The 57,671-nt window shown below is 59.6% G+C and carries 42 protein-coding genes, 1 tRNA gene and 1 rRNA gene; 34 read left to right on the plus strand and 10 right to left on the minus strand.

The features are described from left to right. The first annotated feature begins 9 nt into the window (after positions 1–9). The 22 genes from rrf (at position 10) to ROTMU0001_RS01320 (ending at position 26,579) form a co-directional block, all read left to right on the plus strand. A 5S ribosomal RNA gene (gene rrf, locus ROTMU0001_RS01215) occupies positions 10–126 on the plus strand. Between the two features lie 257 nt (positions 127–383). Next, positions 384–1,520 carry a tetratricopeptide repeat protein gene (locus ROTMU0001_RS01220; RefSeq protein WP_005507686.1) on the plus strand — a complete coding sequence of 379 codons (1,137 nt, stop codon included), beginning with the start codon at positions 384–386 and terminating at the stop codon, positions 1,518–1,520. Between the two features lie 188 nt (positions 1,521–1,708). Continuing rightward, positions 1,709–2,746 carry an HAD-IIA family hydrolase gene (locus ROTMU0001_RS01225; RefSeq protein ID WP_005507687.1) on the plus strand — a complete coding sequence of 346 codons (1,038 nt, stop codon included), beginning with the start codon at positions 1,709–1,711 and terminating at the stop codon, positions 2,744–2,746. Continuing rightward, complete coding sequence (locus ROTMU0001_RS01230) at positions 2,739–2,906, plus strand: hypothetical protein (protein ID WP_005507688.1); 168 nt, start codon at positions 2,739–2,741, stop codon at positions 2,904–2,906. Before ROTMU0001_RS01225 ends, ROTMU0001_RS01230 begins: the two co-directional genes overlap by 8 nt. Positions 2,907–2,996: 90 nt before the next feature. After that, positions 2,997–3,725: a TlyA family RNA methyltransferase gene (locus tag ROTMU0001_RS01235; RefSeq protein ID WP_005507689.1), complete on the plus strand. Its 729-nt coding sequence runs from the start codon at positions 2,997–2,999 to the stop codon at positions 3,723–3,725. Positions 3,726–3,989: 264 nt separating this feature from the next. Then, positions 3,990–5,027: an NAD kinase gene (locus tag ROTMU0001_RS01240; RefSeq protein ID WP_155115027.1), complete on the plus strand. Its 1,038-nt coding sequence runs from the start codon at positions 3,990–3,992 to the stop codon at positions 5,025–5,027. Positions 5,028–5,046: 19 nt separating this feature from the next. Then, positions 5,047–6,765: a DNA repair protein RecN gene (recN, locus tag ROTMU0001_RS01245; RefSeq protein ID WP_005507692.1), complete on the plus strand. Its 1,719-nt coding sequence runs from the start codon at positions 5,047–5,049 to the stop codon at positions 6,763–6,765. A gap of 351 nt (positions 6,766–7,116) precedes the next feature. Beyond that, positions 7,117–8,811 (plus strand): CTP synthase, encoded by a 1,695-nt coding sequence (locus ROTMU0001_RS01250; RefSeq protein ID WP_044141843.1) that lies wholly within the window; start codon positions 7,117–7,119, stop codon positions 8,809–8,811. A 145-nt stretch (positions 8,812–8,956) separates the two neighbouring features. After that, the gene (locus ROTMU0001_RS01255) at positions 8,957–9,631 is read left to right on the plus strand and encodes an NUDIX domain-containing protein (RefSeq protein ID WP_005507695.1); all 675 of its coding nucleotides are present in this window, start codon (positions 8,957–8,959) and stop codon (positions 9,629–9,631) included. 93 nt (positions 9,632–9,724) lie between these two features. Continuing rightward, positions 9,725–11,041 carry a tyrosine recombinase gene (locus ROTMU0001_RS01260; protein WP_005507696.1) on the plus strand — a complete coding sequence of 439 codons (1,317 nt, stop codon included), beginning with the start codon at positions 9,725–9,727 and terminating at the stop codon, positions 11,039–11,041. A 94-nt stretch (positions 11,042–11,135) separates the two neighbouring features. Further along, positions 11,136–11,996, plus strand: coding sequence for a ParA family protein (locus ROTMU0001_RS01265; RefSeq protein ID WP_005506637.1), 861 nt, complete (start codon positions 11,136–11,138; stop codon positions 11,994–11,996). A 192-nt stretch (positions 11,997–12,188) separates the two neighbouring features. Then, positions 12,189–13,196: a segregation and condensation protein A gene (locus tag ROTMU0001_RS01270; protein ID WP_005507697.1), complete on the plus strand. Its 1,008-nt coding sequence runs from the start codon at positions 12,189–12,191 to the stop codon at positions 13,194–13,196. Then, complete coding sequence (gene scpB / locus ROTMU0001_RS08935) at positions 13,189–14,208, plus strand: SMC-Scp complex subunit ScpB (protein ID WP_005507698.1); 1,020 nt, start codon at positions 13,189–13,191, stop codon at positions 14,206–14,208. The genes ROTMU0001_RS01270 and scpB overlap by 8 nt, the downstream gene beginning before the upstream one ends. Positions 14,209–14,289: 81 nt before the next feature. Next, positions 14,290–15,450 (plus strand): pseudouridine synthase, encoded by a 1,161-nt coding sequence (locus ROTMU0001_RS01280; RefSeq protein ID WP_005507699.1) that lies wholly within the window; start codon positions 14,290–14,292, stop codon positions 15,448–15,450. Positions 15,451–15,468: 18 nt separating this feature from the next. Continuing rightward, positions 15,469–16,638 (plus strand): prephenate dehydrogenase, encoded by a 1,170-nt coding sequence (locus ROTMU0001_RS01285; RefSeq protein WP_005507700.1) that lies wholly within the window; start codon positions 15,469–15,471, stop codon positions 16,636–16,638. A 54-nt stretch (positions 16,639–16,692) separates the two neighbouring features. Then, a complete protein-coding gene (gene cmk / locus ROTMU0001_RS01290) occupies positions 16,693–17,385 on the plus strand; it encodes a (d)CMP kinase (protein WP_005507701.1) in 693 nt (230 codons plus the stop codon). A gap of 111 nt (positions 17,386–17,496) precedes the next feature. Continuing rightward, a complete protein-coding gene (gene der / locus ROTMU0001_RS01295) occupies positions 17,497–19,077 on the plus strand; it encodes a ribosome biogenesis GTPase Der (RefSeq protein ID WP_005507702.1) in 1,581 nt (526 codons plus the stop codon). Positions 19,078–19,291: 214 nt separating this feature from the next. Next, positions 19,292–19,365: transfer RNA gene (locus tag ROTMU0001_RS01300), tRNA-Pro, on the plus strand. Between the two features lie 580 nt (positions 19,366–19,945). Then, the gene (locus tag ROTMU0001_RS01305) at positions 19,946–21,583 is read left to right on the plus strand and encodes an L-lactate permease (protein WP_005507703.1); all 1,638 of its coding nucleotides are present in this window, start codon (positions 19,946–19,948) and stop codon (positions 21,581–21,583) included. Positions 21,584–22,092: 509 nt separating this feature from the next. Next, positions 22,093–23,715 carry an L-lactate permease gene (locus ROTMU0001_RS01310; protein WP_005507704.1) on the plus strand — a complete coding sequence of 541 codons (1,623 nt, stop codon included), beginning with the start codon at positions 22,093–22,095 and terminating at the stop codon, positions 23,713–23,715. 577 nt (positions 23,716–24,292) lie between these two features. Continuing rightward, entirely contained in the window at positions 24,293–25,915 is a 1,623-nt protein-coding gene (locus ROTMU0001_RS01315) for an L-lactate permease (protein WP_005507705.1), read from the plus strand. Between the two features lie 274 nt (positions 25,916–26,189). After that, positions 26,190–26,579, plus strand: a complete 390-nt coding sequence (locus tag ROTMU0001_RS01320; protein ID WP_005506606.1) for a DUF1304 domain-containing protein — start codon at positions 26,190–26,192, stop codon at positions 26,577–26,579. A 136-nt stretch (positions 26,580–26,715) separates the two neighbouring features. Here the strand turns inward: ROTMU0001_RS01320 and ROTMU0001_RS01325 are convergent, their stop codons facing one another. Continuing rightward, positions 26,716–27,504, minus strand: a complete 789-nt coding sequence (locus ROTMU0001_RS01325; protein WP_005507706.1) for a DNA-3-methyladenine glycosylase I — start codon at positions 27,502–27,504, stop codon at positions 26,716–26,718. A gap of 215 nt (positions 27,505–27,719) precedes the next feature. Next, on the minus strand, positions 27,720–28,331 hold the full coding sequence (locus tag ROTMU0001_RS01330; protein WP_005507707.1) for a methylated-DNA--[protein]-cysteine S-methyltransferase: 612 nt from the start codon (positions 28,329–28,331) through the stop codon (positions 27,720–27,722). A 336-nt stretch (positions 28,332–28,667) separates the two neighbouring features. Between ROTMU0001_RS01330 and ROTMU0001_RS01335 the strand changes: the two genes are divergently transcribed. After that, positions 28,668–29,282 (plus strand): hypothetical protein, encoded by a 615-nt coding sequence (locus tag ROTMU0001_RS01335; protein ID WP_044141902.1) that lies wholly within the window; start codon positions 28,668–28,670, stop codon positions 29,280–29,282. A 68-nt stretch (positions 29,283–29,350) separates the two neighbouring features. Here ROTMU0001_RS01335 and ROTMU0001_RS01340 read toward each other — a convergent pair whose 3' ends face one another. From ROTMU0001_RS01340 to ROTMU0001_RS01355, 4 genes are all read right to left on the minus strand, one after another. After that, the gene (locus tag ROTMU0001_RS01340; protein ID WP_245534270.1) at positions 29,351–29,665 is read right to left on the minus strand and encodes an N-acyl-D-glutamate deacylase; all 315 of its coding nucleotides are present in this window, start codon (positions 29,663–29,665) and stop codon (positions 29,351–29,353) included. Between the two features lie 667 nt (positions 29,666–30,332). After that, complete coding sequence (gene glpK / locus ROTMU0001_RS01345; protein ID WP_005507710.1) at positions 30,333–31,889, minus strand: glycerol kinase GlpK; 1,557 nt, start codon at positions 31,887–31,889, stop codon at positions 30,333–30,335. Between the two features lie 42 nt (positions 31,890–31,931). Beyond that, a complete protein-coding gene (locus ROTMU0001_RS01350) occupies positions 31,932–32,729 on the minus strand; it encodes an MIP/aquaporin family protein (protein WP_005507711.1) in 798 nt (265 codons plus the stop codon). Between the two features lie 346 nt (positions 32,730–33,075). Beyond that, on the minus strand, positions 33,076–34,821 hold the full coding sequence (locus ROTMU0001_RS01355; RefSeq protein WP_005507714.1) for a glycerol-3-phosphate dehydrogenase/oxidase: 1,746 nt from the start codon (positions 34,819–34,821) through the stop codon (positions 33,076–33,078). Between the two features lie 122 nt (positions 34,822–34,943). Between ROTMU0001_RS01355 and ROTMU0001_RS01360 the strand changes: the two genes are divergently transcribed. The 3 genes from ROTMU0001_RS01360 (at position 34,944) to ROTMU0001_RS01370 (ending at position 38,345) form a co-directional block, all read left to right on the plus strand. Continuing rightward, complete coding sequence (locus tag ROTMU0001_RS01360; protein WP_005507715.1) at positions 34,944–35,891, plus strand: sugar-binding transcriptional regulator; 948 nt, start codon at positions 34,944–34,946, stop codon at positions 35,889–35,891. Between the two features lie 262 nt (positions 35,892–36,153). Beyond that, positions 36,154–37,530, plus strand: a complete 1,377-nt coding sequence (locus ROTMU0001_RS01365) for a hypothetical protein (protein WP_005507717.1) — start codon at positions 36,154–36,156, stop codon at positions 37,528–37,530. An 11-nt stretch (positions 37,531–37,541) separates the two neighbouring features. Next, positions 37,542–38,345, plus strand: coding sequence for a hypothetical protein (locus tag ROTMU0001_RS01370; RefSeq protein ID WP_005507718.1), 804 nt, complete (start codon positions 37,542–37,544; stop codon positions 38,343–38,345). A 181-nt stretch (positions 38,346–38,526) separates the two neighbouring features. On the opposite strand, the gene ROTMU0001_RS01375 is transcribed toward ROTMU0001_RS01370, so the two are convergent. Further along, positions 38,527–39,453: a LysR family transcriptional regulator gene (locus ROTMU0001_RS01375; protein ID WP_005507719.1), complete on the minus strand. Its 927-nt coding sequence runs from the start codon at positions 39,451–39,453 to the stop codon at positions 38,527–38,529. A gap of 512 nt (positions 39,454–39,965) precedes the next feature. On the opposite strand from ROTMU0001_RS01375, the gene ROTMU0001_RS01385 reads away from it, so the two are divergent. From ROTMU0001_RS01385 to ROTMU0001_RS01410, 6 genes are all read left to right on the plus strand, one after another. Then, complete coding sequence (locus ROTMU0001_RS01385; protein ID WP_005507721.1) at positions 39,966–43,457, plus strand: bifunctional proline dehydrogenase/L-glutamate gamma-semialdehyde dehydrogenase; 3,492 nt, start codon at positions 39,966–39,968, stop codon at positions 43,455–43,457. Positions 43,458–43,790: 333 nt separating this feature from the next. After that, positions 43,791–44,183: a glycine cleavage system protein GcvH gene (gene gcvH / locus ROTMU0001_RS01390; protein ID WP_005507722.1), complete on the plus strand. Its 393-nt coding sequence runs from the start codon at positions 43,791–43,793 to the stop codon at positions 44,181–44,183. 608 nt (positions 44,184–44,791) lie between these two features. Then, positions 44,792–45,565 (plus strand): transcriptional regulator FtsR, encoded by a 774-nt coding sequence (ftsR, locus tag ROTMU0001_RS01395; RefSeq protein ID WP_005507723.1) that lies wholly within the window; start codon positions 44,792–44,794, stop codon positions 45,563–45,565. A 716-nt stretch (positions 45,566–46,281) separates the two neighbouring features. Then, positions 46,282–46,926 (plus strand): MerR family transcriptional regulator, encoded by a 645-nt coding sequence (locus ROTMU0001_RS01400; RefSeq protein WP_005507725.1) that lies wholly within the window; start codon positions 46,282–46,284, stop codon positions 46,924–46,926. A gap of 191 nt (positions 46,927–47,117) precedes the next feature. After that, entirely contained in the window at positions 47,118–47,930 is an 813-nt protein-coding gene (locus ROTMU0001_RS01405) for a ParA family protein (RefSeq protein WP_005507726.1), read from the plus strand. Positions 47,931–48,232: 302 nt separating this feature from the next. Beyond that, positions 48,233–49,690, plus strand: coding sequence for a mycothione reductase (locus tag ROTMU0001_RS01410; protein ID WP_005507728.1), 1,458 nt, complete (start codon positions 48,233–48,235; stop codon positions 49,688–49,690). Positions 49,691–49,820: 130 nt separating this feature from the next. Here the strand turns inward: ROTMU0001_RS01410 and ROTMU0001_RS01415 are convergent, their stop codons facing one another. After that, a complete protein-coding gene (locus tag ROTMU0001_RS01415; RefSeq protein ID WP_005507730.1) occupies positions 49,821–51,992 on the minus strand; it encodes an AMP-dependent synthetase/ligase in 2,172 nt (723 codons plus the stop codon). Between the two features lie 151 nt (positions 51,993–52,143). Then, on the minus strand, positions 52,144–53,010 hold the full coding sequence (locus ROTMU0001_RS01420; protein WP_005507731.1) for an alpha/beta hydrolase: 867 nt from the start codon (positions 53,008–53,010) through the stop codon (positions 52,144–52,146). 226 nt (positions 53,011–53,236) lie between these two features. Between ROTMU0001_RS01420 and ROTMU0001_RS01425 the strand changes: the two genes are divergently transcribed. Continuing rightward, a complete protein-coding gene (locus tag ROTMU0001_RS01425) occupies positions 53,237–53,986 on the plus strand; it encodes a lysophospholipid acyltransferase family protein (RefSeq protein WP_005507733.1) in 750 nt (249 codons plus the stop codon). 336 nt (positions 53,987–54,322) lie between these two features. Continuing rightward, positions 54,323–55,687 carry a class II 3-deoxy-7-phosphoheptulonate synthase gene (locus tag ROTMU0001_RS01430; protein WP_005507734.1) on the plus strand — a complete coding sequence of 455 codons (1,365 nt, stop codon included), beginning with the start codon at positions 54,323–54,325 and terminating at the stop codon, positions 55,685–55,687. A gap of 167 nt (positions 55,688–55,854) precedes the next feature. Here ROTMU0001_RS01430 and ROTMU0001_RS01435 read toward each other — a convergent pair whose 3' ends face one another. Then, a complete protein-coding gene (locus tag ROTMU0001_RS01435; RefSeq protein WP_005507735.1) occupies positions 55,855–57,555 on the minus strand; it encodes a serine/threonine protein kinase in 1,701 nt (566 codons plus the stop codon). Between the last annotated feature and the right edge of the window lie 116 nt (positions 57,556–57,671).

The raw sequence follows: 57,671 nt of genomic DNA on the forward strand, positions 1-57,671 counted from the left end.
CCGTAGGTTTGCGGTGATTATAGCAAGAGGGAAACGCCTGGTTCCATTCCGAACCCAGAAGCTAAGACTCTTCGCGCCGATGGTACTGCACTTTTGTGGGTGTGGGAGAGTAGGTTATTGCCGCTTTATTATTCAATAGCCCCGGCTTCGCCGGGGCTATTTTTGTTTGGGGAGGCCTAAAGGCCTCCCCATTTGTCTTTAACATCCCATCAGTACGGGTGCACGGATGGTGCTCTCTATACTAGAATGGTATGGCTTATGTTTAGGCATTAGCGGGTGTATCTAAAGCACCCCTCATAGAGTTGATGCCTCAGGCAGCGGTTCGCCCGAATCGACTGCATACCCTACCCGCCCACACTGGCGGATACCTCCCAAGGAGATTCATGTCTGAGACCCCCCGTCACGAGTCTAACGGCTCCGGCCCCCGCCAGCACCGCAAGAACAGCGGAGGAAAGGACTTCCGCTCCCAGAAGGGCGGCAAGAACTTTGGCGGCAAGGGCGGTTTCAAGCGTAACGACCGCGGAGGCAAGAAGTTCGACGGCCGTCGCTCCGACTCCCGATCCAAGGCACCTCGATCCAACGGCCCTGAGTCTGAGGCACCTCGCGAAGAAGTACGCAGCATCGGTGGCCGTGCAGGCTACCGCCCCGCAAAGCCCAAGGCGCCGGAAATTGACGACGACATCACCGGTCGCGAGCTGGACGGCGCAACCTTCCGTCAGCTGCGCGCCCTGGAACCGCGCAACGCAGAAACCGTTGCAAAGCACCTCGCCATGGCTGGTCGCTACCTCGACATCGACCCCGAATTCGCGCTGGAACACGCCGTTGCTGCATCCCGCAGTGCAGGTCGTATTGCCGCAGTACGCGAAGCCGTTGGCGTCGCCGCATATGTGGCAGAAGACTTCGAACTGGCCCTGCGCGAACTGCGCACCCACCGCCGTATTAGCGGCTCCGTAGACCACCTGGCATTGCTGGTAGACTGCGAACGTGCGCTCGGCCGCCTGCCCAAGGCAATGGAAATGATTGCAGAATTCAAGAAGGAAGAACTGCCCGCCAACGTGCGCGTGGAGCTCGCCATCGTTGAATCCGGCATCCTCAGCGATCAGGGCAAGAAGTCTGAGGCCGTCGTAGCACTGCAGATTCCTCAGCTGAACCCCAAGCGTGCCTTTGAGTACAGCCCCCGCCTGTTCAGCGCATACTCCGACGCGCTGGCTAACGCAGGCCGTAACCAGGAAGCAGAACGCTGGGCACGCCTCGCCTTCATGGCAGAAGCAGCACTGGGCCAGGGCAACTTCGCAGAACCCGAAATCTTCGACATGTTCGGTGAAGCTGGCCTCTTCGAGCAGGAAGAGAAGTCTGTAGAACTCACTGAGACCGTAGAAGAAGCTGAAGAAACCGCAGAAGCTTCCGCAGAAGAGGAAGCAAGCGAAGCTGACGAAGAGGCTGCCGAGAACGAGAAGACCGAAGCGCCTAAGTCTGATGCGCCTAAGGCTGAAGAAGCAGAAGAAACCTCCGCAGAATAAGACTGCAGAGAATCTAAGAATTCTAAATACATGACCTAAGTGTCAGCGTGAAACCGCTGGACGCCACACCCAAGCAGGGGAGAGCGTCCAGCGGTTTTCCATATAATCGCCCGAAGGCACCATCGCTAGAGTGTCTAACAGGTACGATTAATAGCGACAACCGCCAGAGACCCCGAGAGGAACACTCTATGACCACGAACGTACTCCTATCCCGCTACGATGCCCTCCTCTCCGATCTGGACGGCGTGGTCTACGCGGGTCCCTTCGCCATCGAAGGCGCACCCGAAGCGCTCAACCGTGCCGAAGAAGAACTCAACGTACCGGTCATCTTCGTCACCAACAACGCATCGCGCTCTGTAGAATCTGTAGCAGAGCACCTGCGTGAACTGGGTGTGCACACCCGAGCAGAACGAGTCGTCAGCTCCGCACAGGCAGGCGCCGCACTGCTCGCACAGCACGTACCCGCAGACTCCAAAGTGCTCATCACCGGCACCGAAGCACTCGCCGACTGCGTTCGTGCGGTAGGCCTCGAAACCGTACGCAAGGAAGAAGAAGGCCCCGTAGCCGTCATCCAGGGTTTCGACCCCAAGATCGGCTGGGAAGACCTTGCGGAAGCCGCCTACACCCTCGCAAACCCCGACATCCTCTGGATTGCCACCAACACCGACCAGAGCATCCCCAAGGAACGAGGCCAGGCACCCGGCAACGGAACCCTCGTAGCAGCCGTGGCAAGCGCAACCCGCCGCACCCCGCTCGTTGCGGGCAAGCCCGAAGCACCCATCTTCCACACCGCAGCGCAGGCAGTGAACTCCAGCCGCCCCGTCATCGTGGGCGACCGCCTGGACACCGATATTCTCGGCGCCAACAACGCAAAGATGGACGGCGCCCTCGTCCTCACCGGCGTACAGACCTACCAGGATGTCATCGAGGCCGTGCCGAACCAGCGTCCGACCTATATTCTGCGCACCCTCGAGGACTTCTTCGCACCCTACCCTGAAATTGAGGTGCTCTACGAAGGCTACGAAGTCACCGCAACCGGCCCCACCTGGCAGGCACGAGTCCGCGGCGAAAACCTGAGCCTGACCGGCCCCGAGATTGAAGATGCCGAAGCATTCGCGGGCAGCGAGAGCGAAGCCGAAGCATGGCGCGTAGCCTGCGCAGCATGGTGGGCAGCAAACCCCGAACAGGGCGCACGCCCCAACATCCAGGGGATCCCCGGTGCCTAAAGAACCGGAGACTAATAGCACAGCAGAGGAAACCGCTGAGCTTGATGCAGAATTCGAGCGCCAACTCGCGGCGACCCTCGCCATGGACCCCATAGAGCGCGTCAAGCGCCTCGAAACGATGAGTGAGCAACTGGAGAAGGACCTCGAAAACCTCTCCTAGTTCGCGGCGGTGATCCCTCAGAACAGCAATGCTCTGAGGAGCACTAGATAACCCGTCACCAGACGACGACAGAAAGAAGACAAGGACACCGTGCGCCTCGATAAATACCTGGTCGAAGCCGGATTCGTGAGCTCCCGAACCCTCGCCGCAAAACTCATCGCGGCAGGGGACGTGCAAGTCAACGGCAAGGTTGCGCGCAAAGCGTCCATGCTCGTGGGCCCGGAGGATACCCTCTACGTGCGCCAGAGCGAGCTGACCGAATACGTCAGCCGCGCAGGGCACAAGCTCGCCGGTGCCCTCGACGCGTTCCCCGAAATCGAGGTAGAAGGCAAGCGTTGCCTGGACGCGGGAGCATCCACCGGAGGCTTTACCGACGTGCTGCTTCGTCGAGGAGCCGCCCACGTAGCCGCCGTTGACGTAGGACACGGGCAGCTTGTGGACACGCTACGCGAAGAACCGCGAGTCGGCGTGTACGAAGGGCTCAACGTTCGCTACATGAAGCCCGAAGACATTGGTGGGCAGGTCGAACTGACGGTTTCTGACCTCTCGTTCATCTCACTGACCCTGGTTATGGAGGCGCTAGCGAATGCCACCGAAACCGGCGGCGACCTGGTGCTCATGGTCAAGCCGCAGTTCGAAGTCGGCAAGCACCGCATCGGACGCGGGGGAGTGGTGCACGAAGAAGCCGCCCGCCGTGAAGCCGTGGAAAAAGTGCAGGCATCTGCGGTGAGCCACGGATTGCGCGTGATGGGTATGGAACCCAGCCCGCTCCCTGGACAGGACGGCAACGTAGAGTACTTCCTCTGGTGCCGAAAATAAATAGTGCTAAGGCAGTCTGAGAAAAACCGCTCGGTAACGCAGGATGCGTTGAGGGTGGTGCTTTCTCAGGCTGCCGCGCTATGCGCAGGCACTTTTCACGGGTATTTTTCGCAGGTATCTAGAGATACCCCAGCTGTACGCTATTCGAAATAATTTTCTAAAAATATGGTACTTTAGAAAATCTTCGAGAACATATTCGGTATGATAGGGGTAGATACACCATCTCAACACCCCGATCTCAACACCCGATGGGAGAGAGTCGTTATGGCAGAACACGAAAGCCATGCACCGCAGGAAGCAGTCGCACAGGTAGCTACCGCAGGTGCGCGTCATGGTTCTGAACACCACAGTTTCGAACGTCATGGTTCCGAAGACTCGGTGGAACAACGTCACCGTAAGATTCTCGTCTTCGCCCACGTGGGGCGCAAAGAAGCACGAGATGCCGCCCGACAGGCATGCACCCAGCTCTACGAAGCGGGACTCGCGCCCGTCATGACTCGCTCCGATCTGGAGACCCTGAGTGAAAACTGGGACGAGCCCGTCCCCGTGCAGGTCGTCCACGAATCTGTAGCGCTCATCGATATTGAACTCGGCGTGGTGCTCGGTGGCGATGGTTCGATTCTTCGTGCCGCAGAAATGGTACGCCGAACCAGCGTTCCGCTCATTGGCGTGAACCTGGGGCACGTCGGCTTCCTCGCCGAATCCGAAGAGAGCGACCTGACCGAAACCGTTCGCTGCATCGTCAACAACGAATACACCGTTGAAGAACGCATGGCAATCGATGTGGAAGTCTGGAACGACGGCAAGCGCGTGCACAGCGACTGGGCGCTGAACGAAGCCAGTGTTGAAAAGGGCAACCGCGAAAAAATGATTGAAGTCATTATTGAAGTGGACTGCCGCCCGCTCAGCAGCTTCGGCTGCGACGGTGTGGTCATGGGAACCCCCACCGGCTCGACCGCCTATGCTTTCTCCGGTGGCGGCCCGGTCGTCTGGCCCGAAGTTGAGGCAATTCTCATGGTGCCCCTCTCGGCTCACGCGCTCTTCGCGCGCCCGCTGGTAGCAGCGCCGACCTCCACCTTGGCGGTAGAAATGATGCCCGGAAACGGTGCCTCCGGCGTGCTCTGGTGCGATGGCCGCCGAACCGTGGAGTTGGACCCCGGCTCCCGTATTGAGGTGCGACGCTCCGAAAAGTCGGTGCTGCTCGCCCGTATCCACCCGGCTCCCTTCTCTGAGCGACTGGTGCGTAAATTTGAGCTTCCGATCCGTGGCTGGCGTGGCCCGCAGGACACCGAGAAGCACTAAAGAAAAGGAATGAACGTTCGTGATTGAGGAAATCCATATTCGAGACCTCGGCATCATCACCGATGCGAGGCTCCCCCTCGAACCCGGATTCTCCGTGCTGACCGGTGAAACCGGCGCAGGTAAAACCATGGTCGTCACCGCCCTCGGTATGCTCCTGGGCGCCCGCTCCGACGCCTCCAGCGTGCGCAACGGTGCTAAGAGCGCCCTCGCCGAAGCAGTGATTCGCCTGCCCCACGGGCACCGCGCCCTCGAGCTTGCCGAAGAAGCCGGCGGTACCGCCGAAGACATCGACGAACAGACCTCCGAGCTGCTGCTGGCACGCACCGTCAACGCCTCGGGACGCTCCCGTGCCCACGTCGGCGGTTGCTCCGCACCCATCGGGACCCTGTCTCAGATTGGTCAGACTCTTGTTGCAGTCCACGGCCAGTCCGATCAGCTGCGCCTCAAATCAGCGGCAGAGCAGCGCCAGTCCCTCGACCTGTACGCCGGTGAAGAGCTCTCCAACCTGCTGGAGAAGTACCGCGAAAACTACGAGCGATACCGCGCCGCCGCCGCAGAGCTGAAGGAAGTACGCGAAAACTCGCGCGCACGAGCCCTCGAAGCGCAGACCCTGCAGGGAGCCCTCGAAGAAATCAGTGCCGTCAACCCGCAGGAGGGCGAAGAAGAAGAGCTCAAAGCCGAAATGGTGAAGCTCATGAACGTTGAAGCGCTACGCATTGCCTCGGCAACCGCCTCCGCGGCGCTCAGCGGTAGTGAATACTCTACCGGCGACGAGCAGAGCGTCATGAGCCTGCTCGATGCAAGCCGCTCCGCGCTCCAGGCGCAGGCAGACGCTGATGAAGAGCTTGCTTCTCTCGCCGCGCGCGTCAACGAACTGTTGATTCTTGCCACCGATATCTCCTCGGATCTGTCCTCCTACATGGCCTCCCTGGATGTTGAAGGCCCCGAACGTCTGGCGCAGGTGCAGACTCGCCGCGCCCAGCTGGCGACCCTCACCCGCAAATACGGTGCCGACATCGCCGAGGTTCTCGAATGGGCCGAAGAATCCCGTGCACGCCTTGAGACCCTGGTGGACGACCCGCAGCGACAGGAAACCCTGGAAACCGAGCTGGTACAGCTACGCAAGGTGCTCGGCGCCCAGGCAGAAGAGCTGACCGCCCTGCGCCGTGCCGCCGCACAGAAACTGGCAGACGCCGTCAGTGAGGAGCTCACCGCTCTTGCCATGCCGAACGCCTCCCTGGTCGTGGAAGTTGCTGAAGCCGAAAAGTTCTCGGTGCACGGCCGAGACACCGTGACCTTCATGCTGGCGCCCCACCGAACCGCCGTGCCGCGCCCGCTCGGTAAGGGCGCCTCCGGCGGCGAGCTCTCCCGCGTAATGCTCGCCCTGGAGGTAGTGCTTGCCGAAGTAGACCCCGTACCCACCTTCATCTTCGACGAGGTGGACTCCGGCGTGGGCGGTAAGGCCGCTATCGAAATCGGTCGCCGCCTCGCCATGCTCGCCCGACACGTGCAGGTTCTGGTGGTCACCCACCTGCCGCAGGTTGCAGCCTTCGCGGACCAGCACATCCTCGTGCTGAAAAACGATGACGCGTCCCTCTCAAAGGTCAAGGTACTTTCCGAAGAGGAACGCGTGGTGGAACTGGCGCGAATGCTCTCCGGGCACGATCAATCAGAATCGGCGCGAGAGCATGCCCGAGAGCTACTGGCAGCCGGTCGAGAAGTGCCGCAGGGGCGCTGAAACTGACGGCAAGCCGGCGGCAAACCGGCAGAGAAAAGTATGAGGAAAGTGCTGGCAAAAGCGCCGAAAGGTGGCATCTTTCGCACCAAAGACCATCAAAGGGGCTGAAGTGTGCGAGCGTGCCTCAGAAAGTTGCCAGTACAGCCCGCGCCGGTGACCAATAGCGGTGCATGGATCCCAGAGGATGTGAGATACTCTGTGAATGCTCCTACACCTGCTTCTACACGGCGCGGCGGGAATAATAAATCCCCAGCTCCGTTTACAGTGGTGATAAGGACAAATAGGGGAGGGAAAGCCGCCTGAGAGAATCCTCTCGCGGCAAAACCCTCTGCTTGGATAGCAGACAAGAAAATGGTAGGCTTGAATTCCGTGGTGAATGAAAAAAATAACGCTCTGAACGCGTCCTCTAACGACAAGGTAACCCGCCAGATTTTCGTGACCGGCGGCGTTGCATCTTCTCTCGGTAAGGGCCTGTCGGCCTCTTCCCTTGGTCAGCTTCTTCGCGCACGTGGCCTCTCTGTGACCATGCAGAAGTTCGACCCCTACCTGAACGTCGACCCCGGTACGATGAACCCCTTCCAGCACGGTGAAGTCTTTGTCACCGACGACGGTGCTGAAACCGACCTCGACATCGGACACTACGAGCGCTTCCTGGACGAAAACCTCGACCAGTCCGCTAACGTGACCACCGGCCAGGTCTACTCCTCCGTCATCGCGAAGGAACGCCGCGGCGAATACCTCGGTGACACCGTCCAGGTCATCCCTCACATTACCGACGAAATCAAGGCCCGTATGCGTCACGCAGCGGAAATTGAAAACGCACCCGACATCATCATCACTGAAATCGGTGGTACCGTCGGCGATATCGAGTCCCTGCCCTTCATGGAGGCAGCACGCCAGGTACGCCGCGATGTTGGCCGCAAGAACGTCTTCTTCCTGCACGTCTCCCTGGTGCCCTTCATCGGCCCCTCCGGCGAGCTCAAGACCAAGCCGACCCAGCACTCCGTGGCAGCACTGCGCGGCCTGGGCATCCAGCCTGACGGTCTGATCCTGCGCTGTGAGCGTGAGGTCCCCGCATCGCACCGCTCCAAGATCGGTAACGCATGCGACGTGGACACCGACGCAGTGATTTCCTGCGCCGACGCACCCAGCATCTACGACATCCCCAAGACCCTGCACAGCCAGAAGCTCGACGACTACATCCTCGACTACTTCGGCATTGAGGCTCCCGCACCGGACTTCACCCAGTGGGACCGCCTGCTCGACGCAGTGCACCGCCCCGCAGCAGAGGTCAACGTTGGCCTGGTCGGTAAGTACATCGACCTGCCCGACGCATACCTGTCCGTCTCCGAGGCTCTGCGCGCCGGCGGCTTCGCAAACAACGTGAAGGTCAACATCAAGTGGGTTGCAGCCGACCTGTGTGCAACCGACGAAGATGCAGACCACCAGCTGCGCAACATGGACGCAATCCTCGTGCCCGGCGGCTTCGGCATCCGCGGCCTGGACGGCAAGATCGGCGCCCTCAAGTACGCACGCGAGCACAAGATCCCGACCCTGGGCATCTGCCTCGGCCTGCAGTCCATGGTCATCGAGTACGCACGCAACGTACTGGGTCTAACCGAAGCATCCTCCACCGAGTTCGATCCGGAAACCTCCGTACCGGTCATCGCAACCATCGAAGAGCAGAAGCAGTTCGTCGAAGGTGCAGGCGACCTGGGCGGCACCATGCGCCTGGGCCTGTACAAGGCAAACCTGGTTCCCGGCTCTCAGGTAGCTAAGGCGTACGGTGCAACCGAGGTTGCAGAGCGTCACCGCCACCGCTACGAGGTGAACAACGAGTACCGCGAGCAGCTTGAAGAAGCAGGCCTGCGCATCTCCGGTACCTCCCCGGACTCCTCGCTGGTCGAGTACGTGGAACTACCCGCAGAGGCACACCCCTACTACGTGGCAACTCAGGCACACCCCGAGTACCGCTCGCGTCCGACCCGCCCGCACCCGCTCTTCTCCGGCCTGATTAAGGCTGCTCTGGAGCGCCGCGGCGCCTAACATCTAGGCACAAACGTTCAGCATCCCGCTCACCCCGTACTGGGGAGAGCGGGATGCTTTCGTTTAAGCGTGAGCGTGGTCTACTCTGCGCCCACACCTGACGCGCCAAACGTAGCGGGGCTAAGAAGCCGCCTACAATGAAAGAATGAGCAACAACCAGCAGATTATTGATGCACCCTCCGAACGCACCATCCGCACCCGCACCGTGAAGTACAGCGGCTACGTGATCGAAACGACCGTTGAAGAGTACGAACTCAACGAAAACGCCGTGCTGACCCGCGACGTCGTGGAAATGCCCGGCGCCGTCGCCGTGGCGGTCCTCAACGACAACAACGAACTGCTGATGCTTAACCAGTACCGCCACCCGGTGCGTATGAACCTCTGGGAAGTACCCGCCGGACTGCTCGACATCGACGGTGAAGACCCCCTGGTCGCCGCGCAGCGCGAACTTGCCGAAGAGGCAGACCTGCAGGCAGACACCTGGAACGCACTGACCGACTACTTCAGCAGCCCCGGCGCAACCAGCGAAGCAGGCCGCGTCTACCTGGCGCGTAACCTCTCGGAACTGCCCGTCGAAGAACGTAGCGAACGCACCGACGAAGAAGCAGAAATGACCTACCGCTGGGTGCCCCTCGCCGAGGCAGTGCAGCTGGTGCTGGGCGGAAAGGTTCATAACGCGCTCGCTATCCAGGCGGTACTCGCCACCTACGCGGCGGAGCAGAACAATTTTGAAGGTCTGCGCCCCGCCGAGGGCGGCTGGGAGTTCCACCCCTACATGGGGCAGCGCCGCGAAAAGCCGGAGAACTTCCGCAACCACTAAGAACGGAACGTAGAGTGGGGGAGTAGCCCAGCCTACGGCAAACCCAAATATCAAGAGGCCCAAACATCAAACAGAACCGGCAGAGGAGATAGCGTGAAGCAGGCAAAAAGCACGGTGAGCAAGGCGCCCCGCGGCGCGGGTCTGCTTGGTGTGCCCTCTTCTGCCGGTTCCTCCGTGCTGGGTTCTTCTGCCCTTGGTTCTACTCCGAGTTCTTCCCATCAGGAGGCGCAGACCCCGCTCCAGAAAGCCATTGACCAGTACCTCATCCACCTGCGCGTGGAGCGAGGAAGCAGCGAGCACACCATCGCCTCCTACGCGCGCGATTTGCGACGATACAGCGCCTACATGGCGACCCTCGGCGTCATCGACCCCGAACGCATCACCACCGCGCAGGTACGCTCCTTCATGCGGGAACTCGCCGCTCCCACCGTGCCCCTTGCCGGATTCGAAGCGGGGGAGAAGAACAACCAGAACGCGCAGGAAGCTCAGGAAGCGCAGGAAGAAGCCGCAGAATCGCTGGCACTGATGATCGCCTCCGAATCGGGGCGAGGGACAGGAAACGGGCGCGCTGGGAAAGGTCGTGCCGGGCAGCCGGAGAAAGCCGGGGCGTCAGAAAAAGAAACGCCAGCCGCTGAAGGCGCGCCGAGCCTGCCCCTGCCCTTGGGGCCGAACTCCATCGCCCGCACCATGGCGGCAGTCCGCGGAGCACACGCCTTCTGGGTCTCCGCGCTCATCGTGCCCACCGACCCGGCGGCACCGGTCACCCCGCCCAAGAACGTTAAACGCCTACCCAAAGCAGTCAGCGTAGAAGACATCCAGCGGCTACTCGCCGTACCCGACCGCGAAACCGCCACCGGGCTACGTAACCGAGCCATACTCGAATTCCTCTACGCCACCGGCGCGCGCGTGAGCGAAATGCTCAACGCCGATATCGACGACGTGCACTTCGAAGGAACCCTCACCGACGAAGACGGCAACCAGATTACCCTGCCCGGCTACGTTCGACTCTTCGGCAAGGGAAACAAAGAACGACTCGTACCCATCGGAAGCTACGCCCAAAAAGCAATCCAAGACTACCTGGTGCGTGCCCGCCCCTCCTTCGTAGCGCACGGTAAAGGCACCTCCGCGCTCTTCGTGAACGGACGAGGCGGCAGACTCGGACGCCAAGGCGCCTGGCTCATCCTCAAAGAAGCCGCCGAAGCCGCCGGGCTCAGCTCCGACTTCTCACCGCACTCCATGCGCCACAGCTTCGCAACGCACCTGCTACAGGGCGGAGCTGATATTCGCGTGGTGCAAGAACTGCTCGGGCACGCTTCCATCGCCACCACACAGGTGTACACCAAGGTCACGCCCGAGGGGCTCATGGAGGTGTACCGCATGGCGCATCCGCGTGCTCACGAACGGGGATAAAACCCCGTCAATCCGCGGAACAGCCGCTCTTGAGGTAACCTTATAGACAACGCTTAAACTTTAAAACTTCGAATTCATTGATGAAGGTGAACCATTGACTGAAGCTCAGGCTCAAGAACTCGGCCCCACCGGTCGACCCCTGCGCGTATACCCCGACCCGGCTCCGCTGAGCAGCCACGGTCCCGCCCGCATTATCTCTATGGTGAATCAGAAGGGCGGCGTGGGTAAGACCACCTCCACCATTAACCTGGGCGCGGCGCTGGCAGAATGCGGCCGTAAGGTGCTGCTGGTCGACTTCGACCCGCAGGGTGCTCTCTCCGCCGGTTTCGGTGCGAACCCGCACGAACTGGACCTGACCGTCTACAACGTCATGATGGACCGCAAGGTCGACATCAAGGACGTCATCCTGCCTACCGGCGTGGAGAACATCGACCTGCTGCCCGCCAACATTGACCTCTCCGCAGCTGAAGTCCAGCTGGTCAACGAAGTGGCTCGCGAGCAGGTTCTCGCCTCGGCACTGCGCAAGGTCCGCGACGAATACGACGTCATCCTCATCGACTGCCAGCCCTCCCTGGGCCTGCTGACCGTCAATGCACTGACCGCTTCCGAAGGGGTCATCATTCCGCTGATTTGTGAGTTCTTCGCGCTGCGCGCCGTCGCACTGCTGGTCGACTCCATCGAGAAAGTTCAGGATCGACTGAACCCCGACCTCGAAATCTCCGGCGTACTTGCCACCATGTTCGATGCGCGCACCATCCACTCCAAGGAAGTTCTGGCACGCATCGTGGACGCATTCGGCGACAAGGTCTTCGACACCGTCATCAAGCGCACCGTGAAGTTCCCGGACGCATCGGTGTCCGCTGAGCCGATTCTCAGCTACGCCTCCAGCCACCCCGGCGCGGAAGCATACCGCCAGGTGGCACGCGAACTGATCTACAAGGGCGGCGCACGCTAAAGCCCCCACACCTATACGCCCTCTGCTGAGGTGATTCTCACCCTTGAATCACACCGGCAGAGGGCGTATAATTGTGTGGATTCTAAAGACCCCGCACACTGCTTACGCCGAAAAAGTAGGCGAAGTAAAAGCCGCATCTGAGACGGCACCAACAAAGCCGGGGAGAATAAACCTAAGGAGAATAGGTCGTTTATGACCACGAACGTCGCTGCCGTGAGGGTACCGACACCGAACGCAGACACCGCCGCGAACGCCCGGACTGAGGGCCGCGGCCTGCAGAACCCGGAACGCGGTTTCACCCTCACCCTCAGTAATTTTGAGGGTCCCTTTGATCTTCTACTGACCCTCATTTCGCGCCGCAAACTCGACATTACCGAGGTGGCGCTCGCAGAGGTCACCGACGAGTTCCTCGCATACCTGCACGCCCTCTACGCTGAAGGCACCGAACGCGCACTCGACGAAGCCAGTGAATTTCTGGTCACCGCCGCAACCCTGCTGGAACTCAAAACCGCACGCCTGCTCCCGCAGCATCGTGAACCCCTCGAAGAGGACGTTGCACTGCTGGAGGCACGCGACCTGCTTTTCGCCCGTCTGCTGCAATACCGCGCCTACCGCGAAGTCGCCGATATTTTTGCCGAACGCTGGGCGCAAGAAGCGCAGCGTTTTCCCCGTGCGGTAGCCCTCGAAGAACGATTCGCCCAGGCGCTACCCGAGCTGGTCTTCACCGGAGGCGCCGAAGAGTTCGCCCGCATCGCCGCAGCAGCGCTGAGTCGAACCCCCAAAGAGCCCGAACCGGAACCCGAAGAAATCGTTGAAGAACTCAACGAGCACCTGCACGTTCCGCTAACCACCATCGCGGCTGAAGAACACTACATTCTGCACAGCCTGCTCGATACGGCGGCGCGGGAACTGAGCTTCGCCGAACTGGTTCAAGGATCCGGCGAACTAGAAATCGCGGTGGTTCGTTTTCTCGCCCTGCTCGAGCTCTACAAAGAAGGCGCCCTGCACGTGGAACAGGACGCACCGCTCGGAGCCATTCGGGTACGTGCGAGCGCGAGCGCGGCACAGTTCGTGATTCGCGAAGAAAGTGCAGACACCGCAGGCACACAGGATGCGCACGAAACCAGTGGAGCACTTGAGTCATCCGAAGCGAACGAATCTGAAGCTAACACGGAACCGGTAAAGGAGGATTATGAGTAATCACGGCTCCCGCTTTGACCGTGAATTCACCCCCGACGACCTTGCCATCGTGAACATGGGCTACTGGGATCCGAACGCAGACGAGGATTCGGAACAGACAGACTCGGTGCCGGTAGAGGCGGAAATCTCAAAGCCTGCTGAGGCGGACGCTGAGCCGGCTGAGTACGAGGTAGCGGCAGCTCCTCTGGATGAGGTGACCGAAGAAGCTGAGGAGGCTGAAGCCGCTGAAACGGTAGAGGACTCCGACGGTTCCGACATTTCCGACAGCTCTGAGAAATCACAGGAAACTGCATCCCGCGAGTCGGAGAAACCGGCAACGAAATCGGCAGCGAAATCGGTAAAGATTCCGGCGGGAGGCCCCTCCACCGCACCCAGCGTGGCGGTCGATGCCGAAGCCGAATTCTCCAAGGTCGAGGCAATCCCCGGCGGCGTCAAAAGCGCCATTGAAGCGATCCTCGCCGTTGCCGAAGCGCCCGTGAGCGTGCGTGAACTCTCCGCCGCGCTCATCGTCAGCGAACGCGCTGTTGAGCACGCGCTCGACCAGCTGTACCGCGAGTACAACGGCGAAGAAAGCGGCTACGGAGAAGACGAAAACCGGGTAGCGCCCGAACCGCGCGGATTCCAGCTGCGGAACATCGCAGGAGGCTGGAAGCTCTACGCCCGCGACGACTTCGCCCCCTGGGTGGCACGCTTCGTGACCCGCTCCAAGAGCGCGACGCTGAGCAAGCCCGCCTACGAGACGCTCGCCGTGATTGCCTACCAGCAGCCGGTGACCAGGGCGAGGGTAGCCTCCATTCGAGGCGTGAACGCGGACGCGGCAATCCGCCAGCTACTGCAACGGCAGCTGATTCGTGAAGCAGGGCGAGAAGCCGGAAGCGGCGCGACCCTCTACGAAACCACGGAGCTGCTGCTGGCGAAGCTCGGGTTGAACTCCCTGGAGGAGCTGCCGGCGCTCGCGCCCTTCCTGCCCGATGACACGGAAGCCGCAGTGCTTGCCGAAGGCAACGACTAAGACAACGAATCAATAAGACGAACGAACGTTCGGGAAAAGCCTGAAACGTTCGCACTATACGACAGAAAAGAGAAGAACACCATGGCATATGGAAACTCCTCCCGCGGCGGCCGCTCTGCATCCGGCCGCCCCCAGAACTCCCGCGGTGGCCGTCCCGGCGCTGCTCGTCCCGGTCAGGGCGGTAAGCCCGGCGCTAAGGGTGCATCCGCACGCGGCGGTCGCCCCGGCGCACCGAAGAGTGGCGCAGGTAAGGGCGGCGCAAAGGGCTTCGGCGAGAAGAAGTTCGGTGACAAGAAGTTTGGCGAGAAGAAGTTCGGCGCAGGCCGCGCAGGTTCCGGCCGAGGCCGCGGCACCGAACTGCCCAAGCGCGAACGCCGCGCACCGGGCCGCCCCTACCGCTCCGGCGAAGCCTTCGCAAACGAGCGCGGCGAATACCGCGTCAGCAACTACGCTGGTCCGCACCGCCCCCGCCGCCCCCGCAACGCCCCGGTAGACCACTACGAGTTCTACGACCACGACGGCGTGCGCCTGCAGAAGCTGCTGGCTCAGGCCGGTGTGGCATCCCGTCGCGTCTGCGAAGAAATGATTACAGAAGGCCGCGTTACCGTCAACGGTGAAGTCGTGACCGAACTGGGTGTGCGCGTGGACCCCTCCAAGGTGACCGTGCAGGTGGACGGCATGACCGTTCAGACCAACGACAAGCTCGTCTACATGGCATTCAACAAGCCCGCCGGCGTGGTCTCCACCATGGAAGACCCCGAAGGCCGCCCCTGCATCTCCGACTTCCTGCGTTCCTCCATGAGCGAGCGCGTGTTCCACGTGGGCCGCCTGGACGTCGAGACCGAGGGTCTGCTGCTGCTGACCAACGACGGTGAACTGGCCAACCGCCTGACCCACCCCTCCTACGAGGTGCCCAAGACCTACCTGGTGCAGGTTCCCGGCCCGATGGAGCCCGGCGTCGGCGCAGCCATGAAGAAGGGTATTCGCCTGGAAGACGGCGTGACCCGCGTTGACGAGTTCAAGCTGGTGGACTCCACCCCCGGCCATGTGCTCGTTGAGGTGACCATCCACTCCGGTAAGAACCGCATCGTGCGCCGCCTCTTCGACGCCGTCGGCTACCCGGTTGAGCGCCTGGTCCGCGTCGAGATGGGCCCGATCCGTATTGGTTCGCAGAAGCAGGGTACCGTCCGTAACCTCTCCAAGGTCGAGATTGGTCACCTGCTCGCTTCGGTGGACATGTAATAACGCTAAGGAGTTGTCATGAGCTCGCCCGCTGAGCTTTCCGCATCTGAGCTGCCCATCGACTCAACGCTGACCGGGCCGGTGCTCATTATCGGCTCGGGTCTGCTGGGTGCCTCCATCGGTTTGGGGTTGCGTGCGGCAGGATGCGAGGACGTGTACGTCCAAGATATTTCACCCACCGCCGAGGCTGTGGCGCAGGATATCGGTGCCGGTACAAGCTTCTCCACCCTGTCGGAGCAGGAGCGCGCCGCGTTCGCCCCGCAGCTGGTGGTGGTGGCTGCGCCTCCGGATAGTGCCGGTGCCGTGTGCGCTCGCGCGTTGAACACCTATGCGCCTCGACCGGAGGCGGGCTACCCCGGCGCCGTGGTGACGGATGTTGCCTCGGTGAAGGTGCAGCCGCTGGCTGATGTGCTTGCCTCGGGTGCGGATGCGTCCCGTTACGTGGGTTCGCATCCGATGGCTGGGCGTGAGAAGTCTGGCCCGGTGGCTGCTCGCGGTGAGCTGTTCCAGGCGCGTCCGTGGATTATCTGCGAGCACGATTCGGTTCGCCCCGAGTGTGTGCGCCTGGTGCGTTCTGTGGCGGTTGAGCTGGGCGCGATTGTGACTTCTCTGAGCGTTGAGGAGCATGATCAGACGGTTGCCCTGATCTCTCATGTGCCGCAGGCGATGAGTTCGCTGTTGGCTTCGCGTCTGCAGGACACTCCGCTGTATGCGCTGTCCCTGGCGGGTCAGGGTTTGCGCGATACGGTGCGTATTGCGGCTTCGGACCCGACGCTGTGGGTGCAGATTTTTGCGGCGAACGCTGACCCGATTGTGCAGACCCTCTACGGTGTGCGTGATGACCTGAACCGTCTCATCGCGACGCTGGAGAACCCGACGGCGTCCGGCGCTCGCCTGGATTTGGCGCAGCTGATGAGCGAAGGCAACGCGGGCGTGAGCCGTATTCCGGGTAAGCACGGTACTGCCCCCGCCGCGTTCGCAAAGATGACGGTGCTGGTGGACGACACCCCTGGCACGCTGGCTCGTTTGCTTGCCGAGATTGGTGAGCTGGGCGCGAACCTTGAGGATTTGCGTCTGGAGCACTCGACGGGTGCCCCGGTGGGTATGGCTGAAATCTCGGTCAATCCGTCTATTCATGAGGCGCTGGTCCGCGATTTGTCGGCTCGCGGTTGGCGTGTTGTGAAGTAGAGTTAAAGCTGTATTTTCCGGCATAAAGTTTGAGACGAATTTTAAGGAGTGCTGATGCACGAGAACCCTAAACTGACGATTGCTATTGACGGTCCCTCCGGTTCCGGTAAGTCGTCTGTGTCTAAGGAAGTTGCACGCCACTTTGGTCTGGCGTACCTGGACACCGGTGCAATGTACCGTGCCGCAACCTACCGTGTGCTGGAACTTGGCATTGACCTGAACGACGCTGAAGCGATCGCGAAGGCTGTCGAGGAGATGCCCCTGGTGTTTGGTACGAACATTAAGGAAGAAGAGATTCTGATGGGCTCGACCGATATCCGTGAGGAGATTCGTAGCGAGCGTATTTCTTCGGCGGTGTCTGCTGTGGCTTCGGTTCCGGCGGTTCGTGAGCACCTGATTGGCCTGCAGCGTTGGATGATCAACCACGCTATTAACGGCATGGTCGCTGAGGGTCGCGACATCACCACCGTGGTCGCTCCCGACGCTGATGCGCGCATCCTGCTGACTGCTTCTGAAGAGGTGCGCATGGCGCGCCGCGGCCTGGAGAACGCGGAGAAGTCCGGCGCTTCGGGTGACTTGAGCAAGCAGATCGCTGAGCGTGATGCGAAGGATTCGAAGGTCAATAACTTTATGGAAGCTGCCGAGGGTGTGACCCTGGTGGACAGCTCGGATCTTGATTTTAATGCGACGGTCTCTGCAGTGATTAACGCTGTGAATGACCAGTTGAAGGCGAAGCGCGCGGGCTAGGCCCCGCCGAAACGCTGGGGGAGTGGTGCATCTACTCCCGAGAAGACGTTGAGCCGCGCTCGCGTGCTGACCTTTGGGTTGGGCGTGGGGCGGGTAGAGAAAGGAATGCGCATGGCTGAGGACGCTATCCGCGACGATTACGAAGATAAGTACCTGGGCGGTGGCGAGGACGACGTTATCGAGCGCCTCGCTGAGATTGATGATGAGACCGCTGATCAGCGTGCTCAGGCTCTTCTTGAGGGTCTTGAGGACTACGACCTGGATGAAGAGGACCGCGCCCTGCTGGGTGCCTGGGGCTTCGACATTGAGGATGAGGAAGAGCAGCTTGCTGATCCGGTAGTGGCGATTGTTGGCCGCCCGAACGTGGGTAAGTCGACCATCATTAACCGTATTCTGGGCCGCCGTGAAGCGGTGGTTGAGGATAAGCCGGGTGTGACTCGTGACCGCGTGTCCTATAAGGCTGAGTGGCTGGGTAAGAGCTTCACCCTGGTTGATACCGGTGGTTGGGAGTCTGACGCTCGCGGTATTGATGCTCAGGTTGCTGAGCAGGCTGAGATCGCTGTGGAGCAGGCCGACGTTGTGGTCCTGGTGGTGGATGCCCGCGTGGGTGTGACCGCTTCGGACGAGCAGATTGTGCGTATGCTGCGCCGCGTGAAGAAGCCGATCATTCTGATTGCTAACAAGATTGACGACGCTCACCTGGAGCCGGAGATTTATAACCTCTGGTCGCTGGGTATGGGTCAGCCGTTCCCGGTGTCGGGTCTGCACGGTCGTGGCCTGGCGGATGCTCTGGACGAGATCCTTGAGGTCATGCCGGAGCACTCGCAGTTCGCTCAGCCGGAGGCGCTGGGTGGCCCGCGTCGTGTGGCTCTGGTGGGTCGCCCGAACGTGGGTAAGTCGTCGCTGCTGAATAAGCTGGCTGGTTCTGAGCGTGCCGTGGTGAATGACCTGGCTGGTACGACTCGTGACCCGATTGACGAGATTATTGAGCTGGGTGGCTACCCTTGGCGTTTTGTGGATACCGCGGGTATTCGCCGTCGCCAGCATATGGCTAAGGGTGCGGAGTTCTACTCTTCGCTGCGTACTCAGACTGCTCTGGAGCGTTCTGAGGTTGCCGTGGTGCTGCTGGATGTTTCCGAGCCGATTTCTGAGCAGGATGTGCGTATCGTGCAGACTGTGATTGATTCGGGTCGTGCGATGGTTCTGGCATTCAATAAGTGGGATACCCTCGATGAGGATCGCCGCGACATGCTTGAGCGCGAGATTGACCGCGACCTGGCGCACGTGCAGTGGGCGCCTCGCGTGAACATTTCGGCGAAGACTGGCTGGCACAAGGACAAGCTGGTGCCCGCCCTGGAGCACTCGCTGGAGTCGTGGGATTCGCGTATTCCGACCGGCCGCCTGAACGCATTCCTGGGTGAGATTGTGGCCGCGCATCCGCACCCGATGCGCGGTGGTAAGCAGCCGCGCATCCTGTTCGGTACTCAGGTGTCTTCGCGTCCGCCGAAGTTCGTGCTCTTTACCACCGGTTTCTTGGATCCGGGTTACCGTCGCTTCATTATGCGTCGTCTGCGTGAGACTTTTGATTTCACGGGTACTCCGATTGAGATTTCGATGCGTGTGCGTGAGCGCCGCTCCCTGGGTGAGCGTCAGAGCGCGAAGGCTAAGAAGGGTAAGAGCGGCCGCCGCTAGTAGCGGGGGTGTCTGCCTGATGCCGTGTTGCTGGGCTGGCCCCTTGTTAGGCTTGGCCCCCGCGCGCTGGATTCTGCACGGAAAATCCGTGAGGAAAAGATTTTTAAGATTTTTTCTAAAAATAGGGATTCTGGCTTGCGCGGGGGTTAAAAGCCCGGTATAGTTATTCGAGTGTTCAGGGGAAACCTTGAAAACAATATCGTGAATAACGAATCGGGTTGTGGCGCAGCTTGGTAGCGCACTTGACTGGGGGTCAAGGGGTCGCAGGTTCAAATCCTGTCAACCCGACAGATAAAGCTCCGGAAGGTTTTTCCTTCCGGAGCTTTTTTGTATGCCGTTTAGTGGTTTTTGTTTTGCTTGCTTGGATGGGGAAATGCGGGAGCCGGCGCCAAAAACACGGCTGGAAGCACCGAAGTGCGCTCTCTTCCTTGGGATGGCGGGGGAGAGGTCGGTATCGCACCTGTAAAGCGGTGGGGCTTTAGGTTAGTGTGCAATTATGAGCTTCGATCTAAATGTTGGAATATGCCCGATTTTGTGGGTGATGGGTGGTACATTGGGTACACAAGGAATCGCGTTTTAGCGGTCAGAAATTTTAGCTTTGGCACTGAATTTCCCTTGACAAATCAAGGAATATTTAGGTTTCTGTGACTAAAACACGACTTCATACACACTGAATTTCATAGCCGCAAAACCAACACGAACCCAAGTGAAGGCAAATATCCCGGTGGGATAGCCTCCCCAACTCACAAGACGACAGGGAGCCAGGCCTTATGCACACGGCACACACACCGCCACGCGCACCATTGGGTAGGCTTTACGGCACAACTCGATCCCGCCCCTCCGGGCGCGGAAAGGAACGCAATACACTATGTGGCAGCAAGTCTACGACCCGCTGAACTCGAGCGCGCTCTCCGCACTCGTGGCAGCAGTCCCGATTATTTTCTTCCTTCTGGGCCTCACCGTCCTGAAGCTCAGCGGTATTAAATCTGCCGTCATCTCCCTGGCGCTCGCACTCGTTATCGGTTGCGCTATCTTCGGCATGCCCGTCACCGCAGGTGCCGGCTCCATCCTCTACGGTTTCCTCTCGGGCATGTGGCCCATCGGCTGGATCGTTCTTATGGCAGTGTGGCTCTACCGCATTTCCGTGCGTTCCGGCGGCTTCGAAATCGTTCGTTCCTCCATCTCCTCCATCTCTACCGACCAGCGCGTCCAGATGCTGCTGATTGCCTTCTGCTTCGGCGGCTTCCTTGAAGGTGCTGCAGGCTTCGGTATCCCGATCGCTATCTGTGCTGCACTGCTCGTGTCCCTGGGCTTCAACCCGCTCAAGGCTGCAATGTTCGCGCTGATTGCTAACGTGAGCTCCGGTGCGTACGGTGCAATCGGTATCCCCGTGACCACCGCAGCTACCCGCGGTGGCGTGGACCTGCACGGCCTGTCCACCGAGCTGGTTCTGGTGATCCAGATCATCGCGGCTCTCATCCCCGTACTGCTCGTCGCTATTCAGGACGGTATCCGCGGTATCCGCGAAGTTGGTCTGGTAGCACTGATTGTTGGTCTGATCTACTCCGGCGGCCAGTCCGTCCTGCTCGCAGGCCTCGGTAACCCCGAGCTCGTCGACATCATCCCGCCGCTGCTGGCTCTGGTCGCACTGGCACTCATCATGCAGAAGTGGCAGCCGAAGCACATCTTCCGCGAGCCCACCGCTCCCTCCCTGGAAGAAGTTCAGGCTCAGCAGAGCGTCAAGCACTCCGGTGGTCAGATTCTCAAGGCATGGAGCCCCTTCGTCTACCTGTCCGTCGTGATTCTGCTCTGGTCCACCGCGATGAAGCCGCTCTTCGCTAAGGGCGGTCTGCTGGCCTTCAGCAACATCACCTTCCCCGTTCCGTGGCTGCACCAGACCATCCAGCAGGTGGCACCGATTGTTGCAAAGCCCAAGGCTATTGACGTGACCTACACCTGGAACATCATTGGTGCTTCCGGTACCGCAATTCTGGTCGCTGCAATCATCACCATCCTGACCTCCTCCATCAGCTGGGGTGAGGCTATCGAGGAACTCGGTGCAACCTGGAAGCAGCTGCAGACCCCGATCATCATGATCTGCCTGGTTATGTCCGTTGCTAACGTTATGAACTACGCGGGTATGATTACCTCCATCGCACTGGCTGTTGCCGCTGTGGGCGCAATCTTCCCGCTGCTGTCCCCGATCATCGGTTGGATCGGCGTGTTCGTGACCGGCTCCGTGGTGAACAACAACATCCTCTTCGCAGGCCTGCAGGCTACCACCGCACAGCAGATTGGCGTCAGCCAGACCCTGCTGGTTGCATCTAACACCGCCGGTGGTGTGATGGCGAAGATCGTCTCCCCGCAGTCCATCGCAATTGCAGCTGCTGCTGTGAACAGCGCAGGCGAGGAATCCAAGATTACCTCCATGGCGATCAAATACAGCGCGGCCCTGCTGGCTATCACCTGTGTTTGGGTTTACGTCCTGTCCCTGGTTGTAGCCTAAACAGCGTGAAACCCCGACGCGTGTAACCTACCTTCTTTGAGGGTAAGGTGCCCGCGACACGGTTGAGCGAAAGCCCCCTTCTACTTCGGTAGGAGGGGGCTTTCGCGTTTCTGTGTTTGTGCGCCGGGGAGGAGGTTCGCGACTAAGGAGCGCAATTATGCACATAAGTATCATTTGTGCACACTTAAGGTCACCCTATCCTGAAGTCTCGAGGAAGACCTGTTAGCTTAGACAGATAAAGTCATGAGTACCTAGTGAGCGGGAAAGAGTCCCGCTCACCACCGCCGCGCCACGGTATATGGCCACGGAATATTGCCTCGGAATATCGCCACGTCATACAAGCAAACGCCCGGCAGCTCAAGACCATCACGCTTCACCGATGGACCCATCCACGACGCAAGGATTGGGCCCATCGGTTTTTATGCGGCCTAACGCTTCCATACAGCACAGGTGCCGTACCGGAAGAAGCGACCGCTAATACACACAGACCGAAAGGAACACCCGCCCCAATGTGGCAGCAAACCTACGACCCGCTAAACGCACCGGTGCTCTCCGCGCTGGTTGCCGCAGTGCCCATCGTCCTCTTCCTGCTGGGCCTGACCGTCCTGAAACTCAGCGGCCTCAAATCAGCACTGCTGACCCTCGTCACCACCCTCATCATCGGCTGTGCCATCTTTGGCCTGCCCATCACCGCAGGTGCCGGTTCCATCCTCTCCGGCTTCCTCGCCGGAGCATGGCCCATCGGCTGGATCGTGCTCATGGCTGTGTGGCTCTACCGCATCGCCGTGCGCGCCGGTAACTTCGACATCGTGCGCTCCTCCGTCTCCTCCATCTCGAACGATCAGCGCATCCAGGTGCTACTGATTGCCTTCTGCTTCGGTGGATTCATCGAAGGCGCGGCAGGCTTCGGCATCCCGATCGCTATCTCCGCGGCACTGCTGGTATCCCTGGGTTTCAACCCCCTCAAAGCATCCATGCTGGCGCTGGTAGCCAACGCCGCATCCGGCGCATACGGTGCTATCGGTATCCCCGTGACCACCGCAGCTAAGGTCGGCGGCCTGGACACCGCGCACCTGTCCGCAGGCATGGTTCCGGTACTGCAGATCTTCGTCGCCTTCGTGCCGCTGCTGATGGTCGCAATCCAGGACGGCATGCGCGGCATCCGCGAAGTCGGCCTGGTTGCGCTCATGACCGGCGTCATCTTCTCCGGCGGTCAGGCAGCTATCCTGATGCTGCTCGGCTCTCCCGAACTGGTCGACATCATCCCGCCGCTGCTGTCCCTGGTAGCACTGGCGCTCGTGATGCAGAAGTGGCAGCCCAAGCACATCTTCCGCGAGCCCACCGCACCCAGCCTCGAAGAAGCCCAGGCTCAGCAGAACGTGAAGCACACCGGCGGCGAGATTGTTAAGGCGTGGAGCCCCTTCATCTTCCTCTCCGCAACCATCCTGCTCTGGTCCACTGCCCTGAAGCCGATTTTCGCAACCAACGGCCCGCTGGGTGCTGCAACCCTGGCGTTCCCCATCCCCGGCATTCACGAAGCCATCACCACCGGTGCCGGCAAGACCGTGACCGCGATGTTCTCCTGGAACACCCTGGGCGCATCCGGCACCGCAATTCTGGTGGCGGCACTCATCACCATCCTGACCTCCTCTATCAGCTGGGGTGAAGCCTTCGAAGAACTCGGCGGTACCTGGAACCAGCTGAAGATGCCGATCCTCATGATCTGCCTGGTCATGTCCGTCGCAAACGTCATGAACTATGCCGGTATGACCACCTCCATCGCTCTGGCGCTCGCGGCAGCCGGCCCGGTCTTCCCGCTGCTGTCCCCGATTATCGGTTGGATTGGCGTGTTCGTGACCGGCTCCGTGACCAACGCTAACGTGCTCTTCGCGGGCCTGCAGTCCACCACCGCAGCCCAGATCGCTGTTGACCCGACCCTGCTTGTTGCCGCAAACACCGCCGGTGGCGTGATGGGCAAGATCGTCTCCCCGCAGTCCATCGCGATCGCGGCGGCGGCTGTGAACAGCGCAGGCGAGGAATCGAAGATTACCTCCATGTCCATCAAGTACAGCGCTATTCTGCTGGGCCTGGTCTGCGTCTGGTCCTTCGCTCTGTCGCTCATGGCTGGCTAAAGCCATTCCTGAGGCTCATACCGGGGCAGATAGCAACGTGACGCTGAACCCCTGATGATTCTGAGGTAAAGCCCCCTTCTCGACCCGTGCGGTCGAGGAGGGGGCTTTATTCTTACCTGCCGCCGTATAGATTTAGCTCGGGTAGTAGAAAAGGGTCTGGCCGGAGAAAATAACTACCGACAAGGACTAAATCGTAATGACTCTTAACTAGCGTTTCACACTGTAAAAGCACCCACTACCTAGCAAAGGACCCACCTGCCACAGTGATACAGTTCTCAGTGGGCATTGGCGCCGTAGGCGAGAGCACGAGCTAAGGAACTTTTAGCTTCGAGGCCTCCAACGAGAGAACCAACGCCCCGCATCGTGGAAATATCCTTCCCCGCGCCCCCTGCCTTCAGCCAAGGCTACAACACAGACACATGATGTTGCTACGCCTTTCACGTTCAGGGACCCTCAGCGGTAGAGGCGTCGTGAGGCTACGCCTCGCACTACCCCATAAGGGCAGGCGGACGCACCCTACAGCGGCATCCAAACCGCTGTAGGTACACCCTGCGGCGAGGAAGGACATACCACTCTCATGTGGTCGCAAACCTACGATCCCCTCAACTCCCCGGTGCTCTCCGCGCTCGTAGCGGCATCCCCCATTATTCTTTTTCTACTCTGCCTCACGGTTTTCAAACTCAGCGGCATCAAATCAGCGCTAATCACCCTAGCCCTGACCCTGTGCATCGCGCTCGGAGTCTTCCACCTGCCCTGGACAGCAGCCGCAGGTTCTATTTTCTACGGATTCCTCTCGGCGCTATGGCCTATTGCATGGATTGTGCTCATGGCAGTGTGGCTCTACCGCATCGCGGTGCGCAGCGGAAAATTCGCCATCGTGAGGTCCTCCGTCTCCTCAATCTCAGCGGACCAGCGCATCCAGGTGCTACTCATCGCCCTCTGCTTTGCCGGGTTTATTGAGGGCGCGGCGGGCTTCGGCATCCCGATTGCTATTTCTGTAGCGCTACTGGTTGCCCTGGGCTTCAACCCGCTCAAAGCCGCTATGCTCTCCCTGGTCGCTAACGCCACCGTGGGCGCCTACGGTGCGGTCGGTATTCCTGTGACCACCGGTGCCGCTATCGGTAACGTAGACCTGGGGTACCTATCCAGCCAGATGGTTTGGGTCCTGCAGATCTTTGCGGCCCTCGTACCCGTGCTCGTGGTAGCTATTCAGGACGGTCTGCGCGGCATTCGTGAGGTAGGCTTAGTAGCGCTCGCAACCGGTATCGTGATTTCTGGCTTGCAGAGCATCATGCTGTGGGTCCTGCAGGACCCCGAGCTCATCGGCATTTTGCCGCCCCTTGTCGGACTGGTGTTCCTGGCGGTCGTGATGCACTTCTGGCAGCCCAAGCACGTCTATCGCGAGCCCACCGCACCGACCCTGGAAGAGCTCTCCGCGCAGGACGAACCGACGTACAGCCTGCGCGAAGTTGCGAGCGCCTGGAGCCCCTTCATCTTCCTTTCCATCACCATCCTGCTCTGGTCCACCGTGCTACGCCCCGTCTTTGACCATAACGGAGCCCTGGGCTTTGCAAACCTGAGCTTCCATGTGCCCGGTATCCACCATCAGATTGGCGACGGTGAAGGCCTGGCTATCCACGCGGTCTTCAACTGGAACATCCTGGGTGCGGCGGGTACCGCCATTCTGGTGGCGGCTCTGCTCTCTGCGTTCACCTCGAAAATTACCGTCCGTGAGACTCTGCAGGAGCTTAACGGTGCATGGCAGCAGTTGAAGAAACCCATCTACATGATTTGCCTGGTCATGTCCGTAGCAAACCTCATGAACTACGCGGGCATGACCTCCTCCATCGCTCTGGCGGTAGCTACCGCGGGTGCGCTCTTCCCGCTCTTCTCGCCCATAATCGGCTGGGTTGGCGTGTTCGTGACCGGTTCGGTGACCAACAACAACGTGCTCTTCGCCGGTCTGCAGGCAAGCACCGCGCATCAGATTGGTGTAGACCCCGCCATGCTGGTTGCAGCCAATACCTCCGGTGGTGTGATGGGCAAGATTGTGTCCCCGCAGTCGATTGCGGTGGCGGTTGCCGCCGTGAACGAGGCAGGGCAGGAGTCGAAGGTTACCTCCATAACCATCAAGTACAGTCTCTTCCTGCTGGTACTGCTGTGCATTTGGACGTACCTGCTCACGCTCATCGTGCACTAGGCTTTTAAACGACTTTTCCTGTCTTCGAGGAAGAACCGGAAAGATGGGCTGAACGCTCGTTGCGACGTAACGTCGTGGCGAGCGTTCGCCGTATCTGAGGTATCCGATGTCATACGATGCGGATAATCCACTCGGCAGGAGTAGAATTAGTGTTTGTGCCCACACACCGGAGACGTGCACAGGAGAGGCTGCCCGGCTGTTATCTGTGCGTTACTCGCTCGCCCGCTACGTGAGACACACGGCTAACAGATGACCTACTACTCAAGGAGAAACAATGCAGGCACTCGCAACGGTCACCACCGTTTTTGCCTTCGTAGCAATCGCTATTCACGTGTACATCTGGATTATCGAATCCTTCCTCTGGACTAAGCCTAAGGGTCGCGAAACCTTCGGAATGACCGAAGAATTCGCCGAGTCTACCAAGGAGATGGCAGCAAACCAGGGCCTGTACAACCTGATGCTCGCCTGGATCGCCGCAACCGGTCTGCTCGCTTTCTGGTTCGGCTCCCCGCAGGTAGGTGTGGCACTCATGTTCGCAGGCCTGGGCTCCATGGCGATTGCCGGTGTCTACCTGTTCCTCACCTCCCCGGATAAGCGCAAGCCGGCACTGATTCAGCTGACCCCGCCGCTGCTGGCGCTGATTTTCCTCTTCGTGATGATCTAACCCTGTGACGATCTAATTCAGAGCGGAACCTCTCAACGTATAGAAGCCGCGTGCTTACTTCTACGAAGTGGCGCGCGGCTTTTCTGCGCCCTTAGACGCGAGCACGCCGAGCGTGGGGAGCTTAGGGCGAGGGGGCTTAGGTAAAGAGCCCCGAACAGCCGCGCCGATGCGAGTCCACCAGGTGCGCATCCACCATGCCGACCGCGCACATGAGCGCATAGGCAGTCACCGGACCCAAGAACACACCTCCTAGAGCTTTAAAAGATTTGGCAAGAAGCGCGGACTCGGGTGTATCGGTAGGAATATCCTCCAGGGTATGCGGCGCGATAGTCTCGTGCGGCGCGAAGGACCACAGCCACGCCGGTAGCCCGCCCGGTACACGCGTGCCGTCGGATAGGGTGCGCTCGCGCATCCGGTTCAGGTCTTCATCGCTTAGCGTACGAGCTCGACGACGGCGAGTATTCGGCGCCTCAACACTATCCGTATTGGTCGGGGCAGAAGAGTGGGTGATAAGGGGAAGATTAATATCCTCCGCGGATGCGTCATACGGCGTGGCGGCAAGCTCACGCATCCGAAGGGTCAGCCGCGCGTTGGAGATGACCGCGCGAATCTTCCGCTCGTTACGGATAATGTCTTCGTTTTGGAGGAGTCGCGCAACATCCTGGTCGGTGAACGCTGCTACGCGTTCGGGGTCGAAACCTTCGAAAGCGCGACGAAATGCCTCACGGCGGGCAAGAATCGTGCGCCAGGAGAGCCCCACCTGAAAAGCCTCGAGGCTTAGGGCTTCGAAGAGCCCCCGCTCATCGGTGATGGGCATACCCCATTCGGTGTCGTAGTAGTCGCGCAGAAGCTCATCGGTTACCCACGTGGGGTAGCTCGGGGCGTTTTCGAAGGGGTCGGCGGGAATAGTAGGTTGCGAGGTCACGGTTTCTCCTCTCTGAGATTGCTGAGCTCATCCGAGTATTTCGGAAGCATGTTCTACTTAAACACTAGCCCTGGCGTGAGTAAATCGCAAGTATATTCGATTACGTGTCGTGGTGCAGAGCACTGAAACCGAAAACAGGTACGACAGAGGGCGGAGCCCGCATCTGATGCGCGCTCCGCCCTCTGATAAGCCTCAAATACCGCCGGGTGACGTGGCTAGAAGAGCCGCGCCTCCCGCACCTCTTCCGGCTCCTCCAGATCGAGGAGGAACTGCTTACGTTCAACACCGCCAGCGTAGCCCGTCAAACTACCATCAGCACCAATAACGCGGTGACACGGAATCATAATAGAAACCTTATTGCGGCCGACCGCCTGACCCACCGCCTGCGCCGGAGCACCGGGACCAACCGCGCGCGAAATCTCGCCGTAAGTGGTGGTGTACCCGGCAGGAACAGTCTTCAGATGCTCCCACACAATCAGCTGAAAATCGGTGCCCTCAGGATCTAGAGGCAACGTAAAAGAAGTGCGCTTGCGCTCAAAATACTCGGAGAGCTCTGCCTCAGCACGCGACAGCAGCTGCGCTGCAGCATACTCACCGGCTGGCTCTTCACCATCTGCAACGCCGTGCTCCCGCAGATAGACATCCGGATTCTCAACGAGTCCACCAAGCTCATGGGGGAGCGGGAAGTGCGCCTGATCCTCGTACCAGATGCCCACAATTGCATCCGCACGGGCGGCAAGGTAGAGCACGCCGACGGGGCTTGCGTAGCGCGTGTACCAGCGCGCGAGCGCTTCCGGCGGCTGCGGCGAATCGGTCGCTTTGGTCATGCTCTTCCTCGTAGGCTCGTGGGTGTGTACTGCAGATGGTGCAAGGGTAAATACCCCTTTCAACCATCATAGGGGAGGGGTGCCTCCGTACCGTACCCGTAGCGGGTTTTGTCTATAACTGACCGCTATATATGAGATGTATGCACCGCCGTTGAAACATCTCAGGATGCCCCGTCAATTTTGCCTGAACCTGAAGAGCTGGCATTCTGTGAAGTACACACCGATACACCGCAATTCAATACTCCGGCTTCTCCACCCCGCAGCGGGTAGGGGATGGCCTGTGTTTCTCGTGCCTCAACGATGAGTTCAACGACGACTGAAATTGCAAGGAGAAACATGGAAGACCTGAAAGACCTCCGCCGGCAACTCAAAGAAAACCCGGAGAGCCGAGAACTCAATAACCGTTACGCGCAGGCGTGCCTCGACATTGCGAAAGAATATACCGTTACGTCCCAGAGACATATCTTTATTTGCTCGCCCTCAGATTTAGAAGCCGTACGGTACGTCATGGCCAAGATCCCTAACGCTTCGCTTCTAGACGGCGAAACCTTGCAGGAATACAAATGCCTGGAGAGGGCCGTTACCCAAGCCCGTATGAATAGAGGTAAACCTGGCAGTAAGATGGGCATTTACTATGCCCTCATCTTTTTTATAGTGATGCCTTCCATGGCGGCACCAGTCCTTCTGCTGTGGGAGTTCACCGTGCTTGGCTCAGACCATACCCGGGACCCGAGAGCCCTCATTTTTCTGATTCCTGTCGCTCTCATTACCGCTGCGCTTCTCTGGGTTGGGTGGCTTTTTGAACGAATCCCCGGCTGGAAATATAACGCTCTGATCGTCGAAAAGAATAAAAAGATAGAACTAGCCAGAGCCGAAGCTGAAACGCGTCAAAGCGCTGAATCGAACCGTTCAGACATGGTTGCAGTACCGGACTCTGAACCGCAATCTTAAAGTAAATGTGCCGCCTCACCGGTATCAGCGAGGCGGCACATTTTGCTATCTAGGGGATGAGGAGCTCGCTACTTAGCGGCTACTCCATCAGCGTTGCCCTCCGTGTGGTGCAGATGCGGCAGATGAGTCGAGTGCAGGTCGTGGCCGAGCACATCGTGCGCATCCGGATCCTCGTTCGGGAGCACGTGCGAGTACTTGGAGTAGTAGCGGTACAGCGCGTAGGCGCCAATCACAGTCAGTACGATAGCAACGCCCAGAGCCCACGGCACAGCGGAGGCAGAATACATAACAGAGAAGAGCACCAACAGCCAGGAGAGAGCAGCTACAAGAACCGAAACGTTCATAGCAATAATTGCAAGCTTACGGCGACGGACATCAACCATAATCGGTGCGGGAAAACCCGCTCCCTCCTTCCAACGGAGCCTATCTCCGTTCTCGCGTGCACCCGAAGGTGTCAGATGCTTAACTAACCGCCATCTTCGGCGACCAGAATAGAATCAATAAGCCTATATACCAATGATACGGCGCTTGAAGTAGACATCAAAGGCAAACAAACGCTGTTAGACCAACCCCACACAACATGTGAACGGGTATCTCAACAAGGGGCATAAAACCAGTGATTTTTACAGCGAGAACTGCAGCACGAAAAGCGAACCCCACTCATCGTTAACGCAGAGAACCCAGTAACAAGAGATAAAAGTCCGTCCGCCGCGGTACGTGAAGCACCACGGCGGACGGGCGTGTAAATAAAGTATCAGCGCGAACCGTCGGCTCCTGTCAGGACAGCGCATGAATATGTCGCGTACGCGTCCTGTGCGGTACTGACACCTCACGAACAACACCGCGCCAGGTGATCGGCGGAAGATACCAAATTTACAAAAACCAACGGTACCCCAGCACTAATTTTTGTAGAAATTACGCCGCAATAAACGCTGAATTGAGCGTCATAAAACAGCGAAAAGCCCCGGCTGCTTCAACCCCATAGCGGGGGAGAAGCAGCCGGGGCGTCGCTAGTACGCGGGCCGTGCCTTTAGGCAACGGGTGCTGCGATTAGGCGGTCGGAACGTCCTCGTCAACCCACTCGAGGGTGCGGGAGACAGCCTTCTTCCACAGGCGGTACTGGCGGTCAACCTCTGCGGGCTCCATGGAGGGCAGCCAGCGCTTGTCCTCAGCCCAGTTGTCCACAACGTCCTGCTCGCCGCTCCAGAAACCAACAGCGATACCTGCAGCGTATGCTGCACCCAGAGCGGTGGTCTCAACAACCTTCGGGCGGATCACGGGAACGCCGAGGATGTCAGCCTGGAACTGCATGAGGAACTCGTTAGCGGTCATGCCGCCGTCCACGCGCAGCTCGGAGAGCTCAACACCGGAGTCAGCGTTCATTGCGTCCAGAACTTCGCGCGTCTGGAATGCGGTTGCTTCCAGCGCCGCACGCACGATGTGTGCACGGTTCACGTAGCGGGTCAGACCAACGATGACGCCGCGAGCGTCGGAACGCCAGTGAGGTGCGAACAGGCCGGAGAATGCGGGAACAACGTAGCAGCCACCGGAGTCCTTGACGGAGGTGGCCAGTTCCTCAGACTCTGCAGCGTGCTCAATCATGCGCAGGTTGTCGCGCAGCCACTGGATCAGGGAGCCGCTCATTGCGACCGAGCCTTCCAGAGCGTAGACGGGGGCAGCGTCGCCAATCTTGTAGGCGACGGTGGTCAGCAGACCGTTGTTGGAGAAGACGGGCTCGTTGCCGGTGTTCATGAGCATGAAGTTACCGGTACCGTAGGTGTTCTTCGCCATGCCCTTCTCGAAGCAAGCCTGACCGAAGGTTGCGGCCTGCTGGTCGCCCAGGATGCCCGCGATGGGGGTGCCTGCGAGCAGACCGGTTGCGCGGCCGAAGCCGTACACCTCGGAGGAGGACTTGATTTCGGGCAGCATGCTCATGGGGATGCCCATGTCTGCAGCAATCTGCGGATCCCATTCGAGGGTGCGGATGTTCATCAGCAGGGTGCGGGATGCGTTGGTTACGTCGGTTACGTGAACGCCGCCGTCAACACCACCGGTCAGGTTCCAGACCAGCCAGGTGTCGGTGTTGCCGAAGAGCAGGTCGCCGCGTTCTGCGCGTTCGCGTGCGCCTTCAACGTTGTCCAGAATCCACTTGATCTTGGGGCCGGAGAAGTAGGTAGAGAGGTTCAGGCCGACGATGTCGTGGTACTTGCCAACGCCCTCTTCGCCTGCGAGCTCTTCAACGATTTCCTGGGTGCGGGTGTCCTGCCAGACGATTGCGTTGTAGACGGGCTCACCGGTGTTCTTGTCCCACACGACGGTGGTTTCACGCTGGTTGGTGATGCCGACTGCAGCGATTTCGTGGTGGTTGACTTCGCCGTTTGCCATGGCGGTTGCTACGACCTTACGGACGTTCTGCCAAATTTCGGTTGCGTTGTGCTCGACCCAGCCTGCCTTGGGGAAGATCTGCTCGTGCTCGAGCTGACCGTGCGCTACGTTCTCGCCCGCCTTGTTGAACAGGATCGCGCGGGAGCTCGTCGTGCCCTGGTCAATGGAGAGGATGTACTTGCGCTCGACGTTGAGGGTTGCGGAGTGCAGAGAAGTCGTCATTGATTTTTCCTTAGAACAAAAGAACGGGGATATTAGAGAGGTTTAGAGGGGCAGAACTGCCGGAACGATCAGGCCTGCGAGGATAGCGCCGATGATCGGGCCAACAACCGGAACCCAAGCGTAAGACCAGTTGGAACCGGTCTTACCGGGGATGGGCAGGAAGGTGTAGGCGATACGGGGGCCGAGGTCACGGGCGGGGTTGATAGCGTAACCGGTTGCGCCACCAAGGCTCATACCGATAGAAACAACGACCAGGGCAACAGCCAAGGGGCCAATCTGGGCGGGGGTCTTACCGGATGCGATGATCCAGCCAATCAGGACGAAGGTGCCGATAATCTCGGTGAGCAAGTTCCAGCCGTAGGACTTGATGGCGGGGCCGGTTGCGAAGATGCCGAGGCGGTCGCCCGGGTCCTCATCGAAGTGCTTCTTGTAAGTCAGGTAGGCTGCGGTTGCACCAGCCATTGCGCCGAGCATCTGAGCGACGATGTACAGGGTGATGTTCAGCGGGGTTGCGGGAACGCCAGTTGCCAGGTCGCGGCCTGCAGTTGCCAGACCAACGGTCACAGCGGGGCTCAGATGTGCACCGGAGTGGAAGGAGAGGTATACGGCGGTGAACACTGCCAGACCCCAACCGAAGGTGATAACAACCCAGCCTGCGTCCTTAGCGTAGGACTTCTTGAGGGTCACTGCGGCGCATACGCCGGCACCGAGCAGAATCAGGATGAAGGTACCGAAGAACTCGGAAAGTACAAAACCAAGAGTGGTGGGGGCACCGGATGCATCCACGAGTGCGGATGAACCGGCTGCAAGTACAGTTCCTGCGGAAGCAAGAAGAGACATTGATGCTCCTTGAAGACGAAGCGTCTGGAAGGCAAGCGAACCGATGCTTGTTTGTTCCTGTGCCGTCCTCCCCGCAATGCGGTTTTGGGGGCACAACGCTGTGCTGAAATGTGTAGCGGTTGCTACGAAAATGTTGGTTGAATGTCTGAATGGGAAGCAGATTGCACTGTAGGTTAGTCCTGTATTTAGCGCTCTGCTTCTTGTGCAGGGGGTTTATCGTAAACGGTTATTTAACCGTCCGTCCACCCCTCACCGAAAATATGAGTTAGCCCATATCGGTGAGGGGCGAATGGTCGGTTCGTACCAAATAATCGGTTACGAAAGGTATGTGTGGAATCTCTAAGGATTAGAGCTTCACACGAGGTGCCACGGGGGTGACAGCCTCAATCTTTGCCGATGCCTCAGCATCGGTGGAGGTGGACTCTGCCTCGCGCATTGCTGCAACGCGTGCGGCGTAGAGGTCGAGTTCCTCCTTGACCTTCTTGTCGTCCCAGCCGAGCTCGGCACGCAGGATGTCGAGGATCTCGTCTGCTGCTGCCAGGCCGCGGTCGCGCTGCTCGAGGTCGAGGCGTACGCGGCGGACCAGAACGTCCTCCAGGTGCAGTGCACCTTCGTAGCGGACAGCGAAGACGACGTCTGCACGCAGGAACTGGGGTGCCTTAGCCAGGGGAGCACCGAGGGAGGGGTCAGCGTCGATGAGAGCGCCGAGGTCCTCAATCTGCGCGCCGTAACGCTCGAGCAGGTGGGTGATACGGTCCTCATCCCAGCCGTAACGCTCTGCGTAGCGTGCACGGTTAGCAGCGATTGCGTGGTAGCCGTCTGCACCGACCAGGCCGATGGTTGCGGTTACGGAGGGGTTCTGCTTAGCCTGCTCGCCCAGCGCGAAGTCGACAGCGTCGGCAGCCATGACACGGTAGGTGGTGAGCTTGCCGCCTGCGATTGCGCTCATGCCGGGTGCAACCTCGGTCACGGTGTGCTCGCGGGAAACCTTGGTGGATGCTGCGCCGTCCTTGACCTTGGGCTGTAGCAGCGGGCGCAGGCCGGTGTAGGTGCCGATGATGTCTTCGCGGGTCAGCGGGTTAGCGATCAGCTTGTTCGCCTGCATCAACACGTAGTCGATGTCCTTGCTGGTTGCGACGGGGCGCTCGCGGTCCTCGGTGTAGGGGGTGTCAGTGGTGCCGATGATCCAGTAACGCTGCCAGGGAATGATGAAGAGAACGGACTTCTCGGTCTTGGTGAAGATACCGCTGGTTGCGTTGATGCGGTCGCGGGGAACCACGATGTGGATACCCTTGGATGCCAGAACCTCCAAGCCTGCATCGGGGTTAGCCAGAGACTCGGACTCTTCGGTCCACACGCCGGTTGCGTTGATGACGTGCTTTGCGCGTACGTTCAGGCGCTCGCCGGTTTCCAGGTCTGCCAGCTCTGCGCCGATGACGCGGCCGGATGCGTCCTTGGTGAAGCCGACAACCTGGGTGCGGGATGCAGCCAGTGCGCCGTAGCTTGCAGCGGTGCGGACGACGTCGATGACGAGGCGTGCGTCGTCAACGCGTGCGTCGTAGAACTGGATTGCGCCGCTGAATGCGGAGTCCTTGATGTCGGGGAAGACGGTCTTGGTGCCGGCCTTGGTGAAGTGACGCTGGGAGGGGACGCCCTTGTTGCCGCGGGATCCGAGGAATGCCAGGGTGTCGTACATGCCGATGCCGATTGCGGAGTATGCGCGCTCGATGACGGGCATCTTCAGAGGCCACAGGAAGGGCTGTGCGTGCACGAGGTGGGGTGCAATCTTGTTCAGCAACAGGCCGCGCTCGGTGAGAGCTTCGGTCACGAGCTTGAAGTCGAGGTTGTAGAGGTAGCGCAGGCCACCGTGAACGAGCTTGGAGGACCATGCACTGGTGCCTGCAGCCCAGTCACCTGCTTCGACGATGCCGGTGCGCAGACCGCGGGTTGCTGCGTCGAGGGCAATACCTGCACCGGTAATGCCGCCGCCCACAACCAGGATGTCGAGTTCTTCGTTGACCATGCTCTTGAGGGCCTTGGCGCGGGACTCAGCGGTCAGCTGGGACTGCTGTGCAATGTGCTGGGAGCTCATGTAGTGCTCTTTCTTGTCGTGCCGCGTGAGCGGCGTGGGGTTTCATCTTGCAAATAGTAAAACCCAATGGTGAAATAATAACCAAGCCACATGAACGGATTTTCATCGGAGGTCTGTACTCAATGAACGAACGCACTAACCACACATATGAGGCAGCGCAGCTGTACTACATCCACAACATGACGATGGACGCTATCGCGGCTCGTCTGGGGGTTTCTCGAGCCACTGTGTCACGTCTGCTTAAAAGTGCTCGTGAGAGCGGCATGGTACAGATTCGTCTAGATGATTCCTTCCGTGCCCGCAACGAGCTTGAGCGCCGCATCGGCGAGCGCTATAAGGTGCGCGTTACCCTCGTGAATGTCCGTTCGGACGCCACCCCCATTGCCCGTATGAGTCAGGTATCCCGTACCGCGGCGGCTCTCCTTGATTCCCTGATTGATAATGGAACGAGCCTGGGCGTGGCGTGGGGGTCGACTATGACTGAGATTTCTCGTCATCTGCCGCGTCGTCCTCTGAAGGGTGTGACGGTGGTTCAGCTGAACGGCGCCGGTAATGCGCACCATTCGGGTATTCCGTACCTGGGCTCTCTGCTGGGGCAGCTGGTGAATGCTTATGATGCGCAGGCGATTCACTTCCCTGTTCCCGCGTTCTTTGACTATGCGGAGACGAAGACCGCCATGTGGCGTGAGCGTAGCGTGCAGAAGAATCTGCATGCCCAGCAGAATGTTGACCTCGCTATTTTTGGCGTGGGTGCTTTTGGTGGACCTATTCCTTCTCACGTGTATTCGGGTGGCTATTTTGAGGTGCAGGAGCAGCGTCAGTTGCGTGAGCTGGGCGTTGTGGGGGATATGTGCACAATTCTTCTGCGTGAGGACGGCTCGTGGGCTGATCTTGAGTTGAATAAGCGTGCGTCCGGTCCGACTCCGAAGGAGCTTGCCCGCATTCCGCGCCGTATTTGCGTTGCGTCCGGTACTCACCGTGTGCGTGCTTTGCGCGGCGCGTTGCGTACGGGTGCGATTACTGACTTGGTTCTTGATGATGCCCTGGCAAAGGCGCTCATGGAGAAATAGCTAAAAATAATCGCCGCGAGTGCGAGAGTCCGTGGTGATGGGGTAAAGGGGCACTTTGAATCTGAAAGGGTAGTGCTTGAGAGCTTTCCAGGTGAAGCTCTCAAGTGTCGCCTGAACAATGTTTCAATGTGCCCTTTAGTGTCGTCAAAAACTGCTTTCTGACCCTACAATGTGAAACGTTTGCGCATGTGAAAGTGCATATTAGTGCACTCCGTTGAATCCAATGAAGGTGTGCGCCACTCACCGTTAGAAAGAACCAACCATGACTCCCACCTATAACGCCCAGGCGAATCCGCACCTGGGCGCACCCGGCATTACCACCATGCACGGTGATGCCCAGTCTTCCGACGCTACTCCTCTTGCCGGCCCCGGCGCTGGCGACTGGAAGATTACCGGCACGAAGCTCGGCGGCGCCTGCCCGACGATCCTTGCTGGACGCGACGGCTTCATTCAGGTGCTCTGCACCCAGGTTTTCGCCCACGGCGAGTTCATTACCCCGAAACTCTCTATCCTTGACCCGCATACCGGCCGCGAGCTCTCCCACTTGGACATCCCGAAGGGCGCACTGCTGGGCGGCGTGTACGCCTACCTCGACGCGCAGGACCGAATGGTTCTGGTGGATGGCTCTCAGTGTCTGCTGCGCCTCTCCCACTCTGCTGACGGACGCAGTATCCGAGTTGATGAGCGTATTGACCTGAGCCGCATGCTCGCGCAGAGCGCTAATGACGCTGTGGTTGGTCTGGTACCCGACTGGTCCGGACGCATTTGGGTTGCGACGAAGAACGGCTACATTGCGGTGATTGATTCTGCCCGCGGCACGATTCGCTCGATGCGCCTGAATAAGGCGTCGATTGCGGGTGAGCGTATCGATAACTCGATTTCGGCGTGCCCGCAGGGCGTGAGCGTGGTGACCTCCCACGCTATTTATATGCTGAACGCTACCGCAACCGGCGCGCCCACCCTCAAGTGGTGGCATGCGTACGACCGCGGTAGCGCCCGCAAGCCCGGTAAGCTCGCGTGGGGTTCCGGTGCCTCCCCGACGTTCTTCGGTCCGCACGGTTCGGATTACGTGATGCTGACCGATAACTCTGATATTCAGGAATCGGTCATTGTGTACCGCACCGATAACGGCGCGAAGGTCGGTAGCGTCGGCCTGTTTACTGCCGGTACCTCTGGCACTGAGAACTCCATGATCGGTGTGGGTAACACGATGGTCGGTGCAAGCACCTACGGCTACCCCTACCCGAAGTACCCGGAGGGCGCCGGCCCGTCGGTTCCTGCGAATGCGCTTTTTGCTCCCGGTATGGAGCGTTGGGATATTACCGACCGCGGTCTGCGGAAGATCTGGGACCGTAAGGATGTGTACTCTTCGGCTGTTCCTCGCTATTCCACCGCTGACGGCCTGATTTACACCTGTGAGCGTCGCCGCGGTCCGGCTGGCTTGGCGAATGGTGCTTACGCGTGGGCTGTCGCGCTAGACATGGAAACCGGTAAGACGATGCACGAGCAGCGCCTGCCTCAGCATGTGAGCCTGCTGCTTGGCGGTGGCGACACCCTGCAAATGGTGGGCACGATTGACCGTTACGGCACCTGGTGGCAGGGCACAATTAGCGGCGTGTACCGTATCGCGAAGGCTTAGAGGAGTAGAAAATGACTAAGAATAATCTGATGAACGCTTCTCGCCGTACCGCGTTGAAGGTTGCGGGCGCTTCGGCTGCCCTGGTGGCTGGCGGCGTGAGCGCTGCGGAGGCGGCAACTCGTTCGGGTGGTAAGCGCGCTCGCGTGACCCCTGTGACCCAGCGCCCTGGTGGACAGCGTGGTGGACAGCGCGGTCAGCACGGTGGTGGACAGAACGGCGGCGTGGCGAGTTCTGCGCTGGTGCAGGTTCCGATGCGCTATAACGAGTCGTGCATCCGCCTGGAGTTGAAGGGTGCTAACGGTGTGCAGGCTGTGTCTTTGCAGACTCAGCCGGCGCGTACTGTTGCTTTCCGGAATCTGCCGACTCGCCTGAGCATTATTAATGAGGGCAATTCGACGCTGCCGGTGGGTACTCGTCTGATGGTGCGTGCTCGCGCGCAGGACCCGAAGACTGGTTTGCTGTTGAATCCTGCGGTGACTCTTCGTGTTACCTCGGGTCAGGCAGTGCTACCTTCGGGTAACCTGGGTGCTTCGGTCCTGGTGGCTCCTGTGGATGCTCTGAATCTTGATGCGGTGCGCCGTAGCGAGCAGACCGGTCAGGCTGGTGCCGGTACTGAGAATGTTCTGGAGTTGCGCACCGCTATTCCTCGCGGTCATTGCCTGGATGTTCAGCTGAATTATCAGGTGGCTTCGGGTGTTGCCGGTTCTGCGTTGAAGCAGGTTCATGTGAGCGCCGTGCTGGATATGGCTGCGGCTGGTTTGTCCTCGTCGTTCTATGAGGTGCAGAGTCCGGCTGTGGTTGCTTCGCTGAACTAGCAGTTGGGCTGGCTCCTGTGAAGGAAGGGCACGGCGGGGGAGCGGCTCCGTTGTGTGTTTTTATACCTCTATATATAGGCGCCTGTTCAAAAAGGTATCGTGAAAGGTCGGGGTCGTTCGTGGGAACGGCCCCGACCTTTGCATTGTCTAGTCTGCCGGCATGGGTGGCAGCTGGTTTTTCTTATGCGGTTTCGGTCTTTTCATGCTCGCCGAATGCTACCTTGACCGCGTGGTGCAGTGCTTCACGCACCATGGCGATGGCGGGGTTGGCGGCGGACTCTCGGCGTACGGCGGTAAAGATTTTGCGGGAGGGCTTGCCGGGCAGCTCCACGATGCGTAGCCCCTCGGTGGTGGAGAGCGAAGAAAGGATGAAGCCGGGCACGATGGTGACGGCGAATCCTGCTTTGACGAGGTTGGAGTTCGTGATCATGTCGTTGGCGCTGTAGCGGATGACCGGTTCGAATCCTGCGGTGCGGCACTGGTTGAGTGCCCAGCTGCGGGAGGTGTTCTGCTCCATTTCGAGAACCCAGGGCAGTGCGTGCGCTTCCTCAATCGAGGTGATGGTGGAGGTGCTGGGCACAATCAGGCTGAGCGGGTCTTCGGTGAGTAGCTCGGAGTGCAGTTCGGGGTATTCGGGGATGTGATGGTGCGGGTAGGCTTCGGAGAGCACCATGTCGTATTCGCGGCTTCGGGTCAGGGAGGTTCCGGTTTCGGGGTCGATTTGCAGTACTTGTAGGGTGAGTGAGGGTGCGTGTTCGGCAAGGTAGCTGAGGGTTTCCGGTAGCAGTGCGAAGGCCGCGGACTGGAAGATGGCGAGGCGGACTATACCTGCGGGTTCGCCGGTGAGGTTGGCGACGGAGGTTTGCATGCGGTCAAGTTCGCGCAGGATGCTGCGGGCGCTGTCGACGATGATGAGTCCGGCGCTGGTGAGCTGTACGCGCCTGCCGATGCGCTGCAGAAGCGGGGTGCCGGTTTCTTTCTCGAGGGTGGCAATCTGCTGGGAGACGGCGGAGGGGGTGAGGCTGAGTGCTTCGGCTGCGGCGATGACGGTGCCGCGTTCTTGGATTTCGAGGAGCATTTGCATACGTCGGATGTCGTAGATGGACATATTTTCCTCCCTGGTGCACTCGGCATTGCGCTGGCTGTGGTTGCCACCGTATTCCATGGTGCGTCTCTCATCGTGGACTCTTGTATATGGTACCGCGCGGGCTTCCGGCTGGCTCTTTTTGAGACGCCTGAAATGGGGTGCCGGCATGTTGGCTTGTGTAGCGAGTATTTTCGCGCTGAATGTGATGATTCTTGGGGTTGAAGATGCTTTTGGGACTGGTTTTGAAGTGTTCGATTGTTACGAAATCGGTTCGGTATTTGCTTTCTGAAAGTGCTAGCCTGAGAGAGATGGATAGCGATGTCGCTACAAACTTCACCTTGTCTCTTCGAACAGGAGGTTCGGAGGGGGCGTGGGGTGAAAACCTCACCGCACAATCATTTAGAAAAACTAAATGGATTTTGGAAAAAACATTCAGTTTTTCTAATGAGGTATTTATTACCCTTTTGTGGTGAAATAGAGACATCGCCAAACGTGGTGTGCACCGCACACAGTGAGATAGTTAGGAGTCAAGGATGACCCATCCTTTCGCATCTGAGCACTACCAGAAGATGGCTCTGGAAGCTCGTCAGCTTGTTCGTCAGTGGGTAAATGAGTCCCAGTCGATCAAGCCCACCTTCGCGGCTGAGCAGCTCGCCGGTGTTCTGAAGGACCCCAATGGTCTTCCCTTCACCGTCGGCTTTGTTGATGGCGTTATTCGCCCCGAAGACGACAACGTCTCCGGCCGCAACCTTTCCCGTATTTCCGGCCTGGCACCTTCCTTCCTGCCCTGGTACATGAAGTCCGCTGTTGGCTTCGGTGGCAAGCTGGCTGGCAAGGTCGCATGGCCCACCGTTCCCGTTGCACGCCGCGTGCTGCGCGAGATGGTTGGTCACCTGATCGTCGACGCTTCCGAGGAGAAGCTGGGCGACGCAATCGCAGAGCTGACCAAGACCGGTAACCGCCTGAACGTCAACCTGCTCGGTGAGGCAGTTCTGGGTGACAAGGAAGCAGAGCACCGCCTGGCTGAGACCAAGCGCCTGCTGGCACGTGACGACGTTGACTACGTCTCCATCAAGGTGTCCGCTGTTTCCGGCCCCCACCAGCACTGGGCATTCGACGAGGTCGTTGAGACCGCAGTTCGTCGCCTGACCCCCCTGTACGAGCTGGCTGCATCCACCTCCCCCAAGAAGTTCATCAACCTGGACATGGAGGAATACAAGGACCTGGACCTCACCATTGAGGTGTTCACCAAGATCCTGGACCAGCCCCACCTGAAGGACCTCGAAGCCGGTATCGTGCTTCAGGCATACCTGCCCGACACCCTGGCTGCAATGCAGCACCTGCAGGAGTGGTCCGCAAAGCGCGTTGCTGCTGGCGGCGCAGGCATCAAGGTCCGCCTGGTGAAGGGTGCAAACCTCTCCATGGAAATCGTGGAAGCTGTTATGCACGGCTGGCCGCTGACCACCTGGGACACCAAGCAGGCTGCTGACACCAACTACAAGCGCGTTCTGGACTACGCACTGCGCCCCGAGCACGTGAAGAACGTTCGCCTCGGTATTGCAGGCCACAACCTCTTCGACGTTGCTTTCGCACTGCTGCTGTCCGAGGACCGCGGCGTGAAGGATCGCGTCGAGTTCGAGATGCTGATCGGTATGGCTGAGCAGCAGGCTGAGATTATCCGCCGCCGCGTTGGCCACCTGCTGCTGTACGTGCCCGTCGTGAACCCCAAGGAATTCGACGTTGCAATCGCATACCTGATCCGTCGTCTCGAGGAGAACGCTTCCTCCGAGAACTTCATGTCCGGTATCTTCGACCTGGCAACCGACGAGTCCATCTTCAAGCGCGAAGAGGACCGCTTCATGCGTGCACTGAACTCCGTCACCGACGAGGTTCCCGCATCCAAGCGCACCCAGAACCGTCTGACCGAGAACGAGGACAACGTCTTCGTACCGGCAGGCCGCTTCGAGAACACCCCCGACACCGACCCCGCACTCTCCGGTAACCGCGAGTGGGGCCGCGCAATCCTCGAGCGTTCCAAGACCACCAAGCTGGGCATCGAAACCCTCAAGGCTAACGAGCTGACCAGCGAAGCTGACGCTGAGAAGCTGATCAAGGAAACTGAGGAAGCCGGCAAGGCATGGGGTAAGCTCTCCGGTCACGAGCGTGCAGAGATTCTGCGCAAGGTCGGTAAGGCTATCGCACTGCGCCGCGGTGACCTGCTGGAGGTTATGGCAGCTGAGGCTGGCAAGACCCTGGAGCAGGGCGACACCGAGGTCTCCGAGGCAATCGACTTCGCATACTACTACGCAATGCTGGCTGAGGACCTCGAGAAGATCGACGGCGCAAAGCCCAAGTCTGTTGACCTGACCCTGGTTGTTCCCCCGTGGAACTTCCCGACCGCTATTCCCGCCGGTGGTGTTCTGGCTGGTCTGGCTGCAGGTTCTGCTGTCATCTTCAAGCCCGCAACCATCACCGCTCGCACCGGTGCCCTGATCGCAGAGATCATGTGGGATGCAGGCGTTCCCAAGGAAGTTCTGAAGCTCGTCAAGGTTGTTGACCGCGCTGCAGGTAAGCTGCTCATCTCGCACCCCGAGGTTGACCGCCTGATCCTGACCGGTGGTTACGAGACCGCTGAGCTCTTCCGCTCCTGGCGTGATGACCTGCCCCTGTTCGGTGAGACCTCGGGTAAGAACTCCATCATCGTCACCCCGAACGCTGACATCGACCTCGCCGTCAAGGACGTCGTCTACTCGGCATTCGGTCACGCAGGTCAGAAGTGCTCCGCTGGTTCGACCGTCATCCTGGTTGGCTCCGTTGCACAGTCCGAGCGTTTCCGTCGTCAGCTGATTGACTCCGTCAGCTCCCTGCACGTGGCACACCCGCAGGACATCGAGTCCGAGATGGGCCCCGTTGTTCAGAAGCCGGAAGAGAAGCTGTTGCGCGGTCTGACCACCCTCGGCCCGGGCGAGCGCTGGCTCATCCAGCCCAAGGAACTGGACGAGACCGGTCGCCTGTGGAGCCCCGGTGTTCGCGAGGGCGTCAAGCCCGGTTCCGAGTACCACATGACCGAGTACTTCGGCCCCATCCTGGGCATCATGACCGCTGACACCCTGGAAGAGGCAATCGAGCTGCAGAACGCACCCGACTACGGTCTGACCGCAGGTCTGCACTCGCTGGATGCTGATGAGCTCGAGCTGTGGCTCTCCAAGGTCCAGGCAGGTAACCTGTACGTCAACCGTGCAATTACCGGTGCAATCGTTCAGCGTCAGCCCTTCGGCGGTTGGAAGAAGTCCACCGTTGGCTCCGGTACCAAGGCTGGTGGCCCCAGCTACCTGATCGCTCTGTCCGATTGGGAGCCCGCACAGGCAACCGCGACCGCAACCACCCAGTCCGTAACCGTCCGCGAGACCCTGGCTACCATCGAGAACTCCGAGCTGGGCAAGCGCGAGGACTTCGCATTCATCAAGCGCGGTGTCTCCTCTGACGCACACGCTTGGGACACCGAGTTCGGCTTCGGTCACGACCCCTCGAAGCTGGGCGTGGAGCGCAACATCCTGCGCTACGTACCCACCCAGGTTCTGGTTCGTGCAGACGAGTCCGCATCCGCAGCAGAGACCCTGCGTGTTGTGCTCGCCGGTCTGGCAGCTAACGCACCGGTTGCTCTGTCCGTCGGTAAGGATCTGCCGGTCGACGTCCGTGGCGTCCTCGAGAACAAGGGCATCAAGTACGAAGTCAAGTCGGACGCTCAGTTCCGCGAGTACCTGGCTTCGAACGCTAAGACCCCGGTTCGTGCACTGGCTGGTACCCCGCTGGAAGGCACCCGTATCCGCTACATCGGTAACGATGAGAAGTCCATCTACTCGGCACTGGGCGGTCGCCCGGATGTTGCAGTGTACTTCGCACCGGTCACCGAGGCTGGCCGTATCGAGATGCTGCCCTTCCTCCGCGAGCAGGCTGTTTCGATTACCGCACACCGTTTCGGTAACCCGAACCGCTTCTCCGAGCGCGTCATTTCTTCCCGCTAAGGCGCTGTGAGAGTTTAGCTCTCTAGCCTAAGGCTCAGGGCCCTGCACCTTCATGGTGTAGGGCCCTGAGCCTTTTGATGTGTCTGATGGCTGTCTGCTGGAGGTGAGTAATAGGGGTGCTTCTAGGGCCTTGGGAAGGGGTGATTGTTGGGCGGTTAGATAGGATGAGGAAAATATAGTGTCATAGAAGTGGTACGGGGGTGTTTGGACGTGCCCCGCGTTACTTCTTATGTGATAATTGGTGTAGGACGTTCCGTCATCCCACATACGGAACGACACCGTGCGCGGGACGGTCCGCGCTACGCAAGAACACACTGAAAGGACACCGCTGCTATGAGCAACGTTCCCGCAGAACTCTCGTACACTTCTGAGCACGAGTGGGTTTCCGCTCTCACCGCCGAGGGCACCGTACGTGTTGGTATTACCGACCACGCTCAGGATGCACTGGGTGACGTCGTCTACGTCGACCTTCCCTCTGTCGGCGATTCTGTAGCTGCTGAGGATAGCTTCGGTGAGATTGAGTCCACCAAGTCTGTCTCCGATCTCTTTGCTCCCATCGCTGGCGAGATTGTCGCAGTGAACGAGGGCCTGGAGGATGACCCCGCACTGGTCAACTCCGATCCCTACGGCGAGGGTTGGATCATTGAGATTCGCCCCGAGAACGCTGATGATCTGGCTAACCTGCTGGATGCAGAGGCGTACAAGGCTGAGCTGGCTAAGCTCTAAGTCGATAGTCTAGCTCGATAGACTCTATAGCTCTGGCGTCCCTCGTGTTAAGAGGTACGTACTGATGAAACGGCGAGACCGATTGGTCTCGCCGTTTTTCTTTTAAAATGCACACAAACGCAAATAGTTGGGCGCATTTAAGGTTCGTCTTGAAGGTGTAGGAATTCACTAAAGGGGCTTGAAGGATGACTAAACCCCTAGTGGGAGCCTCTTTCAAGTTAAATGTGATGAAAACTTCAACTATCGCGAGAAGATAAAATTTTCCTCGTAAAGCAGTCCAATATGAGATATATGTGTTCGAAGTATTGGAATTTTGCTAAAATTGGTACTGTCTCTACTGATTAATGTTTGATTGTGTGGCTATTTTTGGGTTCAAAAAGCCTCTGAAAAGGGCGAACTAAATAGCAAAATGCCTTGTGAGGCTATAAGATTGTCTCGAAGGTTTGCGGTTTATCATTTCGTGATAAACAACTAAACTTATCTATCACACTCTCAACACTAAGCAAAGATGTTCGGCACGAAGCGAGACCCCCGACCGGGGGAACGAGCCACTCACTCAAATTTCGGCTCGTATCGACATCGGCTGAACAAGTACCCGAAAGACATAGATGACCTCACGCATCGATGAGAACCTCACTAACGCTGAGGTTCAACTAGAGGACGTGGAGAACGGCGACTCTGACCGTAACCCGCGTGACGTTAAGAGCCGGACCATTGGTCAGGTTCTTAGCCAGCTTGACCTGGAGTTCCCCGGAATTAGCGCATCCAAGATTCGCTTCCTGGAGGAGCGCGGCCTGGTGCACCCCAGCCGTACCGAAACCGGTTACCGCAAGTACTCCCAGACTGACATTGAGCGCCTGCGCTACATCCTCACTATGCAGCGCGATCACTACATGCCGCTCAAGGTAATCCGTCAGCATCTGGAGGATCTGGAAGCCGGTCGCGTGCTGAACTCCATGCCCGCCACCGTAAGTGAAGACGTCCTGGATACCGTCCTCGGACCGGACGAGCAGGAAGGCCGCACCTACAGCCTCCGTGAGCTGGCAGAATACGCTAACACCACTCCCGAACTGATTCGCGAGCTGATTGACTTTGGACTGCTCGAAGACGGCTCGGATGTGGAGTACACCGATTACGATGTGCTGATCGCCCGCGTGAGCGCAGAGCTGACCCAGCACGGCATTCAGCCCCGTCACCTGCGCGCGTTCAAGTCTGCGGCAGACCGTGAAATTTCCCTCGTGGAAATTGCGGTGGCTCCGCTGGCATCGCGCCGCGACGCAGCCTCCCAGGCTCAGGCGCAGGAACGAGCCGACAAGATCCGCAAGTTGTGCCTGCAGTTGCATGCAACCCTCGTCGAATCGGCAATGCCTACCTACGAGTAGGCGAACGAAGGTACAGGCGACTGGACCGTCTACCCTTCACAATCTTTGCGGTTCTACCGCACCCCGAACGGGGTTTTCCTTCCGGGATACACTGCTGACCACGGTGTTTCCCTCTATAGTCCCTGCCCGCACCAACGGGTAGAGGCCTCTAGACTTGGACGAAGCCGACGCTGGCACGCTCGGAATTTCTACCCCTTCGTCCAACACGAAGAGCTTTCTCACCAGGGGGCTCCCGGCCTGCCAAGGCTATTCACTTAACTCAGCTGTAAATGCGTACGGACTACCAGCCCGTACGCATTTACTTTTTAAACTCCCCCTGTATAAACTCCCCTGTGGGATGGGCGCCCAGAAAAAGCGAACGGAACGGCGGGGGAGGAGCACCCCTATGAGGCGTTAATGAGGCAAGAATGAATCTGAAAAGATCATTCGCTCCGGTGGGTTCAATTTTAAGTAGAGCCCTCTATCAGTTAAAATAGATTGAACAACCGCGCCTATCGCGCATCGGTCGCACTGTCGAACCGCTGTGTAGTATTGAAAACCGCGCCGGAACCCAGTAGAGGAGCCACGCGAATCATAGACGCAGATTCTAGACCTCAACCCTAGAATCTCACCCCGATAATCTCACCCCGAGAATCGGGTCTACACCGGAACGATATCGACCGCATTTGATAGGGCGCGGTGAAGCACTTAAAAGGGTTTAACGAAAAGGAGGGACCGTGCTAGAGCAGCAGGTAGCCGAAAATGCAGGCGAGGCCGCAACCACGCACGCACCCCAGGGCTTCGACCAGCCCCTGGATGGCTTCGACACCCTCTTCCCCGTAGCACCGCCTCCGCGTGGTGAACAGGGCGTACTCTTCACCGACCCTGTCTCTGTCGTCGAGGAAAACCTTGGCTACCGCGGCGCTGTCGCCTGCAAGGCAGCCGGCATTACCTACCGCCAGCTTGACTACTGGGCACGCACCGACCTGGTCGTACCCACCGTGCGTGGCGCCTCCGGATCCGGTACCCAGCGCCTCTATAGCTTCCGCGACGTGCTCGTGCTCAAGATTGTGAAGCGACTGCTCGACACCGGCGTGTCCCTGCAGCAGATTCGCACCTCCATCGAGCATCTGCGTACCCGCGGCATTGACGACCTCGCGAACATCACCCTCATGAGTGACGGCACCACCGTCTACGAATGCACCTCCCCGAGCGAGGTTATCGACCTGGTCCAGGCAGGTCAGGGCGTCTTCGGCATCGCTATCGGCCGCGTCTGGCGCGAAATCGAAATGAACCTCAACGGCCAGCCCGGCGAAGAGATGCACGAAAACTTCGAAGGCGACGAACTTGCCGCCCGCCGTGCCCGCCGCGCACAGGCATAAAACACAAAACGTGAATCAGCCCGCGCTCACTACCTATCGGGTAGCGAGCGCGGGCTGAAGCTTTAAATGCGAGGGAATATTCAATGCTCACTTGAGAAAAAACTCAAGATACACCCCTGTCAGAGCCAGAAGAAAAGCGAAGATTCGCTAAAATAAAGGGGCATTACACCTCACTCATAAAAGGGACCTGCATGCCCCGCATCGTCAGTATCAGCAGCCTCAAGGGTGGCGTTGGCAAAACGTCCATCACTTTGGGGCTCGCTTCCGCGGCATTACACAGCGGACTCTCCACACTCGTTATTGACCTCGACCCCCACGGCGACGCCAGCACCGGCCTGGCAGTGGATGAAACCATCCCCGACGTCGCCTCCCTAATCGCCAGCTCCAATGAGCGCGCCTTCGCGGAGGAAGCCGGTAGCTCCTCCTGGAACGCGCTCGTCGGCAAACCCACCCTGCTGACCAACAACCCCGTGACCACCGGTAGCGTGAAGGTGGCGCGAGGCTCGGCGCGCTCCACCCTCGTGGACCGGCAAGAAGCCGCGCCGTTCATCCGCCGCTTCAAGCGCATGGTGGAGGCGGCTGCGGACGCCTACGACGTCATCCTGATTGACTGCCCGCCGTTCCTCGGAACCCTGTCTTCGATGGGCTGGGCGGTGAGCGAGCGCATCCTTTCGGTCGCAGAGCCTTCCCTTTTCTCCGTGGCGGGCACCGAACGAACCCTGCGCGCCATCGTGCGCTTTCAGCAGGAAAGCGGCATCAGCATTGACGGTGCGGGAGTAGTTATCAACAAGATGCGCCCCAACGACAGCGAACACCGCTACCGACGCGACGAAATGCGTTCCCTCTTCGGCGAGCTCGTGGCAGATCCTGTGCTCGCTGAAAGCCCCGTGCTGCAGCGTGCACAGGGTGCCGCGTACCCGATTCATTTTTGGCCCGACGAAGAATCGGTTGATCCCGCCATTGACTTCACCCGTCTGCTGGCTGGGCTCATGGCTGATCTCTAATCGCAGACATCTAAACGCAGATACCTGTGCGTCACCAATCCGCGGGCTCACATAGTTTCAACGCTTGAGGTTTCAACGCTTGAGTGCGTCTTCTCAAAGAACCCCTGTGTTCTCAGCGGTGTATTCTCAGTGCTGTGGTTCTTTGGGGCGGCGCACTTTCGCATATCCGTCAACATTGACACTAGATAGTGGGAATAGCCGGTAGCCTCCACGCGTTATAGTGGCAGTAACAGAAATAACCCCGCCATCGAGGGGCACGCTGGGAACGAGCCCAGCCTCAACACCAACAACGAGAGGACCACATGAGCATCGAGAACGTAGAACGCATTGACGGCGTAGCACAATACGACCTCATCGTCATCGGCTCCGGATCCGGCAACACCCTCATCGGCCCCGAATGGGACGACAAGAAGGTCGCCCTCATCGACGGCGGCATCTTCGGCGGCACCTGCCTGAACGTTGGCTGCATCCCCACTAAGATGTACGTCTACCCGGCGACTATCGCGCAGAAGACCCGCGAGGTCAAGCACCTGGGCGTCGACGCACACGTAGACGCCGTGCACTGGGCACAGATTCGTGACCGCATCTTTGCCTCTCGCATTGACCAGATTGTTGAAGGCGGCCGCGAATGGCGTGCCGGTCTGCCCAACGTCGATTTCTACGACCAGTACGCGCGCTTCGTCGGCTCCCACACCGTTGAGCTGACCGACGGCACCCGCCTGCAGGGCCGCCAGATTGTCATTGCGGCAGGTTCGCGCGCCGTGCTGCCTCCCGTGCCCGGTATCGACTCCTCCAAGGTCTACACCAACGACAACGTCATGCGCCTGGACGAACTGCCCGCCCGCATGGTTGTCATCGGCGGCGGCGTGATTGCGGCAGAATTCTCCCACGTTTTCTCCGCATTCGGCACCGAAGTAACCCAGCTGAACCGCTCCTCCCGCCTGCTGCGCGGCGTGGATGAAGAGGTCGTGGCACGCTTCGAAGAAGCCGCAAGCAAGCAGTGGAACATCGTCAAGGATGCGTCCCTCTCCGAGATCCGTGAGAACGCCGACGGTAGCGTAACCGTCGTAGCGAAGCGCACCACCGAGAACGGTGAAGAACTGCTCGAAATCCCGGCAGACGCTGTGCTCGTAGCAACCGGTCGCCGCCCCAACACCGACACCCTCAACGCAAAGAACTACTTCGACGTACAGGACGGCGGTCAGCTCAGCGTCGATAAGTACCAGCGCGTGCTCTACAACGGTGCACCCGTACCCGGCGTCTACGCCCTCGGCGACGTGTCCAGCCGCTACCAGCTCAAGCACGTGGCAAACCACGAGGCCCGCGTTGTGCAGCACAACCTCAGCCACCCCGAGGATCTGCGTGCCAGCGACCACCGCTACGTACCCGGCGCGGTTTTCAGCAACCCGCAGATCGCTGTGGTCGGCATGACCGAAGAGCAGGCACGCGAGGCCGCTGAGCGTGAAGGCTTCGAGATTACCGTCAAGGCACAGAACTTTGGCGACACCGCCTACGGCTGGGCAATGGAAGACAAGATCGGTCTGTGCAAGCTGATTGCCCGCAAGGACAACGGCGAGCTGCTCGGTGCGCACCTGGTCGGTGAAGAATCCTCCGTGCTCATCCAGCCGCTACTGCAGGCAATGAGCTTCGGCATGGATGCGCGCACCCTCGCACGCGGCCAGTACTGGATCCACCCGGCACTGACCGAAATCATTGAGAACGCGCTGCTCGGCCTGGAATTCGACGAGCCCGCCAACTAGTACCAAGCGGTTCAAAGAATACCGCTCAAGGGCTCAGGCTCTGAGCGTTGAGGTAAACATAGAGGAGGGGGTCGTACCTAAACGGTACGACCCCCTCCTCACATATATATTCACAATCAGTTAGTGACGACTAAGAGTCTTCGCCTTCAGAACGCTGAGTATCTGCCTTCTTAGCTTCTACACCCTTAGCCGGGGTAGCGGTCTCATGCTCGGAATCGTCGTTAGTCTTCTCAGACCGTTCGGCGTCTTCCTTCGTTTCGGTCTTATCCTCCTGCGGCTTCTGCATGCGCTCAACCGCCTGCTCGCGTAGTTCCTCGAACTTCTCGGCAGCCTGCTCACGCAACTCAGCAAGACGCTCCGTCTGCTGATCCGCGTACTCGTGCAGACGCTCAGCAGCCTGCTCACGCAGCTCAGCGAACTTCTCAGACTGCTCCGCCGCGTACTCCTGCAGACGAGCCAAAGAATCCGACGTGCTATCGGAAACCTTGCCGTACATCTCATCCACGTAAGAGGAGAAATCCTGCAGAATCTTCGCGCGGCGCAGCTTCTGCGAGGGAGTCAGGTAACCATCTTCCTCGGTTAGGTCACGGTTCATGATGCGGAACTCGCGAATACCCTCGGCGCGGGAAACCAGCTGGTTCGCCTCATCCACGAGCTTCTGAATCGCGGCGCGGACCGCCGGGTGAACCGCAGCCTCCGGAATGGAGAGCGAACGCGGCAGACCCAGATGCTCGAGCTGCTCGGGCAAGGTATCAGGGTCTAGGGTCACCAGCGCTGAAATGAACGGCTTCTCATCGCCAACCAGCATTGCCTGAGACACCAGGGGAGAAGTGCGCAAATGACCCTCCGCAATACCCGGAATCACGTTCTTACCGCCGGCGGTGACAATGATTTCCTTCTTACGGCCCACAATCTTCAGGTAGCCTCGCTCATCGAAACGAGCCAGGTCACCGGTACGGAACCAGCCGTCTTCGGTGAACGCATGAGCGTCCTCCTCGGGGTTCTTGTAGTAGCTGCTAATCACGCCCACGCCACGAACCAGAAGCTCACCGTCCTCAGCAATGTAGCCTTCGGAACCGGGGATGAGCGGACCAAGCATACCAATCTGGTACGGGTTGATGCGGCCAACCGCAATCGGGGCGCAGGTCTCGGTCAGACCGTAACCCTCCACCACCTGCACACCCACCGCGTGGAAGAAGTGAGCCAGGCGCTCGCCGAGGGGACCGCCGCCGGAGACCGCGTAACGTAGCTCGCCGCCGAGAGCCGCACGCAGCTTCGAGTAGACCAGCTTGTCGTAGAGAGCGTACTGCGCCGCCAGCTTGAGGGGCACACGACCCTCAACCTTCGCCTGCGACCAGCGCACCGCAATATCGGTGGAACGCTCAAACAGAGACTTATTGAACTTGCCGCCCTTAGCCGCCTTTGCCATGGCACCTTCGTACACCTTCTCAAAGACGCGGGGCACCACCAGCAGCATGGTCGGCTTGAAGCTATCCAGGTCAGACGCCAGGTTCTTGATGTTGGGGGAGTGACCAATAACCAGGCCAGCGTCCAGCGCCAGAACCTGAATCAGGCGCGCCAGAACGTGCGCCAGCGGCAAGAAAAGAATGGAGGAGTTGCGGGAGTTCGCAATCTCGGGCTCGACCAGCCTGGTGTTGGCGATCAGGTTCAGGAAGTGGCCGTGAGTCAGTGCGCAACCCTTAGGGCGACCGGTTGTGCCGGAGGTGTACACAATGGTCGCGAGGTCGTCACAACCGGCTGCGGAACGTACCTGCTCCAGCTGCTCATCGCTTACCTCGGAGGCGCGAGTGCTCAGGGTATCGAGGTCGCCGTTCTCAATGACCCAGCGGTGCTTCAACTGCATGGGCTCCTGGGTCGTGGAGGCGAATTCCTCAGCCTCCGCGATGCGCGCCAGAAGCTTCTCATCCTCAACGAAGATGGCGGTAGCCTCCGAGTGGGCGAGCGCCCACGCCGCCTGTGCGGGTGCGTTGGTCTCGTACACCGGCACGGAGATGGCGCCCGCGTACCAAATCGCGAAGTCAATGACGGTCCACTCGAAGCGGGTGCGGCTCATAATGCCCACACGGTCACCCGGGCGGATGCCCGCAGCAATCATGCCCTTAGCTAGGTCGGTTACCATCTGGTGGAACTGCTGGGCGCGAATCGGCTGCCAGTTACCCGGAGACATCTGACGGCGGTACAGCACCGGGTTGGAGCTGTCGGCTCGGTGACGCTCAACAATGCTTGTCAGGTTCAGTGAGGGGTCGACAAGAACCTCAGCGGGAGTGGAGAAGACTTTCATAATGCGCCTTTCGAATCAGGGCGTAAGCTCGGGCGGTCCGGGCCGCGGGCTGTCCTCGAATGCTCGAGGTGCCGTGATGGCTTTCTGGTTGTTCTGCTCGCCGCGGCGGGTGATGCATTCGCCGGTGTGCAGCGGGCGGAACTGTCAGAATTTAGTGGTTTAGGGATGCGACAAAAGCTTGAACAGTAGAGAAAAGATACTCGGCGTCGTAGTCGAGCGTTGCCACATGGTAGCTGCGGGTCAGCCACCTAAATTCTACAGGAACTGAACAATGTTCGAGAAAATATTTGTGGGAGCTATCCGACACAGTATGATCGCCCAGTGAACGCGCGTACAGAACCGGCGCCTTCAACTGCGGAATCAGTGCACGCGTCTCAGCGCCCAAAAGATGTAACTGATGCACCGCCGCCGTCGGAACGATAGAATACGCGCCCTCGCTCACGCCAGGAACCGCAATATCGGAACCAATCGCCTTGAGCATCGGCAGAACCTTCGACACCTTACCGGCGTGGCGCATCATCGGATTCACATCCACCATATAGGGGTTAATCAGCACCGTACCCGCCACCGGCAGACGCGCCGACAGGTGAGTCGCCACCGTGCCGCCCATCGACATACCAATGACCACCACACGCAGACCCTGTTCAGCCAGGCGGCGGTACCCCCGCTCAGCAGAATCCAGCCACTGCTGGTACGTGCTATCACGCAAATCCTGCCAACGGGTCGCATGCCCAGTCAGCACAGGCATCTCCACTGCGTAACCGAGCTCCATAAAACGCTGAGCCACCGGGCGCATGCTATGCGGTGAACCCGTAAAACCGTGCACCAGCAAAATACCCACGGAATGCTGCGCCGGGTCAGGACTAAAAGAAACAGGGGAGTGGTCGAACGCATCCTGCTCTTCCCCGAGGCGACGCGCCAAAGATTCCTTAACATTTTGGGTTGCTAGAAGCCTGCGCTCGCGAGCCTTGCGGCGCATCCGCTTGAGCGGCTCCAGTGAATTATCGAAAATGCTCATGGTCCTCCTCCGCCAACCTGCGCGAGTATGAGCGCAGGTGAGGCTCTATAGCGTACCCTGACCGGCTACCACAGATACAGCACCGATGCTGGTATATCGCCTCCAGCGCACCCGAATACACCGGTGCGCAGAAAAATCGTTCTCTTTTCTTTAATTATCACGCGTTCTCTCGCGCCTCTCCAGACACGCTAGAATTGAGCCGGGAACATTCAGAGAGGAGACCCCAATGTCTAACACCGCCCTCTATTCAACGCTCAAGGTTCTTGGCTCACCCCTGCTGCAGGGACTGTACCACCACGACGTGGTTGGCCTGGAGAACCTGCCCGAGGGACCCTACATCGTCGCCAGCAACCACCTGGCGTTCTGCGACTCCATTTTTATTCCTCTCGCCATGCCGCGCACCGTGAACTTCCTCGCCAAGAGCGACTACTTCACCACCCCCGGCGTGAAGGGCCGCGCCATGGCGGCGTTCTTCCGAGGCGTTGGCCAGCTTCCCATGGACCGCTCCGGCGGCCAGAAGAGCCAGGAATCCCTCAACGCCGGTGCGCAGGTCCTCAAGGACGGCGGCGTGATTGGCATCTACCCCGAAGGCACCCGTAGCCCCGACGGACGCGGCTACCGTCCCAAGGTCGGTGTCGCCCGCCTCGCAGTTGAAGCAGGCGTACCCGTAGTGCCCATCGGACAGATCGGTACCGACCTGATTCAGCCCTCCGGCTCGAACCGTATCCGTCTGCGCCACGACGGCAAGCCCATCCAGGTGCGCACCATTATCGGCAAGCCCCTCACCTTCGAGGAATACACCGACGGCTCAGACCTGAGCCACCGCGTTCAGCGTGAAATCGCCGACCGTATTGGCTCCGAGATCCGTGCCCTCAGCGGCCAGGAATACGTGGACGTGTACGCCGACCGCGTCAAGAAGCTCATGGCCGATAAAAACATGAGCGCTGATGAGGCGGTCGCACACCTGCAACGCTAAACGTTGAGATAGCACCCTGAGACAGCACCCCGGGTGCACACATACGACAGATACACACATGCGCCAGAGGGCGGGATGCGGTACGTGCCGCATCCCGCCCTTTCGTATGCCGTTCTGTCAGGGCGCTTTTCACCCCGCGTATCGCCGACACCGGGTGGCGCTATCTAAACATGTGAGATATACCTGAGCGCAGGGTTAGGTGTTGAAGCAAGCAAGAGTACAATTAGGTCTATTCAGCCTGAAGAATCGCAAGCCAGCACGCCGCACACGGCGCGCCGAGCACCCGAAACGGCGGCTGAATCAGAAAACGCACAAGACCATCCCAATGGAGTGAAGATGAGCAATCAAAACCTCAGCACCTCGCAGGCCCCCGACCACGGCCTGGACACCTGGCGTCAGCTGCACATTGACCAGCAGCCCACCTGGAGCGAGCACGAAGATTTTGAGAGCACCATCGCCGAGCTGAACTCGGTACCGCCGCTCGTCTTCGCCGGTGAGGTCGACGCCATGCGCCAGGCACTCGGTGAGGTTGCTGAAGGCCGCGCATTCCTCCTGCAGGGCGGCGACTGTGCAGAAACCTTCGCGGGTGCAACCGCCGATAAGATCTCCGGCCGCGTCAAGACCATCCTGCAGATGTCTGCTGTGCTCACCTACGGCGCCTCCATGCCCGTGGTGAAGATGGGTCGTATGGCGGGCCAGTTCTCCAAGCCGCGCTCCGCAGACATGGAAACCCGCGGCGACGTCACCCTGCCCTCCTTCCGCGGCGAGACCGTCAACGGTTTCGACTTCACCCCCGAAGCCCGCGTACACGACCCCAAGCGCATGCTGCAGGGCTACCACACCAGTGCCTCCACCCTGAACCTGATCCGTGCCTTCACCAAGGGCGGCTTCGCAGACCTGCGCGCCGTGCACCAGTGGAACCGCGGCTTCACCTCCAACCCCGCGCATGAGCGCTACGAGAAGACCGCCAACGAAATCGGCCGCGCCCTCAAGTTCATGGAAGCATGCGGCGTGAACTTCGAAGCCCTCAAGACCACCGACATGTACGTCGGCCACGAAGCACTGGTAATGGACTACGAGCGTGCCCTCACCCGCATCGACTCGCGTACCCATCTGCCCTACGACACCTCCGCACACTTCCTGTGGATTGGCGAGCGCACCCGCGGCATCGACGATGCACACGTAGACTTCCTCTCCAAGGTCCGCAACCCCATCGGCGTGAAGCTGGGCCCGACCACCACCGCTGAGGATGCACTCGCACTGATCGACAAGCTCGACCCGAACCGCGAGCCCGGCCGCCTGACCTTCATCACCCGCATGGGCGCGAAGAACATCCGCGAGAAGCTGCCCGCAATCGTTGAGGGCGTGCAGGCTGAAGGTGCGAAGGTCGTCTGGGTCACCGACCCGATGCACGGCAACACCATCTCCGTGCCCTCCGGCTACAAGACCCGCCGCTTCGACGACGTGCTCGACGAGGTTCGCGGCTTCTTCGAGGTGCACGAGGCGCTGGGTTCGTTCCCCGGCGGTATCCACGTAGAGATGACCGGCGACGACGTGACCGAATGCCTGGGCGGCTCCGACGCCATCGACGAGGCAGCACTGGCAGACCGCTACGAGTCCCTGTGCGACCCGCGTCTGAACCACTCGCAGTCCCTGGAAATTGCATTCCTGGTCTCCGAGTACCTCAAGAACCGCGCATAAAACGTTCATGCTTTTCGCCGCGATAGTTGGCGGGGAGCAGTAGACACGACAATGCCCGGGTCTTCGCTCATAGTGAGTGAAGACCCGGGCATTGCGTTTAACCTGCGCACTGCAAAGACGAGGACAGAGTGCACAGGCGAGGACGGAGTGCTCGAGGGGGGACACTACTAGAAGGTCAGGAACGCCTCAATATTGCGCCACCACTGCGACTGCACCAGTGAGGTCGCAAGCCACCAACCGGTAAAGCTCGAGCCCATGCCCAGCAGAATCAGCGCCAGAGCCCAACCGCCCACCGCCATACCGGAGGGCGGGGTCCTAAACTGCTTGGCGGGTAGGCGAGGATCCTTCTGCGAAGACTGCTCGGACTCCTGAGAAGAAGCGCTCTCATCAGCTTCTGAAGCCTCAGTTGCGTTTGCTGAGCCCTTAGACTTCGAACGACGCGTGCCGGAGGGGCTCAACGAACGCTCCGCATGGATTGGGGCGTACTCGCCGTTAGCTGAGATGAACTCTTGCTCCGTCTGCGGGCCAATGCCAACGGACTGAGTCAGCGGGCCCTTCGCCGCGGCGGTACGGCGGCCCATGAACGAACCCAGACCATGCTTGCCGGATTTGCCCTTTGAGCCTTCCTTCTCCTGATCAGTGTCAGAATCGTCATTATCGGAGGCAGAACTCACTAGAGGCGGAATGCCCTGGCGGTTGAGCACGGAGTCCTCAGCATCCACGTCGGCAAGGTGCACGCCCTGACCCGCCGTCGAGGCATCGTACACGAGGCTGTCGGGGGAGTAGACATCGTAGGCGAGCAGATCGCGGGCATCGCTAAAAGCACTAATCGGGGTGTTACGCACCATCTGCGCGGCGCCGCTACGCTCCGCAATATCGGCGACGGCCTCCCAGAGAGGAAGCTCCGGCTCCGGGCACGAGGGGGCACGCCAGGCTCGCTCATGCTCACCCAGCGACTCAGAAATCTCCAGCAGAGCAGTGAACAGCTCAGTCGCATCCTCGGGGCGGGCGTGAGGCTGCTTGCGGGTACACCACGAAATCAGCCCCGCAATATCGCGGTCCGCACCCGGCGCGACATCGGTCAGCGCGGGCATCTCAATATTCGCGTTGTGGTAGAGCACCTGCTGGTCGTTCTCCAGACCCACAAAGGGCAGACGACCTGAAAGCATGCGGTACATCATCACGCCGAGCGCAAAAATATCGGCTTGCGCGCCGACCTTCACCTTCGGGTCCAGAACCTCCGGCGCCACGTAGGCGGGGGTTCCCATGGGGGCGCCAGCATCCACCTGATCGTCACGGCGGGAGAGACCGAAGTCCGTGAGCTTCACCTGGCCGTTAGCGTCGAGAAGAATATTGCCCGGCTTAATATCGCCGTGCAGGTAGCGGTTCGCATGAACCTCCGAGAGCGCCTCCACGACCGGAATGAGGATGTCCAGCGCCTCGCCCAGCGAGAGGGCATTACGCACACGCAACAGCTGGCTCAGCGTACAACCGTGCACATACTCGAGCACGATATACATGACCATCTGGCCCGAAAAATATTCGGTACCCGACGAAATTACGCCCACCGTATGCCCGCCGCCACCCACCTGGCGCATAGAGCGCTCCTCACGGTGGAACTTCTGACGGTTCGCTGCATCCTCAGCCAGAGCGGGGGAGAGAACCTTGAGCGCAACCGGGTTATTCGACCACAGGTCCAGCGCATAATACACCTCGCTCATGCCGCCGCGGCCAATAAGCGAACCCACCTGGTAGTGACCCTCAATAATGGCGCCACTGAGCCACTGCGAAGAACCAATAGCGGTATCCGGGGCAGCGGGACGAGTGGCAGGAGGAACAGAAGTATTTGCAGAAGAACGAGGGTTCACGGGAGAAAACCGGCGTGGGCTGGGAGTATTCATACGTCTCAACATTTTAGCCCGCCCACCTGGGCAGAAGCGATGCCAAAGGGCGCCGGGCAGGTGAACACTCAGCGAATTCTTAC

Source organism: Rothia mucilaginosa ATCC 25296, assembly GCF_000175615.1.
Lineage (GTDB): Bacteria > Actinomycetota > Actinomycetes > Actinomycetales > Micrococcaceae > Rothia > Rothia mucilaginosa.

Coding starts and splice junctions, on each gene's coding strand:
- ROTMU0001_RS01340 (WP_245534270.1), bottom strand. CDS start 29,665: ATGGTTGATGTCCGTCGCCGTAAGCTTGCAATTATTGCTATGAACGTT.
- ftsR (WP_005507723.1), top strand. CDS start 44,792: ATGACCTCACGCATCGATGAGAACCTCACTAACGCTGAGGTTCAACTA.
- ROTMU0001_RS01225 (WP_005507687.1), top strand. CDS start 1,709: ATGACCACGAACGTACTCCTATCCCGCTACGATGCCCTCCTCTCCGAT.
- ROTMU0001_RS01270 (WP_005507697.1), top strand. CDS start 12,189: ATGACCACGAACGTCGCTGCCGTGAGGGTACCGACACCGAACGCAGAC.
- ROTMU0001_RS01370 (WP_005507718.1), top strand. CDS start 37,542: ATGACTAAGAATAATCTGATGAACGCTTCTCGCCGTACCGCGTTGAAG.
- ROTMU0001_RS01420 (WP_005507731.1), bottom strand. CDS start 53,010: ATGAGCATTTTCGATAATTCACTGGAGCCGCTCAAGCGGATGCGCCGC.
- ROTMU0001_RS01285 (WP_005507700.1), top strand. CDS start 15,469: ATGAGCTCGCCCGCTGAGCTTTCCGCATCTGAGCTGCCCATCGACTCA.
- ROTMU0001_RS01305 (WP_005507703.1), top strand. CDS start 19,946: ATGTGGCAGCAAGTCTACGACCCGCTGAACTCGAGCGCGCTCTCCGCA.
- ROTMU0001_RS01240 (WP_155115027.1), top strand. CDS start 3,990: ATGGCAGAACACGAAAGCCATGCACCGCAGGAAGCAGTCGCACAGGTA.
- scpB (WP_005507698.1), top strand. CDS start 13,189: ATGAGTAATCACGGCTCCCGCTTTGACCGTGAATTCACCCCCGACGAC.
- ROTMU0001_RS01355 (WP_005507714.1), bottom strand. CDS start 34,821: ATGAGCTCCCAGCACATTGCACAGCAGTCCCAGCTGACCGCTGAGTCC.
- ROTMU0001_RS01250 (WP_044141843.1), top strand. CDS start 7,117: ATGGTAGGCTTGAATTCCGTGGTGAATGAAAAAAATAACGCTCTGAAC.
- ROTMU0001_RS01315 (WP_005507705.1), top strand. CDS start 24,293: ATGTGGTCGCAAACCTACGATCCCCTCAACTCCCCGGTGCTCTCCGCG.
- ROTMU0001_RS01320 (WP_005506606.1), top strand. CDS start 26,190: ATGCAGGCACTCGCAACGGTCACCACCGTTTTTGCCTTCGTAGCAATC.
- ROTMU0001_RS01375 (WP_005507719.1), bottom strand. CDS start 39,453: ATGTCCATCTACGACATCCGACGTATGCAAATGCTCCTCGAAATCCAA.
- ROTMU0001_RS01425 (WP_005507733.1), top strand. CDS start 53,237: ATGTCTAACACCGCCCTCTATTCAACGCTCAAGGTTCTTGGCTCACCC.
- ROTMU0001_RS01335 (WP_044141902.1), top strand. CDS start 28,668: ATGGAAGACCTGAAAGACCTCCGCCGGCAACTCAAAGAAAACCCGGAG.
- ROTMU0001_RS01405 (WP_005507726.1), top strand. CDS start 47,118: ATGCCCCGCATCGTCAGTATCAGCAGCCTCAAGGGTGGCGTTGGCAAA.
- glpK (WP_005507710.1), bottom strand. CDS start 31,889: ATGACGACTTCTCTGCACTCCGCAACCCTCAACGTCGAGCGCAAGTAC.
- ROTMU0001_RS01310 (WP_005507704.1), top strand. CDS start 22,093: ATGTGGCAGCAAACCTACGACCCGCTAAACGCACCGGTGCTCTCCGCG.
- gcvH (WP_005507722.1), top strand. CDS start 43,791: ATGAGCAACGTTCCCGCAGAACTCTCGTACACTTCTGAGCACGAGTGG.
- ROTMU0001_RS01430 (WP_005507734.1), top strand. CDS start 54,323: ATGAGCAATCAAAACCTCAGCACCTCGCAGGCCCCCGACCACGGCCTG.
- ROTMU0001_RS01365 (WP_005507717.1), top strand. CDS start 36,154: ATGACTCCCACCTATAACGCCCAGGCGAATCCGCACCTGGGCGCACCC.
- ROTMU0001_RS01255 (WP_005507695.1), top strand. CDS start 8,957: ATGAGCAACAACCAGCAGATTATTGATGCACCCTCCGAACGCACCATC.
- ROTMU0001_RS01280 (WP_005507699.1), top strand. CDS start 14,290: ATGGCATATGGAAACTCCTCCCGCGGCGGCCGCTCTGCATCCGGCCGC.
- ROTMU0001_RS01415 (WP_005507730.1), bottom strand. CDS start 51,992: ATGAAAGTCTTCTCCACTCCCGCTGAGGTTCTTGTCGACCCCTCACTG.
- ROTMU0001_RS01385 (WP_005507721.1), top strand. CDS start 39,966: ATGACCCATCCTTTCGCATCTGAGCACTACCAGAAGATGGCTCTGGAA.
- cmk (WP_005507701.1), top strand. CDS start 16,693: ATGCACGAGAACCCTAAACTGACGATTGCTATTGACGGTCCCTCCGGT.
- der (WP_005507702.1), top strand. CDS start 17,497: ATGGCTGAGGACGCTATCCGCGACGATTACGAAGATAAGTACCTGGGC.
- ROTMU0001_RS01360 (WP_005507715.1), top strand. CDS start 34,944: ATGAACGAACGCACTAACCACACATATGAGGCAGCGCAGCTGTACTAC.
- ROTMU0001_RS01330 (WP_005507707.1), bottom strand. CDS start 28,331: ATGACCAAAGCGACCGATTCGCCGCAGCCGCCGGAAGCGCTCGCGCGC.
- ROTMU0001_RS01220 (WP_005507686.1), top strand. CDS start 384: ATGTCTGAGACCCCCCGTCACGAGTCTAACGGCTCCGGCCCCCGCCAG.
- ROTMU0001_RS01350 (WP_005507711.1), bottom strand. CDS start 32,729: ATGTCTCTTCTTGCTTCCGCAGGAACTGTACTTGCAGCCGGTTCATCC.
- ROTMU0001_RS01410 (WP_005507728.1), top strand. CDS start 48,233: ATGAGCATCGAGAACGTAGAACGCATTGACGGCGTAGCACAATACGAC.